Here is a 57671-nt window from a genome sequence, read left to right on the forward strand (position 1 = left end):
CAACAGGCGAACGACGCGGTGTATGAGTTGCTGGGGTTCAGGCCAGATGAGGTGCTGGAACAGTCGCTCTCGCGCTTTATCAGCCCGGAAGAGACTCGTGAGTTTCTGGCAGCCCTGCGTGAAGTGATCGAGAAGGGTGTGACTCGAAATGCGCGTCTGACTCCGCGAACAGCCTCAGGGGAAGTGATACCGACGACGCTCAATGCCTCGGCGTTGCGAGACTCGGACGGCAAAGTGATAGGGGCAATCGGCATCCTGCGCGATATGCGAGCATATGAGAAAGTGTTGCATGATCTTGAGGAGTCGAAATCCGAGTTACAGGAAAAGATCCTTGATCTTGAGAAGTTTGAGGAGGTCGTTGTCGGACGCGAACTGAAGATGATCGCTCTCGAAAAGGAGATCGAGAACCTGAAGCAGGAACTGGAAAAATATCGCTCACAAGGTCTTCATCGTGAAGCGGACAGGGGTCATACTCGATGGACGTAGTACCGCAACAACCGCCTTCTTTAGATAGCGAGCATGTCAGCCTGGAGGAATTGCGCCGGGCGTACATGGCTTTGCTGGAAGAGAAGGAACAGCTGGAAATGCGTGTACAGAAAAGCGAGGAGCGCCGCCGTGCCTTCATCCATATCCTGAGCGACCTGACAGCAATGAATAGCAAGCTGGCAGATCAGCGGAAAGCGATGATTCATATCCTTGCCGACTACGAACAGGATAGGCGGCGGCTGGCACGACAGACGGAGCGGCTGGACAATTCCCGTCGCGCACTGCTTCACATTTTGCAGGATTCACATAAGTCGAATTTGCGGTTAGAAAACAGCCGTAAAGCAATGATTCACATTATGAGTGATCTGAAGGATACGACTGAGGCAGTACGTAAGCGTGAACAGGAGCTTCGCGAGAAACAGGAGCAACTGGTGCAGGCGGGAAAGCTGGCGACATTGGGTGAACTGACAACGGGCGTGGCTCACGAGTTGAATAATCCCCTGAACAATATCGGGCTGTTTGTCGGGAATGCAATTGATCTGATTGAGCTTGGCATGGCTGATACGGAGCCTGAGCGGATCTTACAGGAACTGCATAGCGCAATGCAACAGGTGCGGAAGGCTACCGAGATCATCTCGCACCTGCGCACGTTTGGCCGGGCTGCTCCAGTGAGTTGGGAGCCGGTCAATGTTCCGCAAGTCGTCCAGCGCTCCATTTCGCTGATGCGGGAGCAGTTACGGCTGCGCCAGATCGAAGTGCGCATACACCTTCACTCTGAAGATCTGGTTGTGACCGGTAATGCTATTCAGTTAGAGCAGGTTTTTATTAATTTGCTGACAAACGCGCGCGATGCTCTCTCAGGTGCGAAAACGAAACTTATCACTATTGAATGCAAACAAGTCAATGACATGGTAGAGGTCAGCGTGGCTGACACCGGATCGGGAATTCCTCCCGGGCTGGAGCAACGGATATTTGATCCGTTTTTCACGACCAAAGAAGTTGGGACCGGTACAGGACTTGGACTATCAATTACGTATGGCATTATTAAGGAGCATCGAGGGATGATTACTGTACAGAACCGTCCCGGATCGGGTGCACTCTTTTTGGTCCAGCTTCCGCTTCGGGCGGATGACTCTGTAGGAGAATAGTTGGTGGCACAGGCACATATTCTGATCGTTGATGATGATACTGCCTTATTGCAGGCGCTTCCACAGGCCGTCCATCTGCGCATGAAAGATGTGCTGGTTGAAACGGCTGATGCTGCTCTCACGGCGCTTGAGTTGATACGCAACAAAGACTATGACGCGATTGTCAGCGATATCAAGATGCCAGGCATGGATGGACTCGGGCTGTTGCGTAAGATTCAGGAGTTGCGCCCGGATACACCAACCCTGCTGATCACCGGTCATGGAGATCACAACCTCGCTATTCAGGCCCTGCGTGGCGGTGCGTATGACTTTATTCAGAAGCCAATCGACCGTGATTACTTTGTTGCCGCACTCTACAGGGCGATCCAGACGCGACAGCTTCGGCGTCAGGTGGCGGAGCAGCAGCGAGCGCTGGAAGAGCATGCACGCTCGCTTGAAAAGGCGGTACAGGAGCGAACGCGTGAGCTGATTGCCGCGAATGCCGCCAAGGATGAGTTTCTGAGTATGGCTTCGCATGAGTTGAAGACTCCTCTATCCAGCCTCAAGGGGATGACGCAGCTCCTTCGGCGTAAGCTGGAACGTGCTGGCTCAAGCGACGTTATCCGTCTGGTGAGTATGGAGAACTCTATTCGCCGCATGGAATTGCTGGTGAATGATCTGCTGAACATCTCGTTTATCGAAATGGGTATGTTTGTCCTCCATAAGCAGCCGACCGATATAAACGAGCTCTGCCGTCGCCTGGTGGATGAGTACATTGTAGGCACGAATCCGCCTCCGGTTGTTGAGGTGGATTTACCAGCAGAGAAGATTGAAATGGCTATCGATGTTGATCGTTTCGGGCAGGTCATTATCAATCTGTTGTCGAATGCACGGAAATATTCTTCCGCTCCGATTCGTTTGTCGGTGCGTGTCGAGGATGAGCAATGCATCATTTCGGTTTCTGATGATGGCGTGGGGATTCCTCCGGAGGTGTTGCCGCACATCTTTGAGCGCTTTTATCGCGTCCCGGGCATTGAAGTCCAGCGTGGTTCTAGCATCGGGCTTGGACTCGGACTCTATATCTCCAATCAGATTGTTGAGCGACATGGTGGACGTATTGATGTTCAGAGTACGCCGGGAAAGGGAAGCGTCTTTTCAGTCGTGTTGCCGCTAAAAGTTGCTTCGCCTGTGGAAGATAGCACGCAGGTATCACAGCCCTCATAAATCCAGGGGACAGGAACGCCCTGTCCCTTGTGCATGTAAAAAACGTGCTACATGTTGTTTTGGGGATAAAAATACGGAATGGGTTTGGTTGTAAGGGGGAAAGGTTTCACTCGAAGATACGTAATAAAGTATACCTGAAAATCTCCAAAAAATCAACCCCTGATTTGTTTTTTTATCGGTTCAATCGGCGCTCACTGGAATATCACCAGGGTCGCGCCCCATGCGTGAGAAAAAGCCGAGTTGAGCAAAAATATCGCGGGCGGAAAGTGGCACTATCGTCTGCGGTTGCTCAATCCAGCTTGACTCGACAGCAACCTGACAATCAATGGTGACAATCTGTTTATTCAGGATCACAAGCTCTTCATGTTCGCGTAGTTTGGCTGCAAGCCGTGGCTTCACCTGCGCAAGGTTGGCATAGAGCGTTTCCAGCGTCCCGAAGGTTTGTAGCAGAGAAGCGGCTGTCTTCGGACCGATGCCCGGCACACCCCGAATATTATCTGAGGTATCACCAACCAGTGCCTTGAAGTCGATAAACTGCGCTGGTGTCACGCCGAAAGTCTCCGCGACAAGTTCCGGTGTATAAAAGAGTTCCTTTTTTCCTCGACGTACGTAGATGTGGGTGGTGGGGTCAACCAGTTGCATCAGATCCCGATCGGTTGAGATGATCATGACGCGCTGATTGCGAGTGCGAGCAAGCTGTGCATAGCTCCCAATCAAGTCATCAGCCTCAACTCCCGGCATTTCAATGGTATATATGTTGAGCAGTTGCAGGGCTTTCTGAAGAAAAGGAAGCTGTGTAAACGGGTTCTCTGGATCGTCGGGCGCGAATTGCGGGCGATTGGCCTTGTAGGTTTCCAGTAAGAGGCTTCTCTGTGTTCTATAAGGGGTGTCAAAGCAGACGATCACATTCCGTGGCTGAAACTGCTTGATATGGCTGAGAATGCCTGCGATCGCGCCGTAGGCCCCATGAAAGAGGGTACCATCAGGAGAGATCAAGGTGCGAGGCATACCCTGAAAATAGCGGAACAACAAATTGTGCCCGTCAATTAATAATGTATCGGCTTGAACGGTCAAGAGAAACCTCCGGGAATATATCTGAACTGTATTGTAGGCTGGTAGTCAAAGCGCGTCAAGCGAGAATCCCGAAGGCGCTCTACAGAGAGCAGCGTATCTGCCCTCTGTAGAAAGCCGTACGATGGTCTGACTACCGATCGTTCGCGTCGCCACGTGCCGTCACAATATCGTTTTGTGAAGCCCAGAGGTTTAGATCTTGCTTCATAATGGCGGCGGCCATCAGGTCCGGGAACAGATCAGGAGTACACGCGAAGGTGGGAATCCCCATGCCGGCCAGGCGTGCAGCATTCCGATGATCGTAGATCGGCGCACCTGTGTCGTTCAACGCAAGCAGACAGATTACCTGCACACCGCTGGCAACCAGTTCGGCGGCCCGTTGCAGCATTGAGCGCTCGTTTCCTCCCTCGTAGAGGTCGGTGATAAGCACCAGGATGGTTTGGTTGGGTTTGGTAATAATCTGCTGACAGTAGCCAAGCGCACGATTAATATCGGTACCACCCCCAAGCTGTGTCCCGAAGAGCAGGTCAACCGGGTCTTGAAGATCCTCGGTGAGATCGACGACGGAGGTATCAAATACCACCATCTTTGTTGAGACTGCTCGCAGCGTTGCCAGAACCGCGCCAAAGACGCCAGAATACACGACCGATGTGCCCATAGAACCGCTCTGGTCCACACATAACACAATGTCGCGCAGAGAAGAGCGCTTATGTCCATAGCCGATAAGCTGTTCGGCAATGATTGTTTTCTTTTCTGGCAGGTAGTTTTTCAGGTTGGCTCTGATTGTGCGATCCCAGTCAATCTCGTTGGCACGAGGTCGCCGGGTGTGGGTGGCACGATTCAAGCTCCCGCGAACTGCCTGCATCAGTGGGTTCGCGAGCTTGCGTTCGAGGTCTTCAACCACTTTGCGCACCACCATGCGGGCAGTCTCTTTTGTCTCTTCCGGGATTGCTTTATTCAGGGTAAGCAGCGTGGTAACCATATGGATGTCTGGTTCGACCTGCTCCAGCATCTCTGGTTGAAGCAGCATCTCTGTGAGATTTAGCCGGTCAAGAGCGTCTTGCTGCATCAGGCGTACAGTCGAGGTCGGGAAGTAGGTGCGAATGTCTCCAAGCCAGCGAGCAATGCGCGGTGACGAAGCGCCCAGGCCGCCACGACGTCCGGACTGTTTATCTGCATCATAGAGCGCTGCAAGGACGTCATCCATACCCTGATCTACGTCACTGAGCGTAAAGCTCCCCTCGTCTTCACCTTCGTCGGTTCCGGCGCCATTTCCGCTGACTCTGATCCCTAACCCCTGTTCAGCGGCCTTACCCAGAATCAGACGCCAGCGGCGTAATCTTTCTTGCTCCTGTGGCTCTACTCTATTACCTGTCATCGAATGTGACTCCTAATATCTGTGCCAGGGTAGGCAGAACGAGGCGTGCGTTGGCAGCGTCAAATGATGCCTCGCTGGATTGCCCTGTCACGCTCTTCGTTGGCTGGGTGGTTTGCGTATGGAGATGCTTGATTTTCTCGCCCATTGCACGCCGTTCGGGGGACGCAAAACCTGAGAAGGCGCGGCGTAGAATGGGTAGCAACTGGGTGAATGTATCTGTAGTGAGCATAGAGACCCAGCCGTCTAGCACACGCCAGAGATTATCCTGATGTAGCATCACCAGTCCGCTCCCCTGTAGAATACCTTCAATCCAGAAGGCTGCCTGGGTAGCTGGAACAGCCGGAGACAATGTCAGACCGGTAAGGCGCTGTAGCTCTTCCTCTGGCAATATCTGCTGATCGAGCAGAATACGGCAGCAACGTCCCCGGACCAGACCGTGAATCTGCTCGTCCTCCATAATGCGCTTGAGCGTTGCATACCACTCTTCTTGCAGAGCCTCGATCTCTAACAGAGCAACGCTACTCTGAGCCTGATTGATGCTCTCGATCATCTGCTTGGCGGCGTCATTGTCGAGCGAGGAACATGCGCCCGGGAGCCCGATAACAATGCGCTCGAACAGCCCCTGAATGATCGGGAGGATGAAATCTGCCCGGGTGTTGCGCACATCGCCATAACGCACAATCGTTGTTAGCGGGGGAAGTGCACGCATCAGATGATGAATGTCGGCTGTCACCGCAGCCCGCTTCTGAAGCTCTTGCAGAAGCTGCTCAACAGCTCTGGGAAGTGTTGCCAGAATACATTCATTCAGCAGAGATGTCAACGTGGGTAATGACTCTGTATTCCGTGCTTGATCAATGGCATAGGCCGCCGCTGCTTCGGCGATAGTGTTTCCCCAGACGTTCGCTTCGATCAAGGCGATGACAAAATCAACTTTCCATTGAAGTCGCCAGTATTCATGGAAGGTTCCACTTTTGCCCGAGACGTGCACTGGAGTTCCCCAGGGAACATGCAAGAGTTGCAGCCGGTGGAGAAGCTGGCTTCTGCCCAGGTCCGTTTCTTTGCGCAGGTCCAGATCAAGTGTGACAATCTCGGTTGAAGGCTTGAGGCGCAAGCGTCGCTGGTGCATTTCAAGATCGCGCTGTAAGGGGACAACTGGCGCATCGGATGGCACTGTTCCCATGCGCTCTCCGATCTCCATCTTTTCGCGAATCAGGTTCATTGGCGCTTGTTCACCATGACAGAGAACTGTCAGGATGGCCTCGTGTGCATCTGCCAATCCGGGCTGAGGCATGTCGCGCAAGGCGGCCAGAGACTCGGCCAGACGTACGGCCTCGATCACGCTTGCAGATGAGGCGTCCATTCCCTGTTCACGCAGCAAATGGGCGGCACGTGCCATCCAGTGTGGCGTTGCGTTGCCGGGAAAGGCCCAGAGGTGCTCATACCAGCCAGGCGAGTAGATGCCTGCGCCGTAGCCGCTGCGATATGAGAGACGCGAATTGGTCCAGGGGATCCAGGTTGCCTCGACTTTTACCTTTTTCAGACCTTTAAGCAGGGAGGTATCTCCCTTGTGTGCCTCAGGATCAACCAATACCGGTGCATGCCATGCGCCGCAGACAACTGCAATGCGCTGGAAGCCCTCTTTACTGGCTGCTTTGATCGTCTGACGCATATAGGCCTCGCGCAGCGCTTCCTCTTCGTTCTTGGGGGGCCGTCCCGAACGGAGTTCTGTCATAGCCTCTAGAATGCCCTCGAAGAGACCGGTTGTATCAAGGCGCTGTTCAATCTGTTGCTCCCACCAGCCCTCATGATCCTCATAGCCTGCGGCATAGGAGAGCATGGCAAGTGGATCATCTTGAAGAAGCTGCTCAGCCTCTTGCGGCACCGCTACAGATTGGGTGGACTTATGCTCGTCCTCGGCCTCAATAGGGGTCTCGCTATGGTTCTCTTCATCTGTTTCTCGCTGACGCGCAAAATGGATAGCATGGGGCAGATCCATAAAGCGTGCTGGAACATTATGTTGCATGCCGTAGGTGAGCGCCTGCCACTCAGGCGAGAAATGAGTGAACGGGAAGAAAACGGCCTGATTGGGCTTGTCCGCAGCATAGACGAGCAACGCAACCGGTGGTTTCATCTCCTCCTTTGTCAGTAATGGCAGCACATGTTCGGCGTCGGGTGGCCCTTCGATCAGCAGAATATCCGGTTTCAGTTCATCCAGGGCGGCGCGCAGAGCACGCGCACACCCCGGACCGTGGTGACGGATACCGAAGACATGAATACTCACTACAACACCTCGCGGCAAGCTCGATAGAGATCTTTCCAGCCTTCACGCTCTTTCACAACGGTTTGCAGGTATTCCAGCCAGACAACGCGATCCTGAACGGGATCTTTCACGATCGCGCCCGTCAGACCGGCGGCAAGGTCGTCGGCGCGTAGAACGCCATCGCCATAGTACCCGGCCATTGCCAGGCCGTTGTTGATGACAGAGATGGCTTCCGCAGTGGAAAGGGTGCCGCTCGGGACTTTAACTTTTGTCTTGCTATCCAGGGTGCGGCCCTCGCGCAGCTCGCGGAAGATGGTAACGACACGGCGGATCTCTTCGAGCGCGGGCTTCTCAGCAGGTAGTTCAAGCGCTTTCCCCAGGCTGGCAACGCGTCGCTCGACGATCTCGACCTCGGCTTCCATGCTATCAGGTGTTGGCAGCACAACGGTATTGAAACGGCGCATCAGGGCGCTGGACAGCTCATTGACGCCTTTGTCGCGATTATTGGCAGTCGCGATCACGTTGAAGCCTTTATTGGCCTGAACTTCCATATTCAGTTCGGGTACGGGCAGGGTTTTTTCTGAGAGAATCGTGATCAGGGTATCCTGTACCTCGCTGGGAATACGGGTCAATTCCTCAATACGTGCGATTTTGCCTTCACGCATGGCTTGCATCATCGGGCTGACAACCAGCGCATCCGGGGAGGGACCTTCGACAAGCAGGCGGGCATAGTTCCAGCCATAGCGGATCGCAGTTTCATCGGTGCCGGCGGTACCCTGAATGAGCAGGGTGGAGTTACCGGTGATGGCTGCTGCCAGATGTTCGCTGACCCAGGATTTGGCCGTACCTGGCACTCCATAGAGGAGCAGCGCACGGTCGGTTGCCAGAGTTGCAATGGCGATCTCCATCAGGCGGGGATTGCCGATATATTTCGGGGTGATCTCAAAGCCGTTCGGCAGCGTTGCGCCCATCAGGTATGTACGAACAGCCCAGGGCGACAGCTTCCAGTTAGGTGGACGCTTGCGGGTATCGATCTTTGCCAGTTCTTCCAGTTCTTCAGCGAATTGCTGTTCGGCATGCTGACGTAAGACGGTTTCAGCGGCTTTTTTGGCAACTTCGGCTTTCTGATTATGACCATTGACTGTGCTCATGTTTACGGTAACTCCTCTATCAAATTTTTTCGTATCTGAATAGCTTCTATAGTTTTTTCCAGCGCGCTTTCAATATAATAGCCTTCTTTGACCTGCTCTTTTGCCTGTTGCAGTGTCTCTATTGCTTGTGCGAGGTACGAAGGGGCTATGCCTGCTGCAAACAGGTCAAGCTGTTCATGCCAGAATCTGTTTTGAGTGCTCTGAGAGCGCACTGTGTCCAGAATGCGTGCGCTCAGGTTCTCGCTCCAGGGCTGTGGCAACGTGGGCAGAACATATAGCCAGAAGCCTCGTGCTGTCAGAACACGTTCCATATACGCTTCAGCTTCTTCCGCTGGAATGAGCTCGCATAGTTCCACAACGACCTCTGAACTCATGCGAAGCATATCCATGTCATCTTCTCGGTAGAAGCGGTCCAGTAGCGCCCGGGCCCAGCGCACATCTCGATGCAGGATGGTCGCCGCAGCCAGGATCTCGATCAACATGGTCCGTGTGCCTTCAGCGCTGTTGATGATGTCCTCTGGCGTGAGGCCGGTTCGTTCTTCCCAGATGCGCGGCGGGACCAGTGCCAGCAGTTGGACAGTTGCATTGGTTGGTTGATTCTTTGTCGGCGTAAGCCAGGGCTCACCAATATCGCTGAGCGTATGGAGCTTACAGGTACCGTTGGCTATGGTGAGAAACTCGGGAGCCTGCTCATAAACTTTCCGAGCAAAGGCCGTTTTCGGCATGCGTACCAGCAGCTTCGCGATCTCGCCGCATACACGTGCGCTACGATCCGAGAAGGCCTTTTCTAGAAATGGCAGATCTTTTTCGGAAAGCTGATCGCTCAGTACGCTGACGAAGAGCGCCCGAGCCTCGGCTTTTTCCTCGTTCCAGGAGGTCTGGAGCCATTCACGTGCTGTATCGGGCTCGATTGCGCGGACACGGCGCAGTACTTCGTGGCGGAATGACTGTCCCTCTTCTTGCCAGAGCGTGTGCAATGTTGTCAGATCCTGTTCGTGCAGGGCCTGATAGGTGGCCACCCATGACCATTCCGGGTAAAACTGGCTCAGCCAGCGGCCCCTTTCGCCGAGCACTGCCGCCAGATGGTAGCGTAACTGTATCCTGTTTTGATGGGTGAGGCCGGGATTGAGTACCTGTGGCATCAGGTGAAATGGCAGGATCAGTTTATGCGCCTGAAGCTGCCGACAGGCATCGAGGAGCAGTCCCTTAAAATGCTCCTTCTGCGAGTTCGTGATAATGGTTTCCAGTGTCGATGACGCAGGAGCAAAGACGGGAAGCCGCTCGGGTGGAGCTGGTGAAAAGGAAACAGTGTTCTCGGGTGCTTTCTGTCCCGCCTGTTGGTAGTTGCTCAGTACCCCTGCTGTCAGAAGCAGCTTGCGTTCTATATCGCCGCTCAACTGTTGGGAGAGAGTATCGACAGGCGTTCCCGTCGTGATATCGGGCTGTGGTATCTGACCGGTGCCCACAATGGCTGTGGTGATCAGCTTGTTCATACGCCCTCCCTTACAATGCTGTGGTAGCGTTTCTCGATCAGGGCGCCAAGCGGCGTCAGCGTAGCGCCGTTCCACTCGCACGCGATATCGATAGGATATCCGCCTGAGAGCGCCAGTAAGCTCCAGTAATTCCCTTTGGCCAGTGGCAACACCTTGTTCTGGGCGTCGCGTATCCACCAATGGCCTGTTTCATGCTCATAGAACGGAATTACCGTGTTCAGGACACACAGGAAGTAATCTTGCCAGGGTTGCAGGGCAAGTATTTGCGCAACCTGACCCAGAAAATGGTCAATACTTTCCGTCCCGGGCAGGTGCTCCGTGAGTGGCTGTAAGGCGCCGTTTCGTGACGCGAGCACAACCCGCATAGGGGCCGCTCCGGGCCAGTAGACAACCTCGGCTTGTTGAACAGATGCAGTAGGATAGACCTGCGAGAATGCCGTACCATTCAAGGAGAATTGCGAGATCATTGCAGGCCGTTTTGTCTGTCGTCCAATCATCCAGGTACGCTGGGTGACACCTCTATCTGCCGTAATTTGAATCTGTCCCAGAAAGAACCAGTCGTCGGCTACTTTCTCACCACGGGCAAGCACCTCATCTTCCTTAAGCGTCCAGCCAATAAGTTGACGGACATCTTCCTGTAATGCAGGATGGAGTCTGTCAATATTTCGATATGCTTCGCTCAGCAGAGCAAGCTTGCCACATTGCGCAAGCAGTTGTTTCGGCCAGTCCGGGGAGGATCCGGGAATCTCTGTCAGGCGGCGCAGGCGGTTTGCCAGACCGGAGGCCTGATGATCTACCATCTGTTTCGCGATATCATCGACGCTTTTCCAGAAGGCCTGAGGTTGCGTATCAGCGCCTCCCAGCCCATTGCGTACCAGATCGCTTAACCAGAGGTCAAGCCTTTCAATCCCTTTATCTACCAGCGCTTTGCGCTTCTCAACGGCCTTTTGAGAGGGAGCGCTTGCGCTCTTTTTGGGCGCCGCCTCTTTGCGCTTTGCCGCTTCTGCGCGACGCGTCAGCCATGCCTCAACCCATTCAGGAGGGTCAGTTGTCGGGAGCGCATCAGGGGTGCTGGCAACCAAAAAGAGGAGGCCGAGCCCATGCTTACATGGAATTTTCCGGCTCGGGCAGCTACAGGTAACAGTGAGCGTTGCCGCATCAACTTTTACCTGATAGATGGCGCTGCCTCTGCACTCTCCCCAGAGTGCCTGTTCATTCTGACCCAGATTTTGCCAGTTTTTCATGGTACTCAGCTTCTGCCCGTTTTTAGCAGAGCTGGAATCTGGAGCCATTGCTGTAACTTGTTCTTTTGTGATCTGTAAACCCACTCAGTTGCTCCACTCAGATCTTTTTTTTGTGGTCTGATAAAGTCTTCTTTGTCAGAGTAACAAAAGTGGAAGCGGTTGTCTATGGAGTTTCCCCTTGACAACCCCATTGAAACTTCTTTTTATCGGCATTCGTGGAATTGATATGTTTCCAGTGCTGTACACTGATACCGGTTCAGCCACTATCAGGGTGTTTTTACTGCTGACAGGGAGGTTCTTATGTGTTTGAGTTGCGGGTGTGGAGATCCCAACAATGATCATGGCAATGCACGCAATATCACTCTACGCGATATCGATGAGGCCGCCAGGGCCGCAGGAACCACGCGGGAAAGAGTGGTAATGAATATTGTGCACTCAATGCAGAAAATCCAGCAGGTGGAGGAGTACAGACGCAGAACCGGGAGCTATCCCGTCTCAATGCACCATCCGGGCGAGGCCAATCTACACGATGAGGAAAGCGAGCGGATGGATGGGTATGTAGAGACGCAGCGGCGAGGCTATGGCGAGGTTCATAATACAGTGGGTCAGCCTGCGTCTCAAAACCCGGCTCAGCAAGGATATGATCCCGCTCATAGTGGTGTACAATCTTCACGCAAACTCCCCGGTACGCGTGTCCCCTCACCCGGACGAGAGGAAGGGACTGCCTGGGCGAACAGCAAAGAGTATACGACCGATTCTCCCGAAGAGGGAAACCCCACAGCATAGCTTCAAGCAGCCGCTCCAGCCATGAAAATGAGGAGGTAAAAAGCGAATGGCAGAAAAGCTCAAGGTGCAACATGTGCCTTTAAAAATCTATAGATCGACTGATAGATTGATGGTTGCGGTGCCGATGCCTGGTCTGGAACCCGAGGATATTCAGGCAGAGGTAACGGACGATAATCGCCTGATCCTTCAGGGGGAGCTGCGTGGCTCATTGAAGGAGATCAAGGAACTGTTGCTCGATGAATGGAGCGTTGGCGGCTACTATCGGGAAGTTACACTACCCGATAATGTCGATGCTGAACGCGCCAATCTTTCCTATGGGAACGGTGTGTTCGTGCTGACTTTTCCGCTCAGCGGGCAGACTGTCCCGGCACGGCTTACTATGGAGAAGGTCGGCGTTGCTCATGGGCAACGCTCCGGCAATGCCGGACAACTTTCCTGACGTGAGAAGGTATCACAAGAAAGCGGTCTTCTGAACACCGCTTTCTTCTTTTTCCCCTGAACTGCTGAGGTTAAGCAGTTATTTTGAGTCGAACAATGACATGCACTACGAAGAGCCCCAAGAGAGAGCACAAGGAAAGTGTGAAAGAGATCACTGCCAGAAAGTGGCATAAGACATGTCTCTTCTTGAAGAAGCATGGTAAGCTAGAGGGAACAAACGAATATGATCACACTATGAACCAGGACTCTGATATTACAGGGGCATGGAAGGAGATAAAGCGTGCAATGTAAAAAGTGCGGGGCAACAGTGCCAAGTGGTGCCTATACTTGCCCTGTGTGTGGAACACCTCAAGGTTATACAAATTATCCTCCGGGGGCAAATCCAAATAATAGCCCATCTATGGAAGGCCTTGAACCGACCGTCCTGGCAAATCAATCCGGGGATGCTTATAACGCGCAAGATCCGTATAATGGCGGACAACAATACGGAAGTGGCTCCTCATATGCACCACCACCACCCTCTTATCAGCAGGGACCGCCTCCCTATGGCAGTACGCCGCAGGGACCAGGAGGTTTTTATGCTCCTCCTCCGCGTCCTCCAAAGAAGAATACAGGACTGATTATCGGCGTGATTGTGGCGGTGCTGGTTGTGATCGCGGCCTGTGGCGGCCTGGGTGCCTGGGCGCTTTCTCAGGGGCGGGATACAAAAACGGCGGATAGTGATCCGACACCGACGACCGAGCCAACCCAGGCGCCAACGTCAACAGTTGAGATACCAACGGTAACGCTTCCGCCTTCACCGACATCTGATAGTGGTGATAACGGTGACACTCCCTCTGGAAAGCCCATTTCACCAACTGCGGCGGCGATCATTTTGAATGCACAGACTGCCAGCGCTATTGATGAGGAATCGGCCAAGCCAACGAAAACAACATCGACCTTTAAGCTGAACAGCGATGTGTATATCACCTTTGACCTGAATGCTTCAAAGTCTGGCCTGAACTTCAAGCAAGGGGATACTGCCTATATCGGCGTTGTCTATTACCTTGAAGGCGTGAAACAGAACGCTAAAGCGGATCCCTTAAAGATCGATTCATCAACCTACACAGCACCGGGTGGCTACTTTGGCATCACGTATAAGCTCCCGGGTGAGGGCGCGGCAGAATTGTACTGGTGCCGTTCGTCCAGTTGTAGTGATGGTGAGCTGGCTCAGGTTGTGCATTTCACCATAACAGCATAACAGTCGCATGGCCACTTCGAAACGCGCCTGGCTAACTTGAACATTGTTGGATCATCTCCCTTATCCAGGAGGGAGATGATTTTTTTTCGGTCAAGTGGCGAAAAAGTTGTTAGAATAGAGAGCAGATAGTTGTTATTTTTGGTTTGTATGAAGGAGCACATGATGCAGACACTTTTGGGTATTGACCTCGGTACAACAGGGGTGAAGGCTGCTCTTTTTGCCGTAGAGGATGGTCGTGTGCTGGCGGACGCGTTTGTTGATTATCCTCTCTATCACCCGGCTCCCGGATGGGCGGAGCAACAACCGGAAGAGTGGTGGCAGGCAACGATAGCCGCGATCAAGGCCTGTCTGGTGAAGGGCGCTCGGCAACAATTACAGGTGTGTGGAGTAGGGCTTTCCGGTCAAATGCATGGGGTGGTTCTGCTGGACGAACAGCAGCAGGTACTGCGACCCTGTATTATCTGGGCCGATCAGCGCAGCGATGCACAGTGTCGCTGGATGACGGAGCGGGTCGGCGCGAAACAACTGATAGAGTACACATCAAATCCTGCGCTGACCGGTTTTTCGGCTCCCAAACTACTCTGGGTACGTGAGCATGAACCGGAGCTCTTCGCACGGGCACGTACTATGCTCTTGCCGAAAGATTACATCCGCTATCGCCTGACCGGGCGCATCGCGATGGAGATCTCCGATGCAGCCGGGACCTGCCTGCTGGATGTCAGGCGTGGTGTCTGGTCCCAGGAGGTGCTACAGGCGCTTGAACTGGACCCCGCCTTGCTTCCTCAGGTGGTGCCTGCCGATACAGCTTGTGGGACCATCAGTGAAGAAGTGGCGGCGCTCACAGGCTTACCCTCAGGAATCCCGGTAGCTGGCGGCGGTGCTGACAATGCCTGTGGAGCTGTGGGCAATGGGGTTGTTTCTCCAGGGCTGGCTCTGGTCTCGGTCGGAACAAGCGGTATTGTGCTTGCGCATGCCGAGACCCCGCAGGTTGATACTTCCGGGCCCGTGCCGAGGGTGCATACGTTTAATCATGCGGTTCCCGGGGCCTGGTATCTGATGGGAGTCACTCAAGGTGCAGGGCTCTCGCTTCGTTGGGTGCGTGACAATATTGGCTTGCCGGAGCGAGCGCTTGAACGCTGGACCGGCGTCGATGCATATGAAACCCTCTCCCAGGAGGCAGAGAGCGTGCCGCCCGGTTGTGATGGCTTGCTGTTTCTTCCTTATTTGCAGGGTGAGCGCACCCCCCATCTTGACGCCTACGCGCGCGGTGGCTGGATTGGCCTGACTGCAAGCCATGACAGGCGCTATCTGATCCGGTCGGTACTCGAAGGGGTCGCATTCAGCCTGAAAGATTGCTTCTCGATTATCCAGGAACAGGGATTGACGCTGGAACAGGTTCGGGCAACGGGTGGCGGTGCGAAAAGCCCGCTCTGGCGTCAGATCATCGCCGATGTGCTTGGTGTTGAACTGGTCACGACCAATGCGACCGAGGGGCCTGCTTTTGGGGCTGCACTGTTGGCTGGTGTCGCGGCCGGGGTCTATGCCTCTGTGGTAGAGGCCTGCGAGCGGACTGTGCGTGTGGTTGAGCATACAGAGCCGCAACGTGCCGCGGTATACGAGCAGGCGTATGGAATCTATCGTGCTCTCTATCCGGCGTTAAAGCCAATTATCAGTAAGCCTGTCTCTTTCTAAGTGAGAAAACGAAGGAGGCTCCTTTAGCTTGCAAAGGAGCCTCCTTCGTGCGTGTATTTAGATATTCTGATTTAGGATGTCGTTATTATTGTGGCCCAGAGCGCACCCAGGAACAGGATATTGAGAATAGCTAAACCAATACCAATCAGGGAGCAGACAAGACCTGTGACTGCATTGCCTTTCTGACGTGAAGACATCGCAATACCTGATAGAATCGCGCCAAGCACACAGAATGGTAGACCTGCCCACCCGGCGCAGAGGGAGAACACCAGCCCGATAATACCAAATACCAGACCGGCTGTGGCAAGGCCATTTGATTGTCTGGGAGGAGCCACGTAAATAGGAGCAGCCTGGGCCTGTGATTGCGCCTGCGAATGTACGTTCTGCACCACGATATTGATTGGCTGTGGTCCCGGCGGTGGCGGAGTCGGCTGCTGATAAGGATTTTGATATGCTGGCGGATTTTGTGGCTGATATGGATCAGTATAGTTTGTTGGTGGATATGCTGGCGGTTGTCCCTCCTGAGGCCAGGAATGAGGAACAGACGGTTGTCCCTCATAAGGGCGTTCAGGATATTGCCCATAAGGATTATAGTTGCTACCCATATTTTTTCCCCTCTGTATAGCAAAAAAAGCTTGAAAGAGAATGATTGCAGCTTTCTCCCCGCTGAGAGGGTGCTTCTTCTGGCTCTTGACTCTGACCTTCTGCTATTGAATATGCGTAATCCTCAACAGCAACCCGGCAGTTACATGGTGAGTATACTTGATTTTGGGATCTGAGGCAATGAATTGTCTCACACTTCAAGCGCTGCTTTCGTGAAAATGTGTTGGTATAAGCTGGTAGAAGATGGGGAAAGAAGCAAAAATATGGTGGAAGAGCAAGAGAAAAAAGCAGGCCTGCCACAGCATGCCAGGCCTGCTCATACCGTTTTGTGATTTAAAACTGCTGATAATATTCCTGTAAATGAACAACCCTATGTTCCAGGCGGGATTGCTCGGCGGCAAAGGCCATCAGATGGCTCTGCACCGAGGTTGCGGCTGAGGTCAATCCCTCGACCTGCCCATCATTGCGCACCAGTTTAAGGAAGTCTCGCATGATTCCGCCATCACCACCACCGTGACCATAGTGACCTTTAGGCCTGCTCAGGTTGATCACTTGCTTGTGCCCGGTTGAGAAATCGGTAATCTCGATCTCGTTCTTGCCCATTGCGGCGCGAAGCTCACCTTTCGTTCCCATCAATTTGAGCGTGCGATCAACGTCGTTTGTAAAGGCGCTCATGGTAAAGACGGCTGTCACCTCGTTCGCAAATTCCAGATTGACGACCTGATGGTCAACCACATTGTTGTCACAGTGGTAGACGCAGCGACCATAGGGGCCCTCTTGCAGTGCCTTGATAACTCCTTCCCGGCTAGTATCGTTGGTAATCACGGAAACAGGCCAGCCTGTTTGGCCGGTCAGATAGAGTTTGGGCGCGTACCAGGGGCAGGTTTCCGCCACTGGACAGTTATCAAGACAGCGTTGCGGCGCTCCTTCGGGGGCGTTCTCCGGGCGGAAGTGCGTGAGGGTGCCAAAAGAGGAAATATGAACACAATCAGCGCCCGCCAGCCAGAGCAGGATATCCATATCATGGCAGGATTTTTGCAGGATCATCGGGCTGGAGAGATCCGAGTTGCGCCAGTTGCCGCGCACAAAGCTGTGCCCATAGTGCCAGTAGCCAACGTTCTCGTTATGCTGAATAGACATCAAGCGGCCAATAGCACCATCTTCAAGCAACTTTTTGATCGTTGCAAAAAAGTCGGTGTAACGCAAGACATGGCAGATAGAGAGGATACGATTGTGCTCGCGGGCACATCGCTCCATCTCGATGCACTCTGCTGGCTCAGGAGACATCGGCTTCTCTAGCAGGACGTGATAGCCGGCCTTGAGCGCTGCTATCGTTGGCTCAAAGTGCATGCGATCCTGTGTACAGATCAAAATTGCGTCGGCCAGTTGGGGTTGTGCAAGAAGGTCATGCCAATCAGTGAAACAGCGATCATCGGGAATGGAATATTGCTGCTTAAACTGCTCAAGTCGTACGGGATCCGGCTCAGCAACGGCCACAAATTCTGCTTCATGCGGATTTTCCAGGACGTAGGGGGCATAAGATAACATACCACGATGCCCGGCACCGAGGAGGGCAAGAGTGATCTTCTTCAAAACATTTCTCCTTCTTCGCCAGATTTGCGGGCTTTTCTGGAATAGCGGGGCTTGGCGCCAATGGTGGTCAGCAAGCTATAAGGCCAAATATAAAAATGGGTGTACGTCTTTGCATTGCTCCTGCCCTGCAAGAGTCGATGCAAACGTACACATGTATGAATAAAAGCGCCTTTATTATAACAAACTCTGCTTGCTTTGAATAGTACGCCCGCTTGCTTATGCCCTGATCAGGAAGGGGATACATTGGTTGGGAGGACAACTTGTTGATAATAGTTGCAAAGATCTGTGAGCACACACTTCTTGCAACGAGGACGCTCATAGACGCAGATACGCTGTCCATGACGTAGCAATCCTTTGTGAAAGTTGTAGATAACCTGGGCATCCTGAGGCAGCAGGGCCTGTAAGAGGGTGTGAGCTGCCTCTGCTGAGACCTTTTTTCCAATAAGCCCGAGTCGTATCGAGACACGATGCACGTGTACATCGACGGGGAGTGTTGGCTTGCGGCAACTGAAAAGCAAGACACAGGCATTGGTTTTAGGGCCTACCCCTTCAAGTTGACCAAGCCAGTTGGATGCAGCTTCCAGTGGCATATCACGCAGGAAATCCAGATTCAGCGAGCCTTTTTCTTCGGTGATGCGCCGCATAATCGCTTGCAGGCGGGGCGCTTTTTGTTCGGGCCAGTTGACATTAGAGATTACTGCCTCCACTTGCTCGGTGGGTGCATCGCGGACCGCTTCCCAGGAGCCAAACTGTTTGAGCAGGTTATCATAGGCGGCTGCCGTCTGTTCGTCACGAGTGCGGTGGGACAGAATGATATCAACCAGCATGCTCATGGGATCTTTGGTCGGCCAGGGCGCGACACCATAGAACTCGGTCAGGCGGTGCGTGACTTCTAAAGCTTTTTGGGATAGGGCGGCAATATCGTCTGTGGGATAGCCGTAGTCGGCGGGATTGCGTTGTATTTTTCGCTTCACTCTCTCGATCCTCCTTAGTTGGTATACGTTGTGGCGGTGCGGAGGAGTGACATCGGATAGCGATATGAAAACGGAAAAAGATGTACTGCATTACTATGGTGAGAAAAATCATTATTTCTGAGTACGTGAGAAAGTGAAAGGATAATATGATACTGGCGCAATGGTTTGTGTCACCGCTCACGCAAGCAATGGATACTTTCCTCTGGTTCGCCGAACAGATCCCGGATGAACGGCAACGCTGATACAAAAATGCCTGGAGAATAGAGTGTACAGCGGCAGGATTTTCCCCTCTTGTGCCAAAAACGCTTGTCTTATTGCAGAACTATCCGGGTTATCCGATACCTCGGGAAACGACCTGTAGCAGTCGCAGTATGGCAGCAGATGCAGGATCCAGAGAGTCGTTTTACTGATAGAGGCATAGCGTGGCTGCAAGCAAGGAGCGCTTGCCCATGAAGTGCTAAGGCGTGGGATCAGTTGAGGGAGCAGCTCAATTGGGGATCCATATCGCTTCACTGGTTGATGAGAAAGCCGCAATAGACACTGGACATATGCAACGGTCCTGCTTCTGGGATATTGCTATCATACGTCAGCCATTGCATTGAAAAGCATGCAGGCAGCCATAGAGAGGCTGCCTGCACCACGCTTACCTGGTTGGCAGCCAGCGAGGAACGCTCTCTTTGTACTGACGATACTCGTCCCCGAACTGCTGCTCAAGCACTTTTTCCTCCTGATCGATGACGCCAATATTGATGAATTTGAGGACCACTGGCAGGAGGGCAAGCGGCCAGATGCGGTTGAGAAGGACAGAGAGCCCGATATAGAGCGCTGTCATGCCAACGTAGATAGGATTACGGCTCAGTCGATAGGGGCCCTCAACAACCAGGGTGGTTGTTGGCTCACTGTGTGCGGGTGATGTGTTCGCCTGACGCATGGCTTTTAACGAGAGTAGCCCGACCGCGCCTCCAACCCCGAGCAGGATGCCGCCAACGAAGGTGCGGAAACTTCGCGGAAAAAGCCGGAGCGGCAACCAGGAATCCAGATACATACCCAGGGCAAAAGCTCCACCATAGACGAGGGGTGGCGGCGCTAGAATTTCTCGTGTTTCCTTTTTCATAGGGCTCCTTTCACGATGTCCTGTGAAGATATCACTTCACAGGTGTGTTTTCCTTGTTGATGCCTTTCTCTTTAAGGTACGTTCTTCAGGAAAAAACGGTTTTCTCGTTCAGGGTTTAGCCCTTTTCTGGATCTTGCCAGTGCAACCAGAGCAGCGCGTTATAGAGCTGGGTTCTCCAGACGGACCAGGAGTGATAGCCTTTCTGCACGTCAAGGGTATAGGTGATGTGGTATTTCTTAAGTAATTGCACAAATTGCTGTGCATAGGTGTAATAAGGCTGATCTTTGGTCGCTGCACCAACATAGAAGCGGATATTCCAGGCCTCTTTTTTGTTGGGCAGGATCAGTTGCGGGCTGTTTGCCTGCATTAACTTTTGATCCTTGTTCCAGATGTCTCCCTCTGCCTTATAGTAGCCTCCAAGCGTGATAACGGTGCCGAAGAGTTCAGGGTGATGTACCCCGATGTTGGTTGCTCCATAGCCGCCCATTGAAAGGCCTCCGATTGCTCTATGCTCACTATCAGCCTCTGTACGGTATTTGCTATCAACATAGGGGACCAGATCTTTGACAATAAAATCCTCCATGTTCTGATTGTGGGCTGTGTTGGCCCATTCGCTAGGAGGGCCCGGACGGCCATTCCCATCAGGGAAGACCATAATCAGGTTATGGATCTGGCCCAGATTGATAAGCGTATTAGCCGATTCGACGGCGCTTCCTGCCTGAATCCAGTCTATCTGTCGTCCGGGCGCTCCGTGAAGCAGGTAGAGGACCGGATAGGAGAGTTGAGCCCCTTCCTTTGTGTAGTAGGAAGGCGGCAGGTAGATCATAAATGTGCGGCGCTGCCCTTGAAGCGACTTACTGATGACCGAATCTTGAAGTACAGTTCCGGCAACGGCAGATCCCTCGCCTCCTTTCCCTGTCTGTGGGGGTTTATGCAGTCCGACGTCTGGCGCGAAAAGGAAAAGCGAAACCGATTGGCTGGAAAGGTAGATCAGGAGCACCAGGAAGAGCGCTGCCGTCCATTTCCCGAGCAGAGAGAGTGCCGGATGCGTCTGTTGTGCGGCTCGAAGCTCGATCTGTTTGTGTCTGCGCTCCTCCCAGTTTCGCGCCCATTGTATGTCCCGCTTTTGGGCCTGCTCAATCCCGAAGTTGTAGACCCGTTTGGCAAGCGTGTAGCAGGGATCAAGGAGTACCTCGCCGACCACCTGACCGACGGCGGAGCCAATAAAGGCGCTGAGGAGAGCAAGGGCGCTCATAATAAGTGCGGTCTGGATAAATGCCTGCTGATCGAGCGGTAAGAGGTGCCCGCCCGGGTCTCGTTGGGGTTGAAGCTGTTCCTGAAGAAAGGGAATCAGGTAGCTCTGGGCAAACACAAGGCCTGAACCGAGGATTGCGCCACCTTTGCGCCTGAAGAGAATAGTCGCAAGCAGTCCACTCAATGCGGTGAGCGCTAGCATCGCTGTCAGCAGAGACCGTTGCGGATCAAGGCCGACAGTCAATAGCGCCGTGATAATACGATCCTGAAAGTGATACGTCACCAGAAGAGAGCCTAGCAGGAGCGCCAGCAAGAATGTGAGTGTCTGTGGCACTATGAGCAAAAGTTTTCGCATACATATTTTGTCCTGTAATGAAGCTTGTGGTAGAGAGTTCATCCTGTGGTTCAGAGCATACGCTTTTTTGCGCTGAAATGAATGCCCCCGCAGGAGGTAATCACACCCCTCTTGAGAGGGGGTCTGTTCTGTGCCTGTGAACCGCTGAGAGGGCTCCGCATCCACTTGAGAAGGGCATTGAAACGATAAGGCTCTGCAATACTCCTGTGGGGGCGGAAACCCCCCTTCAGAGGCATTACAGAAGAAAGAACACATGCTACTCTTCTGGTACGGAACGAAAACGACGTTCCCTATGAACGTGAATTGAAGAGATATCACGGCTTGCAGCTTGGTGCAGTTGCCTTATAGATATTCTGATACTCTGATGTTAGTTGGTGATACGAGGTATGCAAAAATGTATGAGATGCAACATAGTCAACCGCTCATTCCTTCTTTTATGGCTCCTTCCTCGGTGCTGACTTTACCGGAGCGAACACGCTCAACCAGCCTCGACGAAAAAGGACGTGCTTATGTATTAACATGCGCTTATGGATATAACTCTATTGTGTATTTTGGTCTGCGTCGCGAGAAGCAGTGTTTCTTTTCTCCTTCGGGGCTGGCATATATCAGTTATGCAGTTGAAAAGGTAGCTTTCGCGAAAGTCGCGATTGTAGTTGGTGATCCTGTCGGGCCGCTAGATGAGATTCCTGCTGTGTTGAATGCCTTTCACTCATACTGCCATGAACGTGGATGGTTGCTTGCTTTCTGGCAGGCGCGGGCTGAACTGGTGCCGCTCTATCGGCGGGCCGGGATGCGTTGTCTGAAGATTGGTGAAGATGCTGTTTTGCAGCTTGACAAATTTACCTTGAAGGGGGGCGCAATCGCGAATGTGCGCACCTCGCGACGACGGGCGGAGAAAGAGGGCGTGTATGTACGCTTTTATCAGGGGAGCATTATTGAGGAGCACTGCCTTGACCAGGTGAAAAGTATCTCTCAGTGCTGGCTTGAGCACAAGGGTGGTCATGAAATGGGGTTCAGCATGGGGCATCTGGAGGCTGCTTTACATGATCCCGAGCAGGTACTTGCGCTGGCAATTGACCAGAAGGACAAAGTGCATGGCTTCGTCTCGTTTGTGCCCATTTACGGACGCAATGGGTGGGGGCTGGATCTGATGCGGCGCGCTGATGATATGATCCCCGGTACGATGGAGCTCCTGATTACGGCTGCGATCGAGCATTTCAGAGAGCGGGGGGCAAAGATGATGAGCCTGGGTTTAGCACCTCTGTGCAATATGAGTGGTGAGGAGAAGACCCGGCTTGAGCGCTGGATTGATGCTTTGGTGACGCGCTATGGAAATCTGGGGCATGCTCGTTCCCTTGTCTCTTTTAAGAAGAAGTTCCACCCTATCTGGGAGAGCCGCTATCTGGTGTTCCCGCATCGGCGACAACTTCCCTATATTGGCTATGCCTTGCAGAAAATTCATGAGCGGGATGAATAGATTTCATATAGCATTCTTTATGCTATACTGAAAGGAAAACTGGTACAGGCGATTTGAGTGCCCTTTGCTTTTCCTTAATTAAAGAAGTGCTGTATGATACATACCAGGATGCAACAGTTGACCCGCCATTTTGCAGCCCTTCTTGGGCGTCTGCAATGGAAATTGACGCTCTCATATGCGTTGACTACAACGATAACCCTGCTGATCTTTGAGGTGCTCGGTATCCTCATTATTGGCGGACTACTGATTAATCGGTATCCGCAATTATTGGAGAATGATCTTAAAAAGAGTGCAGAGGTGATGAAGGGGTATCCTCCGGGCGCATTTGTCTACCCGCAACGCCATATTAATTTGAACGAAACACTGGCAAATATCAACAAGAGTTATCAACGTCCTTATATTAATCCCGGCACCGATGTCAGCGTGTCACTGGTCGTCGAGCCAGGTGTTACCGCGCTGATTGATCCCGGAGGCCGTGTGCTGGCGACCAGTGATGTTGAAGGCAAGTTAGGTGTACAGCAAGGAAGCTCTATTCAACATTATCTTCCTTCGGGTGGAATGGCAATCTTCTTAACGGCATTAAATGGGCATACTCTGGCCAATTATGTAACCGTGGAGGGATCTGATGAGGTTATTCTTGCGGCAACGCCGGTTCTGAACAAATATCACAAGGTAGTTGCTGTGCTCTTAACACAACAGGCAATCCCATCCCTGGGGAAGGTGCTTTATACCATGATACCGCTGATTGGGCCCAGTCTGATTCTCGCCACGATTATGGCGGTTCTGGGTGGTTGTGTGGTTGGTTTCTTTGTGTCGCGCTGGTTTACCTCCCGGTTTCAGAAGATGCAGGGGATCTCGGCCCGATGGAGTCGGGGAGATTTTTCGCATTTCATCAAGGATAAGGCCAATGACGAGATAGGTCAGCTCTCTTTGCAGTTGAATTCAATGGCCCGGCAGCTCGATGAGCTGCTTCACACCCGACAGCGGATCGCCACGCTTGAGGAGCGTAACCGTCTGGCGCGCGATCTGCATGATAGCATCAAACAGCAACTGTTCGCCATTTCAATGCAGATTGCCAGTGCTCAAACCTTGATTGAGAGTGACGTTGCGCAGACAAAAGAGCGGCTCAACGATGTGGATAGGCTGGTGAATCAGTCACAACAGGAACTCGAGACACTGATCTATCAGCTTCGTCCGGTTCCTCTGGCAGAAAAGAAACTGGTTGATGCCTTGCGCGAGTACAGTGAGCGTTGGGCCGGTCAGCATAAGATCCGCGTGGAGCTCTCGTTTGAGGATGAGATTGCGCTGCCCCTGCTCGCTGAGGAAACATTCTTCCGTATTGCACAGGAAGCGCTTGCCAATGTATGGAGACATAGCAAGGCAACGCGTGTGCTGATTCGACTGTTCTGTGAGCAGGATGAAGCGATTATGGAGATCAGTGATAATGGCAAGGGCTTCCATGTGAAAGATTTACCTAAGCGCGGAATTGGTTTGTACTCAATGCAGGAGCGTGTCGAGGCGATTGGCGGGCATTTTGTGCTAAAAAGTAGCCCGGGAAAGGGAACGACGATCAGGGTGGCAGTTAAGCTGGTGAAAAGTTCGCTTATCCCGGGAAGCCTGTAGTGCTGGAGAAAGGAGGGCCACATCCTGCTTGTCGTGCGGGATGCGGGTTTGATATGGCAGAACAGAATGTTGAATCCATCAGGGTGATGCTGGTTGATGATCATAGTATTGTGCGTCAGGGGATACGAGTTTTTCTCGATGCGCAGGCTGATATTGACGTGGTAGGTGAGGCTGAGTCTGGCGAAGAGGCGCTCAGGCAGGTGGTCGACCTTGTGCCCGACGTCGTGTTGATGGATCTGGCAATGCCGGGGATGAATGGTGTTGAGGTGACACGACAGGTAAAGCGGCTGAGCCCTCATTCTCAGATTGTCGTGTTAACCTCGTATCATGATGATGAATACATTTTCCCTGCATTACGAGCGGGAGCGCTCTCGTATATTCTCAAAAATGTGAATGCACGCGAGCTGGCTGATGCTGTCCGTAAGGCGGCGAAGGGTGAATCCGTTCTTCATCCTCGGGTGGCGGCGCGTGTGGTGCAGGAAGTGCGCGGTGAACGCAATGGTGCTCCCAATCTCTTTACCGAACTGAGCGAGCGTGAGCTTGAGGTGTTGCGCCTGATAGCAAATGGCTATTCAAATGCTCAGATTGCCGCTGAGCTTGTCATTAGTGAGCAAACGGTGAAGGGCCATGTCAGCAATATTCTGAGTAAATTGCATATAGCCGATAGAACACAGGCGGCTGTCTGTGCATGGCAGCAGGGCCTTGTGCGTCGCGCTGATGAATAGCGGATGCAAGGCCAGCGAGTCGTAACGTTTTTTCCCTCCGAGCCGTGAAGGAAGTAGCCGCTTACTGTTTCCAGAAATGCAGATGGAGGGTTCCTATGGCCACAAAGGTAGTGCCTGCTCTGGTGCAAGAGAAGTTAGAAGCGTTTGAGCATCTCTTGCCTGAATTTGAGACATGTTTCCGGTTCGTACAAGATGTGCACGGTCAGAAACGCTTTTCCACGTGTTCGGTCTCGGATGTGGTCTTTTATCTTCACGCCCGCTGGATCTGCGACTGTAAAGGATACTTGTTGAGTGTGCCACGTACGACAAAGATGTATGAAGGGAAGCTTTGTCTTGAGCTGCTGCGCGATTGGCAGCTCAAGGAGGATACGGCATCGGTCGTTGATTTCTTACAGCGCCGGCTTGATCTGATGCCGTTCGCTGAATTGACCAGGCAGATTCATGAAGTGCAATGTCGGCAGGGAGAACATGGACTTGGAGAGCGGCTATTTCACGGTCGCCTGGTTTTGCTAAATCGCTGTATGAATTTGATGCAGGCGCTTGAGACGCTTTTTACCCTTCCAGAGCCCGAGCTATTGCAACAGGTACGACAGGCCTGTGAGCGCTATGGCCATACACCGGAACAGATCGAACAGCAACTGGCACAGATGGAGTCTCCTCTGTTTGCCTTTGTGCCTCATCAGGTGCTTGCGCAGCAAAATATGATGGTGATGAATCGTCTGGGAACGGAGATCATGTCGCGGGGCTCTGATCTCCCGGGGCAGCGTTCATGGCGTGTGTTGCCCGCTCAGGAGCCGCTCACACCCTTTGCCGAGCATCTGTTTCCTGCCTATCAAGAACTGGTGGCTCCCTATCATAATAACATCATGGAACACCATTTCGCTGATCCTCTTGAGCGTCAGGCCTCACAATAAGTCTCCCGGGCTCTCATTGCATCTCTGCTTGAGGGCGAGTATCATCTTAATAGAAAGGGAAAGGCCTATCTGTGAGCCTTTCCCTTACCCTTGATTCAAGGAGACTGGGAGATGAAATCGTATACCAGATATCTTACCTTTCATACTCGCAAGCGCAAAGAGATTGTGCCCATTACTGAGAAGGTAGAACAGATTATTCGGGAAAGCGGTGTGCGGGAGGGGCTGGCGCTGGTATCGGCAATGCATATTACTGCGGCGGTGATTGTACAGGACTATGAGTCAGGGCTATGGCAGGATATGCTCGATTGGGCGGAAGAGGTTGCGCCAGAAAAGCCTGATTATCGACATCACCGCACAGGAGAAGACAACGGCGATGCCCATTTAAAAAACCTGCTCTTTCACCATCAGGTCGTTATACCGATTACTGACGGGCAGTTCGATTCTGGCCCCTGGCAGCAGATTTTTTACGTCGAGTTTGATGGGCAACGTGATAAGCGTGTCATTGTGAAAGTGATTGGCGAATAAGTCAGAGAATGGGGGAAAGCATGTTACGAACCTTTACCGTTTCGACGCACAAGAAAGATCAGGTCGTTGATATTACTGATACTGTAGAGCAATATTTGCGTGAGGCCGAAAAGACAGAGGGCCTCTGCTCGCTCTTTGTGGCACACACAACCTGCTCGATTACCACGGCAGACCTTGACCCCGGAACCGATCTGGATTTGCTGGATGCGCTCCGCCATATGCAACCAAATCTGCGCTATCGTCATCCGCATAATCCGGCCCACGCACCCGATCATATCCTTTCTTCGATCATCGGTTCGTCGCTGGTAATACCCTATCAACAGTCGCGGCTGATGCTTGGCGTGTGGCAGCGCGTGATTCTGGTTGAGCTGGATGGACCGCGCGAGCGTACCCTGCATCTCTCGACATTCTAATTCTTGCCACTTCTGACGGTCGCTTCGTTTCACTGTCTGGAAGCGGCCTTTTTTCTGTTGCTCATGCCTTATCTATGAGACAATGTTAAAACCTGTAAGTCGTGTTCGGGACTTTGGTCAGGTACAAAAGCTACTTATTCTACCCTTGTTTTTCAAAAAAATGTCTGGTATACTTGCCCAAAAGGATAGTGTATTTCTCACACATTCCCTTTTCTTTTTTGTCCGGCAAGTAAGTGTACAAATTACACTTATTCAAAGGAGAATAAGAATGCGAACCCAGAAGAACCAACCATTTGATGTTGTCATCATTGGTGGTGGCATTGCCGGGCTGTCGCTGGCTTTACGGCTCCCGGAGACGGTGCGTGTGGCACTGTTAACGAAGGGCAAGGCTGGCGAGAGTAATACGCGCTATGCCCAGGGGGGAATTGCTGTTGCACTTGGTGAAGATGATACCCCGGAACTTCACCTTCAGGACACGCTTGCAGCCGGGGCCGGGCTCTGCGACGAGGCAGCAGTACGAACGCTGGTAGAACAGGGACCAGCAGCGGTCCGATGGCTGATTCAGATGGGAGTTCAGTTTGATAAGGCGCAGCCGGGCGATCTCCATGTTACGGCTGATGGTCTCTTGCTTGGCCGTGAGGGGGCTCATTGCCGCTGGCGTGTATTGCATGCCGGAGGGGATGCGACCGGGGCCGAGATCGAGCGAGCCTTGCTTGTTGCATTGCATGAGCGCACCTCAATCGTTGTGTATGAAGAAACCTATGTTTCAGAGCTTTTGATGCAAGCTGGAATTTGTACAGGGATTCGCGCGCTCGATCGTGCCGGGAACTCCTTTACCCTTTCCTCACGTTTTACCGTGCTTGCCAGTGGGGGAGCTGGTGGGCTCTGGCTTCATACATCGAATCCCGGGGGCGCTACATCTGATGGGATTGCGCTGGCCTGGCGAGCCGGAGCAGCCCTTACGGATCTGGAATTTATGCAGTTCCATCCAACCGTTATGGCTATCCAGGGTGCTTCTCATCTGATTTCCGAGGCAGTACGTGGCGAGGGCGCCTATTTGCGCAACCACGCCGGAGAGCGCTTTATGTTGCGCTACAGTCAACAAGCTGAGCTGGCGCCGCGTGATGTGGTCGCACGAGCAATTCTCAAAGAAATGGTAATCGAAGAAGTTGCGCATCAATATCTTGATCTGCGCCATCTCCCTGCACAAAAAATGCACGCACGTTTCCCGACAATCTCCACAATCTGTTCACACTATGGGCTTGATCTGGCTCAGGATCTTATCCCGGTGGCTCCTGCCGCGCATTATTGTATGGGTGGCGTGATGGTAGATACAGTGGGAAGAACGACGGTGCCGGGCCTATATGCGGTAGGGGAAGTGGCCTGTACCGGCGTGCACGGAGCCAATCGGCTGGCAAGTAATTCCTTGCTTGAAGGCCTCGTCTTCGGGATACAGGCAGCCTGTCATCTGGTTGAGCAGCTCAAAGCGGGAACGTGCCTACCGGCTCCCGAGGCGTATTCTTTGCGTGACTCGGCGCAGATGATCGAATATGAAGAGGATATACCAGCTTCAGGAGAAGAGGCGCTATCGATATCACAGATCAGGCAAGCGCTGCGCCAGACGATGTGGCGTTCGGTGTCGCTTTCCCGAGATGCGGAAGGCCTGACGGCAGCCTTGCAGCAGGTAAGAAGTTTGAAGGCCAGTCTCCCGGAACAGCGCTCGCGCGAAGAGCAGGAGACCGCGAATATGTTACAGGTCGCGGAACTGGTGATTGTCGCGGCTCTGACCAGATGGGAGAGTCGAGGAAGTCACTGGCGAAGTGACTTCCCGACCACGGACGAACGACTGAAGCAACGCCATTTCGCGTTTCAGCGTCGCCTGAGTGGCTCATCTGATCAAGAAAATAGGGAGAGCGCTTCTCTTCTCATCAGGTAGTGTGTATCCATGAAAAGAAAGTATAAGGGGTGTATGAATAGCGCTTTTACCGATATCATCAAACGAACACTTGAAGAGGATGGCGCATATTGCGACGTCACGACATTAAGTACCGTTCCCGGGACACAGCAGGCACAGGCGGCGATAATCGCGCGGCGGGCGGGCGTGATTGCCGGATTGGAAGTCGCGGCTCAGGCGTTTACGCTGTTTGATGCTCGCATTACGGTGACCTTGCTGGTTCAGGATGGCGCGACCGTCAAGCCTGATGAGCGCCTTGCAACGATCAGTGGTCCCGCACGTTCCATCTTGAGTGCTGAACGAACGGCTCTCAACTTTCTGGGGCATCTTTCAGGTATCGCTACTCTGACAGCGCACTGCGTCAGTGCAATCGAGGGTACAGGAGCGCATATTCTGGATACCCGTAAGACGATGCCCGGGCTGCGGATGCTTGAGAAGCAGGCGGTGCGACTTGGCGGGGGGCAGAATCATCGTTTTGGGCTGGACGATGGCATTCTGATCAAAGACAATCATATTAAGGCAGCGGGCGGGATCACCCAGGCGGTCGAGGCCGCGCGACGTATGGCCCCGCATCTATTCAAGGTCGAGGTAGAGTGTGAGACGCTTGAGCAGGTGCAGGAGGCCCTGGAGGCAAGGGCTGACGTCATCATGCTGGATAATATGAGTGTTGAGGTGATGCAAGCGGCCGTTACCTCTATTCGTGAGCAGAACCCACAGGTCTTGATTGAGGCCTCCGGGAGCATCGGAACTGATGAGAAGCGCCTGAAAGCGGTAGCCTCAACCGGGGTTGACTTTATCTCTCTAGGAGCAATCACGCACTCGGCTCCACAATTTGATATCTCACTGGAATTTGCTTGATCGGCTGCAAGCATCGTGAAAGGAGACAGAGAATCAATGGCTATCAATACACAATGTGCAGAGAGCCAGGAAGCACGCATTCTTCCCTTGCTTACACCAAAAACACGGGCAAAGCATGACCTTTCAAAGCGCGTTGATATCATTCCAACATTCTATGCGGAGATGGAGCCGGAGGAGATTCATCGTCGGATTGCGGCTGCAAAGGAGGCACTTGGTTCGCGGCTGGTGATTCTGGGACACCACTATCAGCGCGATGAGATCATTCAATATGCAGATTATCGCGGCGACTCGTTCAAGCTGGCTCAGCTTGCAGCAGGGCGTCCAGAAGCGGATTACATTGTGTTCTGTGGCGTTCACTTCATGGCCGAAAGCGCTGATATTCTCAGCGCGGCTCATCAGAAAGTGGTGCTACCAAACCCGGCGGCCGGCTGTTCTATGGCTGATATGGCAAATATTGCCGAAGTAGAAGAATGTTGGGAGACGCTGCATGAGCTGCTTGGTGAGGATGCAAGTATTATCCCCGTCACCTACATGAACTCGGCGGCGAACTTGAAGGCGTTCTGTGGCCGAAATGGTGGTATTGTCTGCACATCATCGAATGCTCCAGCGGTAATGAGGTGGGCCTTCTCCCAGGGGAAGCGCGTCCTGTTCTTCCCTGATGAGCACCTGGGACGCAACACGGCCCTCAAGTATGGCATTCCTGAAGAACATATGGCCGTCTGGAATCCGAAAGATCCCTTTGCTGCTGCTGATGCGGAAGAGGCTTTTGAACGAGCGCAGATCATTCTGTGGAAGGGTTTTTGCTCGACCCATATGCGGTTCAGCCTGCAACAGATTGAGAAAGCGCGTGCCGAGTATCCCGATGTGAAAATTCTGGTCCATCCAGAGTGCAGGCGCGAAGTCGTTGAGGCTGCTGATCTCTACGGCTCAACAGAATATATTATCCAGCAGGTGGAGAACGCCCCGGCGGGGACACGATGGGGGATCGGTACCGAGATCAATCTGGTGCACCGCCTGGCAAAAGAGCACCCTGAGCAGTTTATCTTTTGTCTGGACCCGGTGGTCTGTCCTTGCTCGACCATGTATCGGATTCACCCTGCCTACCTGGCCTGGGTGCTGGAGGCGCTGGTCAACGACGAGGTGATCAATCAGGTCAGCGTCGATGAGACAACCGCTCATTGGGCGCGTGTGGCGCTTGAACGCATGCTGGCAATGAAGGGATAAGAGTTGCCAGAACTGTCAGAATGCGTTACTGTAGTACTGGCCGTGCGAACGCTGTTTGTTCCACGGGCAGTACTGTCTACTGTGTTTTGTAGTAGAAGGAGAAGCGCATGACAACAAACGAGGTTCAGGAACTGCGAGAGGGGCAGCCTGCCCCTGATTTTACCGTTCCTGCTATCGGACCTGATACGATCGTCAAGAATGGACAGGTACATCTGGCGGATCTTAAGGGGCGCGTGGTAGTGCTCTATTTTTATCCGAAGGATGATACCCCTGGCTGTACGGCTGAGGCGTGTGCTTTCCGCGATGCCAATCAGGAAATGCAGCAGCGGGGCGTCGCTGTGCTCGGTGTCAGCACCGACTCACTGGCCTCTCATCAAAAGTTCGCCGAGAAATATGGCCTGCCTTTTACCTTGCTTGCCGATACCGATAAAGTCGTCGCTCAGGCATACAATGTCTACAAGGAAAAAAGCATGTTCGGCAAGAAATACATGGGTGTCGAGCGTGCGACCTTCCTGATCGACAAGGAAGGCGTTATCCGCAAGATCTGGCCGAAGGTCAAGCCGGATGGGCATGCCGCTCAGGTTTTACAGACGATCGAAGCCTTGAACCTCTAATGATACAAAGAAAGAAGAGCATGGCTGGACATTATCCAGCCGTGTTCTTGCTTTCAGTGCGTGTGATCTTCAGGTCATTCCATGTAACTTCAAAATGATACCGTTTTCCCTCCTGAAAGAAATCAGCAATCGAACGAGCCGCTAACTGGCTGATAAGCAGCGCGAATGGGCGGGTCAATGGGTAGTCGCATGGATCGCCGGGCGTGTCCCGTGGCACGATATAATCCGGCTCCCAGATCCCGGAACCATAAAGTCCGTCACCACTGAAGCCGATATGCAGGCAGGGAATGTGCAGCGAACGAGCCATATCGCTGATGGCCTGCCGCCCCTGACGATTATCAAATGCGTCGATGATAACGGTGCTGTCTTTGAGCTGCTGTGTTGCGTTCTTCCCGGTGAGCTCGATTACAACAGGTTCCAGTTTGGTCTGAATAGCCCGATAGAGTGTGTTTGCCAGGGCGCGGGCTTTGGGCGCCCCGACTTCCGCCCGACCGTATGGCTGCGTTGAAAGGTTGCGCATCTCGACGCGATCTTTATCGATCAGTTTGATGTTGGTAAAGCCCATTTTTGCGAGGGTTTCACAGAGATTGCCGCCCAGAGCGCCAGCGCCACAGATAGTAATGCGTTGCTCGACGAAGGGGGCAAGCGATGCATGCCGTTCCTCATGAAAAAACGGACTATTTGAATGAAGCTGTTGTGCCATAATGTGCCTGCTAATCCTCGTATTGTGCCCAATCCGGGCTTGTGCTAACAACATTGACCAGACTGGTTAGATCGAAGTCACGATCTCGGCCACTTAAACAGATACCACTTGAGATGACCTCAAGCCGACGGTTGACCACTGAGCGATAGCGGTAATGATTGTCCCGTTCGCTCCATTCAACAACCAGTTGTCCCCCGGGGATCTCACTGTAGCTGTGAAGCGTTGCATTGGCTTTCGCCAGGGCATGTTGTAGCTGCCCTTCCAGCGTGCTACGATGACGCTCCTGCTGAAGCCGCGCCAGACGTTGTGAGGCGGGCAGATGACGTAGCTGTTGGTGCAGCCGCAGCTCGAACTGTTCACGCTCCTGGCGCTCGTTTACCTCCAGTCGATGAATCTGCCAGAAGAGCAGGGCCAGCCTTTGACTTTGCGCCAGACCGGGCAGGAAATTTTTGACCTCGTCTTGTTGACTGGAGGCATCGCGGAGCCACTCAGCCTGTATTGGATCTGCCAGCAAATCCGGGCCCTCATACCAGAGCGTACGCCCATCAACGCGTACAAGTACGCGCTCAAAGCGGTCCGCGCCGTTGGTGGGATCACAGAGAAGGACGGGGTGTGGCTCAGGCGGCATTCCGAAGCGCTGGCGGGCATCGCTCTCATTGAACGGGATGGCCCACCACATCGATGGGTGTTGAATATCGGGCCAGAGGAGTATCATACGCAAGACAGGGAAGAGTTCCAGATAGGCGCCACGTTCCCAGGGTTGCGCTTCGCGTTGAAGTTCTGCCTCGCGCTCATTGCGTGGGCGGAAGCAGCCCCATCCGCTAAAAGAGCTCTTCTGGCGGAACTCATAGACCAGACCATTCAAGCGCGTACGAATGCGGCTTCCATGAATGACAGGAGCGATAATATCTCGTTGTAGTAGCCTCTGGCTCTCCTGTTGTAACCTTGCAATCAGGGCCCGGGGATCAATGCGTCGCTCATGAGCCATCGTGATGCTCCCTTTCTGTTCTCAAATTGGCTGTTTCGCCAGGCGGGATGGGCTGGTATTGGCTGTTGTCCTTGCATCGAAAATACAGTATATTCTTTGTTCTCGTTCTCATTATATTCAGCTTGAGTGGAGATGACAGGTATGCAACAGGACTGGCGGCGAGATCGCTATTGTATCAGCACAGATAAAACAAAACTTGATATTGCTTTTATCCATGCTTTTCTTTCCCATTCATATTGGGCGGAGGGCATTCCGCAAGAGATTGTTGAGCGTGCCATAGAGCATTCTCTGTGCTTTGGTATTTATGAAAATGAACAACAGATTGGCTTTGGACGCATAGTGACTGACTATGCTACATTTGCGTATATTAGCGACGTATTTATCAGCGAGCCGTATCGTGGAAGAGGCCTGAGCAAATGGTTAATCGAAGTGATGACCGCGCATCCACAGCTACAGGGCTTGCGTCGCTGGATGCTGATGACTCGGGATGCACATGGCCTTTATCAACAATTTGGCTTTACTGGCCCGAAAACGCCCGAGCGTATAATGGAGATTACCAATCCCGATATCTATCGACGCAAACAGGGAGAGCGGTAACGGACAGAAAAACAGTGTGGGGAAAAACTCGGTTCCCCACACCCGCTTCAGGCGACCTGAGCGCGGCTCGGTATCTCGTACTGCATAATCATCTCAACCTGCTCGGCTTTGCTTGGCATTGCCAGCAAGTTTAAGACGTTGGGCAGTGAGTAGTAGTCGCCGTTGAAGGTATAGCGAATGACCTCAATGCCATCTTCTATCAGGCCTTTATTGAAAAAATCATGTCCCCCGCCGTCCACCTGAAGAATGACTACCGATGGAGCCGCCTGCATTTGCTGCTTGTACTCTGCATAGGCCTTGCGGAAGTAAGGGGCAGTGTTCTCGCCCTCATCGGTAACAATCACGATGGTCTCCGCATAGAAGCGCTCTTTCGTCATCTTTGCCAGCGCTGAGCCGATAGACGTTGAACCGTTAGCTTTGATGAACTTGAACGCTTTCTCCCACTCGCTCATAGTTGGACGTGGCTGCTTTGATTGTACCTTGATCTCGATGGCAGTACTATCAAAGGCGTATACCTTAAATTCCGCGTTGATAACGGCGCTGATCAGAGCTGCAAGCTGCTTTGACACCTCAATGGCAGTCGTCATCGAGCTACTTTTATCGACAAACAGCGCGGTTGGTCGCTTAATCTCGACCGTCGCGGCAACGCGCTGGTCCGTCACTTTGGTCAGCTCTTTTTCGGTCTCCTCATCCAACTTTGCCGCCTCAATGGCCTTTTTCGCCTTAAGCGTGGAGACTCGTTTATCCGTTCGGGAATCCGCGATCTTCTGGTTGATGAGCTCCTTGACTTCCTGATGGTCCAGCGCCCCCTTACGCTTCAGCATCGCCATATTATTGATGACTTCCTGAGGCGTCATAGCATTAATGAGCGCGACCAGCAATGCGGGCGTGATATGGCGGAGAGCGCCAATCGCCGTCGTATACGGAATCTTGTTCTCGATGATAATGCTTGCCTGCTCTTCCGTTGTTTGTGCCTTCGCCAGTTGCTTCAATCCAGCAAGCGGGCTGTCCGCGGGCGGTTTCTCATCAAAGAGAATGGCCTGAGCGCGGGGACTCGGCTTGATGCGCAGGCTGGCATACAGATGCTTCAAGGCTGTGCGTGCCCGCAGCGCCGCGCCATCGAACTGTTTGGAGTTGGCCTCGCGGGTCCGCAGATAGTATGTGATCGCGTTTTTCAGTGAGCGCGGCACTTTCCCGATAACCTTTTTGGCGTGATCGAGGACGCGTGCGACTTCATATGGAGCCAGTTGTTGCAGCAGGACCCAGGCCGCCTCGCGGAATTCAGGGTACTCACTGGTTGCCAGGTGGGCAACAAACAAAATTTTGTGGTCACGTACCTCACCTTTGGCAAAGTACCAGGGAGCAAGATGGCCGTAAAAGAGGGGGTCTCGCTCCAACGCACTGGTATGGATGGAAGCAAGCTCATCCAGCTTTCGGTGTGGTGTGGTGAGGAAGCTGTTGAGAACCTGAATGCGAACGTCCTGTTCAGCGGTGCGAATATCGCTCATGCGTTTTCCTTTCGTGAGAGTGCAGGGCACGGCTGATGCTCTATACAAGTTCCCGGGATAATCCGATATCTCGTCGGCTTATGGACTGCCTCTCCGGGCCGAAGCGTGTGAGTCGAAAGAGCTATTGTGTGCTGAGCTATAAGCCCTGAAAGGTGGGCTTAGCAGGAGTCGAACCTGCGACCGTCGGATGAGTGTCCGATGCTCTACCAGTGTGTAAGCTCGATCGGTAAGGGCACGCCTCGGCTCGAACAAACAGTCCGGGGAAAGTGAAACGCGCGAGTTAGAAGAGCGATAGCAAAGTCTGATGCTCTCCCATTTGAGCTATGGCCGCACGATATGCGGCCAGCGGGACTCGAACCCGCAACCCTCAGATTAAAGTGTGTAAGCTCATTCCTGTAGGAGCGCGTTTCACTTTCGCATAGCTGACAGCTATCCGGGCTGAAGCGTGTGAGTCGAAAGAGCTTCAACGATGTTGTGATCGTGCAGATCAGCCGGGACTCGAACCCGAGTATTGAATTGTTCATTCAATACCTGCCAAAAGTGTGTAAGCTCAATCGGTAAGAACACGCCTCAGCTCGAATAGCGCCGCGCGTAGATATGTGCTGGATCCGGGCTGAAGTCGAGACGCACAAGTTGAAAGAGCTTTGAAAAACAAAAGCCAGTAAAGGGCTTTGCCTTTGACCACTCGGCCATATCCATAAAGGATAGTGGGATTCGAACCCACGGATGTGTATGTACGCTCAATCTGTGAGAGTGCGTCCCGGATTATTGTCTGTCTTTTTAACTATTATCCATAGAGTGCTTCTGGGCGCACAATGACTGCCTGATCGGTGCGGACAATCACATAGTCGTCCAGTATGTGGGTGGGTAAATCGAGGTAGTGAGTGACTGCCCGCTTGATCTCTTGATCTGTTGCCTGGTTACCCAGATGCAGCGCTGCCAGACTCAGTTCTTCGCTGCGACCATTAAAGCGAACATGCAAAAGGCGTTGTGTCATGCTGTCCTCCAATCACGCAGTCACTGTACCTGACATTTCACGAGATATTTGTTGTTTGTCAAGTAGTCTATATAGGTAACTATACAGAAAAGCCACCAGCTTTGTCAAGTGTTTTTGCGACATATTTTGCGCTCCTCGAAAAAAATGAGAGAAAGAGCGCCTCTCTTCTGCCGGTACTCTGTCTTGAGCAAAAGCGTGAAAGCTATCAACGAGATGCTATAATACATCTAAATTTACCCTGAAGCTATGAGGTATATCACAAATGCAACCTTTTGACGATATAAAGGCAAGAGCGATGCGTTTCCCGGAGGTTGACCTGACGAAGGGACGCAGTATCGCGTATTCGCGCAGTGTGACGCGTCGTATTATGGAACTGATCGACGGTAATTCACAGGGGAACGTGCATGGTGGGGTCATTATGCGTATGGTTGATGAGGCCGCCGCTATTGTGGCGATCAAACATAGTCAGCGACCCTGTGTGACGGCTCGTGTGGAGCGCTTTGACTTTGTGGCTCCCGCCTACATTGGCAATGTAGTAACGGTCGATTGCGCGTTAAACTACGTTGGACGAACCAGTATGGAGGTGGGCGTTGAGGTCACTGCTGAGGATCTGATGACCGGTGAGGTGCGAAAGATCGCAAGCAGCTATGTTATTTATGTCGCGCTCAATGAGCAAGGCAAGCCGACGCCTGTTCCACCGCTTGAACCTGCCGATGAGGAAGAGGCCGCTCGAATCGAGCGTGCTCGGATTCGGCGTCAGCATATGAAGCGCCTGGACGAAGAATTAGAGAAATTACATCCATAATTCTCTATTTTGTTGTGGCAGGGCACAGACCAAAAAGGGCCTGTGCCCTTTTCTTTTTTCCGCTTTTGTAAGGAGACCGGGTATTTCTTCTCTACAAAACCACAAAAAGGAGTTGTAGATTTTGTATGTATAAGAAACTGGTCTCTCTTTTGCTCAAGGAGCAACTATGTGCGTTTCTGGGAGTGTCTGCCCGGAAAGGAATCTATAAAGCGGAACTGGTGGAACGGGTATGTCAACTGGTTGAAAGCGACCCGCAGGAGATGCAGCGGCTGCTCGCGATGTTTCCAATAGAGTTAGCCGTTGTGCCGGGCGAACTGGAGGAGCTCTTGCACTGTACGGCGACCGAACGCAAGCGCTGGACGCGGGAAGGCAAGCTGCCGGTGCTGGAATATCGTGAGGTGCGGATCTCCGGGCGCATGCGTCGCTTCGCTGTTCACGATAGGCGTGAGATTCTGGCGATCACTGCCGAGACTGTTGCGCGTTGGCGTGAGGAGCATGCGGTGCTGATTCAGCAGAGGCGGTCAGCGGGGGCGAGAAGCGCTGCTAATCGCAAGACCGAGCGACAACAGGTGCGTGAGCAGTTCTGGATCTCCTGGGAACAGATGAGGGCAGAATGGGAGGATGCGGCTGGTGCTCAGGGTGCGGCTGTGCTTCGGCTGGCATACTGGACAGTATGGGCGTCGCGCTGGGCCAAGTTCTATCATGTGAAGCATCTGCGGGGACGGAAGCATGCCCAACGATACGCAGAGCTGCGTGATCGCTGGTATGCATTGAAGCAGCAGGCAATGCTGGCGCTGTGGCGGACTCCCTATGCTTTGTTGTCATTCTATCGGCCCCCTTCTCCTGACCGTGAACACTTCTGGCTCTGCCAGAAGCATTACGAAGAGAAGTGTGAGGAGGAGTACGAGAGCGTTTACGATTTTTTCCGCTTCAATCAAGCACGAATTGAAACCTGTCCGGCGTGTCAGATTGAGCGCGTCAAGGATTATTATTCGCTCTATCTACTTGAGATCATGATTGAAGCGGTGCCGGAGGCACGGTTTGCTTTTCATCTGCCCTATCCGCTAGGGCGAAGCAGCCTTCCCGCTCCGAAGGTTCTCCCGGCTGTAATCCATGTTGAACAAGAAGGGCTTTTTCGCTTTGGGAGACCACTGACTATTGATGAGCAGAGCGTTTATCGTGAACAGGATGTTCTGGCTTCTCTGGAACAGGCGTTGCATGAGGTGCAGGCCTTGTTTGCGTGAGGGGAATGCTGTTAGAGAGTGCGGGACGGTTCGGGGTTGGATCGTCTCGCCTCTCAAAAGGGGTTGGGTCTTGGCGGAGAGGGATGTATAATAAAGGTTGTATGAAGAAGTGCCTGTTGTGATATGATGGGAAAGTATATCTAAATGTATTTGATTTTGCTGGCTGAGGTCACTTTTGCATGCTTATGAGCTTATCCTAACCACGACCTGCTATGGTGAAGAGAGCTCTATGCCACAATGAAATTCGGGTAGTTGGGGCTGAGCCTACTCTGGATATCTTTTTTCCCTGATTTTCCACAGTGATATGATGCTGGCAAAAACATATTGCGAAAAGTGAAGGAAAAGGAATACACTTTGACTATCAAATACTGCTAGCAGAAGGCTGACTGGCGAAAGCCGGGAATAGTGTAAGGGCAATCGTATCAAGCAGCCGGTTCGTTCTGCTAATTGAGGAGGACTTATGGATATTTTGTTGCGGTTGGATACCCTGGGGTTGGTAGAGGTACGCTATTTGCGCGGACGAGAACGGTACCGGGAATGGCCTCAGTTTGAGTTACTGGCAGCTTCCAGACAGGCGAGAATCTTTGCCTATTTTAATCGTGAAGTGGCAGAGCAGTTGCACCAGCAAATTCTGATGGTTGAAGCTGCGGTGGGATTGAGTGAAGAGGGCAACGATGTTTCTGAGAAAGCAGAAGGTGCCAGCCAGGAGGAAGCGCGTAGCGAAGAGGATGTGAAGAATAGCGAGAAGGAAGCGACATCTTTTTCCCCTGCCTTTGCTCAGGCGCTCAAGCAGTTGAATGAGCTTGCTCGTCAACGGTTACCTGAAGCCGGGACGAGTGGCACGACGACCAGTGGCGAACTGACCCAGGATATAGATGAAGAAGATGACGCGCTGGAACAGTTGCAAGATGCCTTTACACAGATGATGGAGGTGATTCGGGAACTGGCTGAAGAGCTTTCGACTGATGCTCTCAAGCTGACCAGTCGCTTTAAATGTGCCCGCACAAATATCGAGTTTATCCCCCGGCCAGATACCGAGGCAGAGGATGAGGAAGATCTGGAACTGGGTTCTGAGGGCGGTATTGTCGATATTGAAGTTGAACTGGTGATGGTGTTACAGTTATTTGAGGAAGGGCGCGCTCGTCCTGACGATCTACCTGCAGTCGAGTTGCAGCTTGATGTGGACGACTTTGAACGTTTGCATGAGACACTGGATTTTGCGCTTGACCGGGAGAAGCATAGTCGCAAACGGCACTAAACCCACATCCATAGGTCCGGAATGCGCTCTGTTGCTCTTTTCTGCTCTTTGTAGGATATTTTATCTGTAGAAAGGCCAATATAACGGCATGAAGCGATCAATTACCATTGAGGATTTGTACCATTTTCACTGAAGCGGGCCACGATACTCCCGTCTTCAGGTGGGAGAGGATGGGTTTGTTGCAACGGCTGCTCAAGCGTGCCTCAGCCGGACTGATCTCCCGGTATACTATCGCGGCGGAAAGCGAGCATGCTGCGGGTACGAATATTTCTGCCCACTTTGACGGCACAATGCAAGATTGATCTAATAAAACAGTTGCCGTCAGATTATGGACAAGGGAGGAGATGCGGGGGAGGTTTATCCCGTATCTCCTCATGATCTTTGGTAAGGAATATTAAACGTATGAGCGGCCTGTAGAGGTTGGTGATGATGTGCTGGTCATATACAACGATGGAAATGGCATACAGGAAGGTGTGGGCCTGGTAATAGAAGTCCTTAGCCCTGACCTGTTAAACCTTGCAATATTTGCCAGCTCCGTCGTTGTAGGCGTACGGATGCCGCGAGGCGAGTCTGATAATACCTGGCGGCCCCGATCCGATTCAGACATGTAATTTTGTGATGGCTTTTTGTAGTTCATCATCTCGAAGCCAATCTTTAGGCGCTCTGTTTGCAATTTGTTTTGCCAGGGCTTTGCGATGATCACTGTGAATAGTTTCTACGAGTTCAATTCCTTGAATAAAACGAGTTTTGAATAGATCATAATCGTTTATCTTACAAGCTGCATCTGCTATATAGAGCAGTGATCCGCATTGCCCTCGTGGAGTCGCGTTCTGGAGAAGGCTTTTATCAAGCTGCTGGATTGCGGTCTTTGGATCTCCCAAATGCAAATAAGCCATTGCAGCATTGTGATGAAGTGTATAAGGTGTACAGTCCGCGTAATCGAGAACGTCTGTTGTGTTTGCATATGACTCCTGGGCGAGCCCCATGTGACGTAAAGCTGTTTGCTTGTAATCTGCTCCCAGATAAGAGTATGCCTCAGCCATTATCGCGTGACAATTGCTTGCTATGTTTGTCTTCTCGCTTCTATTGGCGGTTAAGGCTTCCTTAGCCACCTCGATAGCTTTTTCTGGACGAACCGGCGGACATACTAAATATGTCCAGCCCATATACGTTAAAGCTGCCGCTTGCAGAAGGTGGTCGTTGGATAGACGGCTGCACTGTATTGCCTCGTGATTAAATAGTTCGCGTGCAATATAGTTGGCTTTATGGGTCGCTGCAATAACGCGCAATAATAACGTTTTAGTAGCAATCGAGGCAAGCTGCTGCTGGTATGGGGAAGGTTCCAGCGCCATATTGATAAGCATTGGAGCGATAACTGATAGTATTTCTGATGCCTGCGAAGTATTGTTGTTGATTTGGTGCCAGCATTCACGTAACGCAGTATCCGATAACGTGATATACAGATCAGTCGGTATGGAGATATGATTTGGAGTAGCTAATCCTCCGCTACAAAGAAGTGTCAGAGCTTGTTGTAATAGCTGCCTGCGGCCTTTGTTCATGGGATCGTCCTTATCTAGTGAAGCTTCATTACCCAACTCCTTTATCAGTGAAGTGATAGGTTGTATGAAGCCCAACTCTTCGGCATTGCGGTTGAATAAATCGCAGAGAGCTTGTCGATGCTGCATTCCAACTCCCCGCAATCCTCGCTCCCATTTTGAGATGAGATCGGCAGATGTGCCAATCTTTCTTGCAACGTAGGCCTGACTCCAGCCTCGTTTTTCTCTCTCGTACTTTAATTTGTGGTTTGGTTCCATAACAACACTCCACGCCTACTTCTCTACTTCATAAGCTGATTATAACACAAAACATATGGTTTACAAGCAAGTGTCTTGATTTGTCTTGAAAATGCCATTTTATACCTAGCAAAGGTACATGTATGATTGTACGAGTAGAAAGAAAAAGGCATGCCCATGTTGGCAGCTAACCCGTGAAGTGGTTAAAGAGCTGCAAGGCGAGGATCTGGGATCAAGCTATATCGCGTGATCTTGCCGCACAATATGGGGCGATTGCTGGAATGAATGGCGGGGTGACTCCGATGTTTACAGTGGTGACACCTACAATTCAAAGAGAGCAAGACCGGGAAAAGCTCTTTGCAGGTTGGAGAGAGCACGGAATTCTTGTTTCGGAGCATCAAGGCTCATGGATGCTTGTGTTCCCACCTGGTACTAACCGGGCCGAGATTCTACCTCGGATGTCTTACTATGCCGAGTATCTGGTGCAACTCCCTGATAAATGGTTTGTGATCATGCGAGATTATGGCTTGCCAGATGGGAGACAATATGTTGCTGTCTCATATCCTGTGGAAAAGTATAACCCACTACCGTGTTATATTGGGGAGTGGCAAAATGCATAGTAGATTTCCATTTGCTGAAGAGAAGATGTATACACTCTGCTTGAGCGGGGCCGAGATAAACATGCTATACGATATGGCCCGGCAGAGGACAGCCGAGATTATGGCCAAACATCCTTCGCGTGTGACTAATGCAGAGAGAAATGTTCTCATGGGGCTTATAAAATACAGCTCTATTGTAGAGCAAATCATAAGCGCAATTCATGTCAGAGGGATACCAGTAGATAATGTGCAATACAGTGTGGAGATGAGTGCTATCACTCTTGCCTCATTGCTTGTTGAAGCACAGAGGCAATATCATCTACTGAACTCTAAACCTGCATGGGAACATACATCTACTGAGGAGAGACGGCTAGGTAGCCTCTGGGTGTTCTGCCGTATTGCGGAGCGTATCGTTGACCAGGATAGGGCAAAAATGGCTTCGAGTGGTCCTGGGTTGTAGATGCTTGTTTAGGTGCTCTGTTTTGGGATTGCGTAGTAACTTATCGTTGTGGTTTGTCTGTCGTTGCCGGAAAGGACGTTGTTATGAGTAGCAAACCCTCTGTAGGCGCTCTGAGAGTTACTTACAGGGCTCGTAACTGGGAAAGTCCTGATCCAAGGGTCAATGAACTACTCACTATAGCTTGTGCAGGAGTACCATTGACAGAAGAGCAGGCCGAATTGCTGCTAGAGCATATCAGGGCTGTGACCGGTGTGGATTATACGTTCAATGATATTGATTTACCTATGCTCCCAACAGTTGAACGAGCACTGGTAGACAAAACCATTGATGCAATCAATCAGTGTTACAGCGTGTGTGAGGATGAATGCGCTTCCTCTGATGCTGTAGAGAATGCGAGGGGACTGTTCAATAGGTTGGTTGCTTTTCTTGAGCGGGCTCATGTGCCGGTTCTCTACTCAGAATACACTGAAAGGTGGTATGCATTGTATCGCGAAGTTCCAGCTTATTTCTACCATCTGGCTTATCCAGCCTCTCAGTCGTCTTGATCCATTTGCTCTTTCACCTACGCGTGGCTGATTAGGGGCCACACACAATCGGAAGTACCCTGTTTGACCCCGGGGTACTTCTTATATTCTCTTTCGGTACTCTCTGTGACTCCTCGCTAAAACTCCTTATCATTTTTCAAGGTTTGAATGAGGCAATTCTGTTGCCACCGGTCTCGGTAAACCAGAATGTTCCGTCAGGACCCTCGACAAGCCCGAGCGGCATACTACTTGCAGTGGGAATGCGATAATAGCGAAATTGCTGCTCGCCATGTTTCAGTTGCGCAATGGCATTTTCAGAGGTAGAGACAACCCAGATATCCCCGTTTTGCTGACTGAGAATACCATAGACTCCATTTGCTCGCTTTGGCTCGTGTGCGGCACGGTAGACGGCGAACTGTTGGGTTGTGGGCTTATACTTCAGAACAAGTCCCTGTTCAAAGCCGGTTGCCCAGATGGCTCCCTCTGCATCGTGGGTGATTTCCATTAATCGATTCTGTTTCTCCGGGATCTCGATCAGAGTAACCTTACCTGTGGGGGGGTCGAGCCGCCCGAGTAAGGGCTTATTTGATAAGGTAAACCAGACTACTCCCTGCTTATCGATGGTCAGGCTATAGGGAGCATATTGCTGTACCGTTTTATGCTCCGTCAGGGCGTATTGCTTGATTGCGCCCGTGCGAGGATTCAATACACCGATCATGTCTGCATTCAATTCGGTAAACCAGATATTTCCTTGCTGATCGACTGCTAGACTATTGGGCGCTGAGGGGAGTTGCTGCTTGTTATGCTCAAGCAGTGTGAGCGGATAGCGCTGAAACTCTCTGGTAGTTGGCGTGTAATGGCCGATAAAGTTTCCATACTGCTCCGCGAACCAGATCGTGTTATCAGGCGCGACGGTCAGACCCATGATCCCGTTTGCTCCCTCGGGGATGGGAATTTGTTGCAGCAGGGCATTGTGCGGAGAAAAGACGGAGAGATGGTTATATTCCATCTCTCCAAACCAGATATCTCCGTTTTGGTCAATAACCGGTCGCATCAACCCATTGCCTGTCTGGGGAAGCGGGTACTCATGGAAGCGACCGCTTGTGATGGTAGTCAGTTGAATGCCCTCTACCGCCGGGTTCGCAGAAAGAGGTGAGCCAGAGCAGCCCACAAGCGTCACCGCGATTAGCAGAAGAGAGATCAGCAAAGAGACCAGTTGCTTCACAGTCGCACGTTATTCTACATACTGCCCGTAGACACCATCGTCGACGAGATGCAACAGGCGCGCCTTGACAAGCTTATGCTGCCAATCGTCTGTAGTCTCTGGCAGGTCGTGGAGCTCGACACGAATATAGTTATCGGTCAGTCCTTCCCAGCAGCCGTGCTTGTACTGTTCAATCAACACATCAACAGTCTCGCCCAGGAAGCGTTCACGGAAGAGGCGGCTATGCTCTTCGTTCAGTTCAAGCAAGCGGGCGCTGCGCTCTTTCTTGATGTTCTCTTTGATGTGACCCTTCATTCGAGCGGCTGCTGTTCCCTGGCGTGGGGAGAAGCGGAAGACATGGGTTTTCGCGAATTCAAGCTCTTTTGCCATCTGGTAGGTTAGCTCGAAGTCCTCGTCTGTTTCTCCCGGGAAGCCAGTAATGATATCGGTGCTGATGGCAACGCCGGGGATCAGTCGCTTGGCGGTAGTAACAATAGTGCGATAGCGCTCTGAGTTGTAGCGGCGGGCCATACGGCGTAGGATCGCATCGGAACCACTTTGCATCGGGAGATGGAAGTGTCGGCACATGCGAGGATTCTCCCAGAGTTCCAGCCATTCAAGACGGAAATCTTCCGGCTCCAAAGAGGAAACTCTGATGCGCGGGATCTCCGTTTCCTTCAGCAGGGCTGAAATCAGGTCGCCGAGATCCTGTTTCTCTTCCGGATCGGGATGATAGTCGCCAAGATGAATCCCGGTCAGCACAATTTCCTGATAGCCTGCACGGACCTTCCGGCGCACATGCTCCACAACCGATTCGATGCTGCGGCTGCGTGACTTGCCACGTACATAGGGCACAATACAGTAGGTACAGCGGTTGTCACAGCCATCCTGCACCTTCATCTGCACGCGGGTACGTGAGAAGATCCGGTTGTGAGCGGGCTCGACCGGGGCCTCAGGGGTGTGATAGAAAGGTGCGAGGCCTGAGGGATTCTCTGGCTGCGGCTCCGGCTCTGCCGGGAGGAACGTCAGCTCAGTATCACTGCCGATATGCTGTGTATCCAGCGGGAGGACCGGCAGACTACGCCCTCGGGGAGCGGGCTTATTATTCGATGTCTCTGCTGTGTCGGGCTCAGTGGTGAATAAACGCTGCTTGATCGTATCAACCAGTGTATCTTTTGCCGTGTTGCCTACAACTAGATCGACACCGGGCAACGCAGCGACCGCTTTGGGGTTCAATTCAGCATAGCAGCCAGTGACCACGAGGAGCGCATCCGGGTGGCGACGATGTGCCTGAGCGATTAATTGCCGTGAGCTTCGGTCGCCTAGATGTGTGACTGTACAGGTATTGACAATGTAGATGTCTGCAACCTCGTTAAAGTCGCGCTGCTCAAAGCCAGCGGCGGACATCTGCTCGCCGATGGCCTCGCTGTCGGCCTGATTGACCTTGCAGCCCAGGGTGGTAACTGCAAATGTGTTTCCTCGTGGTGAGCTGTTTGACATGGTTCCCTTTACTTGTCGCTTTCTGTACTAGTTTGTAGATGCTGTGTGGCAACAATGGAGTGAGTGGCGCGCACTCAATTTTGAACGCACCAATTATAGCGCATTCTGGTTGCATTGTGTAGTAGCTGCTTATGGCCGAGCCGCTGGCTGTGGCACTTGTGGTTGCTGTGGAGCTGTGGGAACAGGTTCGGTCTCCATCAGATTTTTATGCATCAACGGGAGCGCGAACCAGACACAGCCCAGACCAAACAGCGAGCCAGTCAACAGGCGAAGGAACATATTGCTCTCGCGCCAGCCGAACATCTGTGTGAAGCCGTCAAGGGCCATCGGAACACACATAAGCACCCAGAGCCACCAGGGTAGGCCGGGGATACGCTTCTTCGTCAGGACGAAAATCAGGCTCCCCAGAAACATAGATGTGTAGATCGAAAAGTTACGCTGACACAAACCAAGTTGATGCCCGAAGAGATAAAATGAGTGTGATGGTATCTGCCCGCAGACGAGATGCATGGAATAGAACAGCGGTTTTGAGAGGTTATTCAAACCCAGAAACGCCAGAATTGGCACAAGAAAAGCTGCCAGAACCAGGAGCCCGAAGACCAGTGTAATGATAAGGGCCCAGTGGTCCATCAACAGATTGAGAATATGTTCTGGCCAGGCAAGCAGGCCCCGTCTTGGTTGAGATTGTTTGATTGGTGAGGCTGGTGATGCCATAGCATGTTCATCCTTCCTGAGCTGTTGCGCCTCTTTGCTGTGTTACAATCGATTCTCTTGTAGTGCTGCGAATACAGAGGCCAGTTCACTATATTCTATACGTCCTTCAGCTACCACAGTTTCATTGATCGTAATGACGGGGATACGGTATCGGTAGCGCTCAAAGAGCTCAAGATCTTTGCGGATATCGGTTTCGGTTAGATCGAACTCGGTTTCTTCCGCAATCCTGTCCAGTATGTCGCGAGCCTCATCGCAGAGATGACAGCCCGCTTTTGTATAGAGAACAACCTGTAATGGGTGTTGTGGTCGCGTGCTCAAAAAGTTTCCTCCAAAAGATAGTGATAGTAATATCATACGACGCTTTTCCCCAGAAGACAAAGGAAAGCGGGAGGACCTCAGCCCTCCCGCTTGCGATTTCTGGCACTCACTTATGATAGGTGATCCTCAATCGGTTTTTCCTTCGGTAGCGGACGACCCGGTAGCCACCAGTTCCAGCGACCGAGCAGACGCATAGTTGCCGGGACAAGCAACGAACGCACAATCGTCGCATCGACGAGAATGGCAATCGTCATGCCAACGCCCAGTTCTTTCGTGACCGTCAGAGATGTGAAGATGAACGAGACGGTCACAACCAGAAAGAGTAGGGCGGCGTTTGTAATCACGCTGCCGGTCATTTCGAGACCACGGGCAACCGCAAGCGTATTATTCGAGGTGTGAAGCCACTCTTCACGCACCCGGCTCAAAAGGAACACTTCATAGTCCATCGAGAGGCCAAACAGGATACAGAAGAGCAGAATCGGCACAATGTTATCTACAAAGCCATTGCTGGTAAAGCCCAGAATGTTACTGAAGTTCCCCCATTGGAAAATGAAGACCAGAACGCCATAAGTCGCACTGATCGATAGCGCGTTCATGATAACCGCTTTGAGTGGCAGAAGCAGTGAGCGGAACATCAACATCAGCAGAATGAAGGTCGCAGAGACGATAAAGATGATGGCTTTCGGAAAATTTCCATAGAGGAAATTATCAAAATCCATATAGATCGCCTGCATACCACCGACATGCACGGTGATGTTCTCAACCGCTTTGTCCCCTTCATTGCGCAGATGGGTGATCTGGTCGTTCGCTTCAGAGGTATTGGTTTTCGTGTCGGAGCTCACGGTAATCTGGGTAAGATCATCTTTTGTGGTGGACTCGACAAACTGGACCAGTGCCGGATTCTGTTTATATGCGCCGGTCGTGTAGAGCATAATGAGCTGGTCCTTCGTCAGTGCGGGACTGCCCGGAGCCGAAGGAGGATTCATAATGCTGGAAACGTCCTTGACGTGTGGCTGTTTCTTCAGCCAGTCGCTCAAATCGGCGATGTGATTCAACTGATCCTTCGTCAGTACGTCGCTCTTATCTTTTGTCTGTGCGACAATCTGGATCTGCTGATTCTCAAACTGGTCTGGAAACTGCTGTTTGAGAACCTCAAGTCCCTGGCGAGAGGGGGCCGTTTTGGGTAGCATGGTCTCGCTGCTGGTGCCAATGCGCATGGAAAGCACGGGCCAGCCCAGACCAACCAGAATCACACAGACAATCAGAATGGTGAGGAATGGCCGTTTCATCACACCAAGCGCGAGGCGATGCCAGAAGCCGCCAGGCTTATTGTAGCCGTCCCCAGATGTGGGCATGGTGAGCTTCCAGAGGAATGGGATGCGAATTGAGTTCACGCGATGACCCACAATGCTGAGTAGTGCAGGCAGAAAGGTCAGGGCTGCCAGGACCGCTGCAACGATGACCGCTGCTCCGCCAATACCAATGGATGTGATAATGCCCAGGCCGATCAGCAATAGCCCGACAAAGCCGATGATTACCAGCAGGCCACTGAAGAGAATCGCTTCACCGGCAGTCGCAATTGTCCATGCGATCGCTTCCCGAACCGGATAGCCCTGAGCCAGTTCTTCACGGAAGCGCCGAATAATAAACAAGCTATAGTCGATAGATGCGCCTAAACCAATGATAGATATAACGCTCAATACATAGTTGCTGACCTCCATATTGAGCGCGATTGGATAGACAATTGCCAGGGCCATTACCACAGCAAGAATTGCCAGCAGCAGTGGCATCGCGGCGGCTGAAAGAGTGCCGAAGACGACAATCAGGATCACGAGCGCAACAGGTAGGGCGAACAGGTCGGCCCGCTCAACGTCTTCCTGTGTGCGATGCAGCAGTTCCTCTGTCAGCGGAAGCTCGGATGTTAGATAGACGTGCGCCGGACTGGCCTTATCTCCGGTTGGAAGCTTGTCGCGGAGGGCTGGAACCTGATCCTGCATATCATTGGCATCAGCATCGAAATTCAGCACGAGAAAGGTTGTTTTCTCATCTTTGCCAATGCCGCCAGTCGTAATATTTTTCAGATGGGGGAAATCTTTGAGTTTGTCTTTGAGGTCGGAAATCTCTTTTTGATAGTCGGCGTCGGAGACTTTTGTGTTCTCCGATTGGAAGACAACAACAGCCTGTGATGCGGGGGCATCTAGTTTGTCTTTTAGAAGCTGTTTTACATGGACGGATTCACTGCCTTTGAGTTCAATGCCGCCACCACTGAAGAGTGAGGGCGTTTTTATCGCGAAAAAGGCACTGACCGCGATGATGAGAACCCAGAGGGCAAGGACAAACCAGCGAACGCGATAGATAAAGTGACCATAGGCAAGGCCAATGCGATAGATGCCGTGTGCCTCACGGGCTGGAGGTGTTTGCAATTGTTGTTTCTCTTCTACAGTCTCGGTATGTGTCGATTTCATGTGTATGCAAACTTCCCTTGTGCTTACTACAGTATGTAGAGAATTGTTTTCGCATGCCAGTAATCAGGTTTGGCTGGGAGAACAGCGGAAAAATGGGCCAGGCTTCTCGGTCCTCATCCCTTATAATGCTTCTACCATGTCTTCTCTTCCCACGTCCTGTCCGACCCGGGGGGAGAACCAGCCTCAACGCTCGCTTGCTCTCGTTGCCTGATTGCGCCAGAGTGAAGGCATATCGCGCTTTATTATAGCAGGCAGGCGGTGCGTGCGCTGCATAAAAAGCAAGCCGAAGACATGCCCGAGGTAAAGCGCTTTCTTTTTGGGATCTAAAAGCTTAGATCCTTTTTCTGCTCTCAGGGTTTCATGAATTTCGAGGTTAACCTCATATTTTTTGAAAATTGGTTGTGAGCGAAAAAGGAAGGGACAGGAGGAAGTCCCTTCCTCTGGACATACTGTTGTACTTATTAAATTGTGCAATCAATCGGCGGTGGTGGACAGTTGTTCTGCATATGGATGGTTGGTTTCGCGAGCACATGAGCGGGTTGCAGCATCTGTGAAAGCGATCCTATATAACTACCGAGCAGGATGGTGACGGTCAATATCAGAGAGAGAAAAAGACGTTTGAGTGTATTCATAGTGATCATAGCTCCTTTTGCATACTGTTTTATGAGAAAGGTGTTAGGAGCGAGAGAAAATCTTGCAGTTTTTGGAGAGACAAAAGAAAAGAAGTAAAGAGATGATTGAAGAATCGCTAAAGTGGCTGTTCCTCTTCTATGGAAGAAGAGCCGCTTTCGTTCCTTATGCCTGAGGAGGCGACATGGAGGGAAGCGCCTTTTCTTCCTAACCGGTTTTTGTTGCTTGTAAGGCCTTTCGTTCTCTGATATAATTGTGGAGAGAAATTTCCGATTTCACCAACGAGTAATGTAATTCTTCTTTATTTCCCTTGTGGATCAGCCAATAAAGCGGCTTCTTTTGAGGTTTAATATTGCCTTGACGGCAGTTTTGACGGTGATCTATACCTTTATTGGTGTTGAACCAGTTTGTTCATTGCAGAGGCAGCTTGAATGTGAAGCTGCTGGTCAATGTGGGTGTAGATATTTGCTGTTATGGAAGATGCTCGCGTATGACCAAGCATCTGCCCTATAACCTCAATTGGAATTCCCATTGCAAAGAGGATTGAGGCTGTGCCATGTCGCAACCAGTGAAATTTGAATTTCCTCAAACGATACTTCTCAAGAATGCCGTGCTGATTGAGGAACGCTTTAAATTGTCTGCGAATAAGTGAGGTCTGTAGAAAGCCTCCTTTACGATTAGCAAACACTAAATTGAGTTGTTCCCAATTTTTGGTTTGCAATTTTTGTTTTAACTGCTTTACGCGGTATGCTCTGAGTGCCTCCACCGCAAAATCTGCGAGTACAATATTTCTTTTGCTGCTTTTGGTTTTGGGAGGGCCAATTTTTATTTCTTCTATTTCTATTAATGTACCTCGAACAGCAACCAGTGATTTTTCTAAATCCAGGTGTTCCCATCGCAAAGCGGCCAGCTCTCCGATCCGCATTCCTGTTGCTATCGCGAACAACACAATGAGAGATATTCGACTCTGTTCTTGTTCGAATTCCGCTTGAGCAATATCAAGAATATCTTGAATAATCACCACAATGTTTTCTGGCGGGGGCTCATGCATTTCCCCGTCTTGTGGCTGAGGGAGTTTAACCTTGTGGCAAGGATTCTTGACGAGCTTCTCAGCTTCTACAGCATCCTGGAAAGCCTTTTTATAAGTAGTATGCAGCGTGCGCATACTACTGGGTGCAAGATTGAGCGTATTATAGAAGCTCTGGATATGTTCTCTCGTTAGCTTTTGTAGCTGGATCTTCGCGATTGGATGGTTTAAAACATGCTGGATATGAGACTGATAGTTTTTGGTTGTGTGGGGCCTAATTCCCACTTTACAGGAATCAAGCCATTGTAATAAGTAATCACCTACTGTTTGACGAGTAGGGTCCCTCGCGATCTCTCCAGCGAGTACCTGCCTTTGCCGTTCTCGCATTTTCTTTCGAGCTTCAATCTCCGTTTTCCCATAAACGGAGATTTTCCTGCCTTCGTGAAAAATAATGGCTTCCCATCGCCCATCTTTGCGCTGATAAACAGAGCCATCTCCGTAGTGACTTTTTCGAGGCATGGTTCCTCTCCTTCCTCAGTTAGAATTGGAAACTACTTGTTTTTCGGACCGCGAGCCAGTCCCGCAAGTCCGAGGGGGAAACCCTTTTTGAATCTCCTATCCAGATAAAGGGTATTCCTTCAGGATTCCCTTCCTGTAATAAACGATATACAGTTGCTCTGCTTAACTTCAGAATTTTTATGAGATCAGCAGGTGTAAGTAGCGCTTCTATCTCTACTGGCTTAGGCTGTGGCTTTCCCCTTTTCATAAGCATCTTCCTTGATGGTACTAGGAGCATTTAGCTGTCGAATCTTGTTGAGATATTGAGTAAGCCATTGCGGGGTATGCCGCTCGCAGTAAAGCTGCTTGCCGTCAGGGGAAAAGTTGAAGTCCAATCCTGAAGCATCCAGGCTCTCCCAACAGATACAGCAGTTTCTGGGGAGTTCATCTGTTGCATCTTCTTGTGCAGGCTCCGACAGCTTCGTGAGTGAGGGGCTCGAAATCAAGTCATATGCCTGGATCCCTGTTTTGATCCAGGCGCGTATACTCTGGCCGGCTTTGAGCATGTCGTTGATGTCGTGTGACCAGGGCAACCAGCGGATCGCGTGCGGAATAAGTTGCTCAAGCTGTTTTGCCGCCCGATCACCAGGGCGTACCCCATGTTTATCCTCATCATCATCGAAGGCGATGAGGACACATTTGGCTTTCGATAGCCGTGCGAGCCAGCGCTCATTGCGACCGCGAGAGGTGCCGCCCGTCGCAAGAAACACGGCCAGATCTCCCGCTTCCTGCTGCCCGCTGAGTGCATCCAATTCAGATTCAACCAGTACAATCGGTTGATCGAGTGCTACCTGATCGACGTTATAGAGTCCATCCCCGCCGTTGGTGGGGATTTGGATGTATTTCGGAGACCCTTCGCGAAGACCAGTCAGGCGGCGCACATTGAGTCTCCAGATGTGGCCATCCCCTTGCCACGGGATAAGTATCCCTTCTGGGAGCCAGACTTTTTGGCATTGATCGGATTTCAATCCCCATTTCTCAGGCGGATCGCAATACCAGCGTCCGTCTTTCTTTAAAGGAATATAGCCTAACTGAGCATCTTTAATAGTCTGATCTGACAGCCCCCGCTCTCTCAGATACTGAAGCGCATGCTTACCGACCTCTCCCCAGAGGAATTTCTGACACAGTTCGAGACGTGCTCTGGCTTGCTTCTGCCAGTCTTCAGATGGTGGCATCGTGTCACCATACTTCTTTTTCTGCTTGAGCCGTTCAATAACTTTTCTTGACCTTTCAGAAATGCCTGGATTTGCATACTTTTCTCCTGTCGACTCGATGCCAAGACGTGAGCAAGCTTCTTTAAATGAGATCCCTTCATATTCTCTCAGGAAGGCAATGACATCGGGACCGTGCCGTCCACATCCGCTGCTGCGAATGGCACAACTGTACCTTCCAGTTTCGGAAAACATGAAACGATCAGTACTCCCCTGACACCAGGGGCAGGAGCCGTTCCACTGTATCTCTCCATTTACTCTCTTAGGCTTACCTGCGATTTGGACGTAGCGAGAGTAGAACGCTACGGGGTCAATGTGGCTCGTATCAACCATGTGTTCTCTCCTCTAGTCGTTAACAATCTGATAACGCGACTTTTTGCCCTCACGCAGCTCTATGAGCGTCCCAACTGCTACAAGCGCATTGAGTTTCTCTCTCAAAATGGCAGAATCATACCGCTTGAAATACATCCGGATGTCCCGGACGGTGGGAGGGATTTTAAATCTCTCTGTCAGACGTTCAATGATCTGGAGGAGTTTTCGTTCTGCCTGATCACTCAGGCTCTCGTCATCCATGTTGATCTGGGCATAGAGTATATGTAAACACTTTCTCCAGACCTCCGTAATCTCTCTGGCTTTTGCCCAATGACACATCTGGATATGCCCATCATTTTCGAGAGATGCAAACAGGCCTGCAATGCGTAAGGCCTTTGCAGGCAATCGCCCGTAGTTCCCTGCAAGGTCTTCAAATTGAGAATCTCGTACTATTCGCATAAGCGCAAAGAGGTAGTCGTAGAATGCTTTTGCAACGTCTTCGTCGACTTGGCAGACATTCTCTGGTAGCTCACCTCGTTTGACTTTGGTTTCGATGACATCGCCTTGCTTATTTGTTTTTTGGATGAATTCGACTTTTGGTATCCCTAACCGCTGATGCCATTTAACGAGAGGTTGAGTGAGGCTCATCGGGACAGTCATGCGCCCGATAGGGAAACGAGCCTCACTGTCGTCATTTGATGCAGCGGGTGGCGTGACAAACGCGAAACGGGCGAAGAACCCGTCTCGCCAGAACTTCGCTCCGCGACCGGCGTGAGGCCGCGCATCAGCCGGTGTCATCGACGCCAGAAGTGCCATATATGGCTTTTTTATTTCCTCTAGCCCACGGGTAATTGTGTCATAACTGGCTGTGTCAGCGCAGTCATCCATCCTTCGCAGTATCCCTTTGAAATCGCTCATTGCGCCGTTCTGCTGCATCATTGAGTCCAGGTGTTGCCCGAACTCGTCATAAAACCACCCAATCTGCCCACTAAATGCATACTTAAGCTGCGCAATAACTTGCTCCTCTGGCTCCATATCTTCATATCCCCTCGGAAGAGAGCCAGCCATATTCGACATCATTTTCTGGGGTGTCATTATGTCAGGCGCAAGCAACCAGGAAAGACCGGCCGCTTTGAGCACTTTTTGCGCAATTTTGGCCGTTGTCGATTTTGCATATTGTGTTGTGGGTGCAACAAGAGCAATAAAAAGCGGAGTATAGTTGTCCCCCAACGGGATTACAACTCTCCGAGCGGCTATGACTGAGAGGAGCCAAATCCCGACAGCCGTATGAAAATGCTTGTAGCCGCGAGGACTCCATGTCCTCGAGAAAACCTCGTATTCATGAAGCCATCGGCACGCCCCTTCTCCGACTTCGGGGGCAATATAGATCTCAGATGGCAGGGGAGGGATGTCAGGAGTATTGAGATTGAGATCTACGGGCTTCCCTTGCTCCTGTTCGGCAAACAGTGTTGCAAGTGCAGGATGTTGTTTTGCAAACATCCTGGCTGTAAGCTCCAGCGAGCGTGTTTTACCTGACTCCCTCGCTATTTCTTCGAGGATCTGCACTGCCTGTTCTAAATCTTCAAAATCAGGCCTGTCACTCTCAGGCGGTACCTGACCAGTTTGAAGAAGTTGCTGTAGGTACGCTCTTTGTTTTTCTGTACCTTTTGTGAGTGTTTCCATATAAGCCACCCTGAAAACAAGAATTGTCCCGTTTAAGTCCTCATTCTTGTTGCATAACTATGCATAATAATGTTTAACAATGATACCATTCATAGGCATGAAAGTCAACGAGCCTATAAAGTTGAGCTAGTTCTTCTGGCGCTCTCATGATAGGGCGTCAGAAGAACTGGAGTTTTCTGGCGTGGGGAATAATCACTCGTCTTCACCGCATGAACGAAAAGCCAGAGCTGGAAGAGAGTGGCGACGTTGTGCGCCAATCGTTTGCAGGAGCTGACGACGTATTTCCCATCTTCACGCAGTGTGGGATTCTCGGAGAGACTCTTTCAGCCTGAGAGAATGGCGATAAAGGATCGGTGGTCTGGAGCAACGCTTTCAACTGAGAAATCTCGTCCTGAAGACGAGACACCTCTTCTTCAGGCAGTCCGCCTTCAATCAGTGAGCCCAACGCTAAATCATCTTCTATCCGCTGGATGCGCGTTTTGATTTGCGCTCTCTCATCCTGCTCGGAAGGTGCCGGTGCAGGAGTTGCTTGCGCTCTCTCATCTTGCTCAGTGGCGATAGGCTGCATCGGGGGTTTGCAACCAGGGCGACCAAGCTTCACACGAAGCTCGCACATCTCTTTGACGGCGCGAATGTGCACGCATTCGCACGTCGCCGGGCAGGTGCAATGCCAGCGGCCATGTTCGCTGCACGTCACCTGGTAGTAGTTTTTTCCGTCCCGGCTCGGGGCAAGGTAGCCCAGGACTGCCCCTGTCGCCTTGTCATACACACGAATCAGTACGACAGGATGATAGGGCTTACGGACGGCCTGCTTGCGGGATGTGCGGGTTGCGAGTGCTGTAGTCATCTGATACAATTCCTTTCGTAGTTTTGTACTACCGCGTCGGCTCTGTCCTAGCTGGTAACTTGAACCAGAGATCGACGCGTTTTTTCTTTTCTGTGAGGTTGTATCCTCGTTGAGAGTAGTATAGCACCCCAAAATAGCAAAATCAAGACAAATTGGACAAATTTTTAAACACAGTACTAATAGGCCAAACTAGACATTCATCGTCATGAGATGATATACTAAACCTGTCAATTGACAGTCAAATGAACATCAACTGATGGTCAGATGACAGAGAGAAAGGGGTTCACACTAATGAATAAAGAAATTAGCAATGCAGAAGAAAAGCTTTCTGCTAATGCGGCTGGGAAACTACTTGGAGTAAGTGGCAAAACAGTTATTCGCATGATGGAAGCAGGAGACTTTCCAGGCTACAAGATTGGTTCCGCTTGGAAGTTTCGACGAGGTGATATTGAGAATTACCTTGAATCCAGGAAATTTGTAGGAAAGAAAGCAGTAGATAAAAGATCCGAAGAAGATGCGTAGCTCCGGCACACGGCGCCTTGAGGGCCTGGGAAACCTGCTTCGCTCCGTGTGCTAAAGCTTGATTACTATCTTTGTTAAAGTATAGCTCATCAGGCAAACCGTATGTATTGACGCATAGTCATAAGGGAATGGAAGAAATTCATGAATAATTTGCCGGTTCTGCTCAAATATCAGGGAATCCACATAGTTGATATCACGAGAAAAGGGGGTGCTCGGTGATCATATTCGCAAGCCTCAGTGACCGCCCGGCACATCGCGGGCGCGTTGTGACGTGTTGCGTCACCCTACAAGGAAGACCCGACAACATTGACTGCTTGACTCCCACGGCGGCCCTCGTCTATGGCTACAAAGCATGGCAGGGGGATGATCGCTTTACGGGCCAATACCAGCCAATCAGCCAGGGCGAGTACATACGCGGATATGCAGGCGTGCTCAAAAAGCGTGGGGCGCAGGTTCGGGCCTTCATCGACAGCTTGGACCCGAACAAGGATATCACCATCTGCTGTTTCTGTCCCCCACAGGCGTTCTGCCACCGGCAGTTATTAGCCCGGTGGTTTAAGAGTTATCGCCCTGACCTGGTGATCAAGCTCAAATAGTTTCAAGCCCCTGCGACGGCCAGCAGGGGCTTCTTTTTTGTTGCCAGAGCAGAGGGAAAAGTGTTGACGCTTCGGTTTTGTGTTGAATGGTGTTGAGGTTCCTCTCCAACGATTAAACTGGCTCTAGCAGGGAATTGAAGCCCTTTTGTTGACATGTTGACGTTGTTGATAATTAACTTAAAAAAACTACTCTATTATATAATATAAAATAAACTAATTTGTACTAACAACATAACATAATAATAATAATAATATGTTATTACTATTATTATTATTATTTGTATAGAAGGAGAATTTTCTTTTTCAACCATCAACAATGTCAACATGTCAACAAATTCGGTTCAGTCTGCTTGTAGCGCTGGTTTACGCGTGGAAGGTGAGCTTCAACATCCCTCTTCAACACCCCTGCTCTGTCAACATTTTCTTTCGCTCCCCTTTTTTAATCGCTTATTGTCAACAACGTCAACATGTCAACAACTGGCCTCTAGCAAGCTCCATAAGCCAGATGACGTGTTGCCTTATCCTTCAACAGCATGAATATGCCCGTCAACAATTCATCGGCAGTGAACTTCCTGCTGACGACCCAACGTCTTATGTTAATGAATGCTCTACGGCCCCAAATTTTGAAATTTTGGGGCATACAGAAGCTGAAAGCTCTATCTGGTAGTCTGGGGGGAAAAACAGGCAATTTTGGGGAAATTCCCTTTGAGGGATTGCACCAAAAAACAAGAAAACCCGCTGGCCTGACCACCAGCGGGTTTCTTGTTCTGTTTGTGGTTGTGTTCACTAACAACGAAA

Annotated in this window: 55 protein-coding genes and 1 tRNA gene (1 of these 56 running past the window's edge); 28 read left to right on the forward strand and 28 right to left on the reverse strand. The window is 51.6% G+C overall.

Annotated elements, in window-relative coordinates:
* The 3 genes from EI42_RS27010 to EI42_RS27020 form a co-directional block, all read left to right on the forward strand.
* Positions 1 to 486: PAS domain-containing protein (locus tag EI42_RS27010; RefSeq protein WP_146505434.1), on the forward strand; the 486-nt coding region annotated here is incomplete at its 5' end.
* Positions 477 to 1634: a sensor histidine kinase gene (locus EI42_RS27015; protein WP_111325756.1), complete on the forward strand. Its 1158-nt coding sequence runs from the start codon at positions 477 to 479 to the stop codon at positions 1632 to 1634. The genes EI42_RS27010 and EI42_RS27015, both read left to right, overlap by 10 nt.
* Before the next feature lie 3 nt (positions 1635 to 1637).
* The gene (locus EI42_RS27020) at positions 1638 to 2837 is read left to right on the forward strand and encodes a hybrid sensor histidine kinase/response regulator (RefSeq protein ID WP_111325807.1); all 1200 of its coding nucleotides are present in this window, start codon (positions 1638 to 1640) and stop codon (positions 2835 to 2837) included.
* 180 nt (positions 2838 to 3017) lie between these two features.
* On the opposite strand, the gene EI42_RS27025 is transcribed toward EI42_RS27020, so the two are convergent.
* The 6 genes from EI42_RS27025 to EI42_RS27050 all read right to left on the reverse strand — a co-directional run bounded on the left by EI42_RS27025 (position 3018) and on the right by EI42_RS27050 (position 11482).
* Complete coding sequence (locus EI42_RS27025) at positions 3018 to 3911, reverse strand: 5'-3' exonuclease (RefSeq protein ID WP_111325757.1); 894 nt, start codon at positions 3909 to 3911, stop codon at positions 3018 to 3020.
* A gap of 130 nt (positions 3912 to 4041) precedes the next feature.
* Entirely contained in the window at positions 4042 to 5286 is a 1245-nt protein-coding gene (locus EI42_RS27030; protein WP_111325758.1) for a VWA domain-containing protein, read from the reverse strand.
* Entirely contained in the window at positions 5276 to 7567 is a 2292-nt protein-coding gene (locus EI42_RS27035) for a DUF5682 family protein (protein ID WP_111325808.1), read from the reverse strand. Before EI42_RS27035 ends, EI42_RS27030 begins: the two co-directional genes overlap by 11 nt.
* Positions 7567 to 8697: an ATP-binding protein gene (locus EI42_RS27040; protein ID WP_111325759.1), complete on the reverse strand. Its 1131-nt coding sequence runs from the start codon at positions 8695 to 8697 to the stop codon at positions 7567 to 7569. The genes EI42_RS27035 and EI42_RS27040 overlap by 1 nt, the downstream gene beginning before the upstream one ends.
* 2 nt (positions 8698 to 8699) lie before the next feature.
* Positions 8700 to 10190, reverse strand: coding sequence for a DUF5691 domain-containing protein (locus EI42_RS27045; RefSeq protein WP_111325760.1), 1491 nt, complete (start codon positions 10188 to 10190; stop codon positions 8700 to 8702).
* Positions 10187 to 11482 carry an SWIM zinc finger family protein gene (locus EI42_RS27050; RefSeq protein ID WP_111325761.1) on the reverse strand — a complete coding sequence of 432 codons (1296 nt, stop codon included), beginning with the start codon at positions 11480 to 11482 and terminating at the stop codon, positions 10187 to 10189. The genes EI42_RS27045 and EI42_RS27050 overlap by 4 nt, the downstream gene beginning before the upstream one ends.
* A gap of 252 nt (positions 11483 to 11734) precedes the next feature.
* Here EI42_RS27050 and EI42_RS27055 point away from each other — a divergent pair, with 252 nt between their 5' ends.
* From EI42_RS27055 to xylB, 4 genes are all read left to right on the forward strand, one after another.
* A complete protein-coding gene (locus EI42_RS27055; protein WP_111325762.1) occupies positions 11735 to 12220 on the forward strand; it encodes a hypothetical protein in 486 nt (161 codons plus the stop codon).
* 46 nt (positions 12221 to 12266) lie between these two features.
* Entirely contained in the window at positions 12267 to 12659 is a 393-nt protein-coding gene (locus EI42_RS27060; RefSeq protein ID WP_111325763.1) for an Hsp20/alpha crystallin family protein, read from the forward strand.
* Positions 12660 to 13058: 399 nt separating this feature from the next.
* Positions 13059 to 13898, forward strand: a complete 840-nt coding sequence (locus EI42_RS27070; protein WP_111325765.1) for a hypothetical protein — start codon at positions 13059 to 13061, stop codon at positions 13896 to 13898.
* Between the two features lie 159 nt (positions 13899 to 14057).
* A complete protein-coding gene (gene xylB / locus EI42_RS27075; protein ID WP_246046362.1) occupies positions 14058 to 15590 on the forward strand; it encodes a xylulokinase in 1533 nt (510 codons plus the stop codon).
* A gap of 71 nt (positions 15591 to 15661) precedes the next feature.
* Here xylB and EI42_RS27080 read toward each other — a convergent pair whose 3' ends face one another.
* From EI42_RS27080 to EI42_RS27090, 3 genes are all read right to left on the reverse strand, one after another.
* Positions 15662 to 16195, reverse strand: coding sequence for a DUF4190 domain-containing protein (locus EI42_RS27080; RefSeq protein WP_111325767.1), 534 nt, complete (start codon positions 16193 to 16195; stop codon positions 15662 to 15664).
* Positions 16196 to 16526: 331 nt separating this feature from the next.
* Positions 16527 to 17786 (reverse strand): Gfo/Idh/MocA family protein, encoded by a 1260-nt coding sequence (locus EI42_RS27085; protein WP_111325768.1) that lies wholly within the window; start codon positions 17784 to 17786, stop codon positions 16527 to 16529.
* 227 nt (positions 17787 to 18013) lie between these two features.
* Positions 18014 to 18760: an endonuclease III domain-containing protein gene (locus EI42_RS27090; RefSeq protein ID WP_111325769.1), complete on the reverse strand. Its 747-nt coding sequence runs from the start codon at positions 18758 to 18760 to the stop codon at positions 18014 to 18016.
* Positions 18761 to 19224: 464 nt separating this feature from the next.
* Between EI42_RS27090 and EI42_RS33515 the strand changes: the two genes are divergently transcribed.
* Positions 19225 to 19362 carry a hypothetical protein gene (locus tag EI42_RS33515; protein ID WP_211326368.1) on the forward strand — a complete coding sequence of 46 codons (138 nt, stop codon included), beginning with the start codon at positions 19225 to 19227 and terminating at the stop codon, positions 19360 to 19362.
* A gap of 41 nt (positions 19363 to 19403) precedes the next feature.
* On the opposite strand, the gene EI42_RS27095 is transcribed toward EI42_RS33515, so the two are convergent.
* Together EI42_RS27095 and EI42_RS27100 are read right to left on the reverse strand one after the other, a co-directional pair.
* On the reverse strand, positions 19404 to 19874 hold the full coding sequence (locus EI42_RS27095; protein WP_111325770.1) for a methyltransferase family protein: 471 nt from the start codon (positions 19872 to 19874) through the stop codon (positions 19404 to 19406).
* A 115-nt stretch (positions 19875 to 19989) separates the two neighbouring features.
* Complete coding sequence (locus tag EI42_RS27100; protein ID WP_170142943.1) at positions 19990 to 21483, reverse strand: alpha/beta hydrolase; 1494 nt, start codon at positions 21481 to 21483, stop codon at positions 19990 to 19992.
* A 403-nt stretch (positions 21484 to 21886) separates the two neighbouring features.
* On the opposite strand from EI42_RS27100, the gene EI42_RS27105 reads away from it, so the two are divergent.
* The 10 genes from EI42_RS27105 to bcp all read left to right on the forward strand — a co-directional run bounded on the left by EI42_RS27105 (position 21887) and on the right by bcp (position 31810).
* Positions 21887 to 22960, forward strand: a complete 1074-nt coding sequence (locus EI42_RS27105; RefSeq protein WP_170142944.1) for a bifunctional lysylphosphatidylglycerol flippase/synthetase MprF — start codon at positions 21887 to 21889, stop codon at positions 22958 to 22960.
* Positions 22961 to 23053: 93 nt separating this feature from the next.
* Positions 23054 to 24583 carry a HAMP domain-containing sensor histidine kinase gene (locus EI42_RS27110; protein WP_111325773.1) on the forward strand — a complete coding sequence of 510 codons (1530 nt, stop codon included), beginning with the start codon at positions 23054 to 23056 and terminating at the stop codon, positions 24581 to 24583.
* 53 nt (positions 24584 to 24636) lie between these two features.
* A complete protein-coding gene (locus EI42_RS27115; RefSeq protein WP_111325809.1) occupies positions 24637 to 25308 on the forward strand; it encodes a response regulator in 672 nt (223 codons plus the stop codon).
* Positions 25309 to 25403: 95 nt separating this feature from the next.
* Positions 25404 to 26222 (forward strand): hypothetical protein, encoded by an 819-nt coding sequence (locus tag EI42_RS27120; RefSeq protein WP_111325774.1) that lies wholly within the window; start codon positions 25404 to 25406, stop codon positions 26220 to 26222.
* Positions 26223 to 26333: 111 nt separating this feature from the next.
* The gene (locus EI42_RS27125; RefSeq protein ID WP_111325775.1) at positions 26334 to 26747 is read left to right on the forward strand and encodes a secondary thiamine-phosphate synthase enzyme YjbQ; all 414 of its coding nucleotides are present in this window, start codon (positions 26334 to 26336) and stop codon (positions 26745 to 26747) included.
* A 20-nt stretch (positions 26748 to 26767) separates the two neighbouring features.
* Positions 26768 to 27160 (forward strand): secondary thiamine-phosphate synthase enzyme YjbQ, encoded by a 393-nt coding sequence (locus EI42_RS27130; protein ID WP_111325776.1) that lies wholly within the window; start codon positions 26768 to 26770, stop codon positions 27158 to 27160.
* A 268-nt stretch (positions 27161 to 27428) separates the two neighbouring features.
* Positions 27429 to 29096: an L-aspartate oxidase gene (nadB, locus tag EI42_RS27135; RefSeq protein WP_111325777.1), complete on the forward strand. Its 1668-nt coding sequence runs from the start codon at positions 27429 to 27431 to the stop codon at positions 29094 to 29096.
* Positions 29097 to 29129: 33 nt separating this feature from the next.
* Positions 29130 to 29972: a carboxylating nicotinate-nucleotide diphosphorylase gene (nadC, locus tag EI42_RS27140; RefSeq protein WP_111325778.1), complete on the forward strand. Its 843-nt coding sequence runs from the start codon at positions 29130 to 29132 to the stop codon at positions 29970 to 29972.
* A gap of 36 nt (positions 29973 to 30008) precedes the next feature.
* On the forward strand, positions 30009 to 31196 hold the full coding sequence (gene nadA / locus EI42_RS27145; protein ID WP_111325779.1) for a quinolinate synthase NadA: 1188 nt from the start codon (positions 30009 to 30011) through the stop codon (positions 31194 to 31196).
* A gap of 107 nt (positions 31197 to 31303) precedes the next feature.
* Positions 31304 to 31810 (forward strand): thioredoxin-dependent thiol peroxidase, encoded by a 507-nt coding sequence (gene bcp / locus EI42_RS27150; protein ID WP_111325780.1) that lies wholly within the window; start codon positions 31304 to 31306, stop codon positions 31808 to 31810.
* Positions 31811 to 31841: 31 nt separating this feature from the next.
* Here the strand turns inward: bcp and EI42_RS27155 are convergent, their stop codons facing one another.
* Both EI42_RS27155 and EI42_RS27160 read right to left on the reverse strand, forming a co-directional pair.
* Positions 31842 to 32513 (reverse strand): HesA/MoeB/ThiF family protein, encoded by a 672-nt coding sequence (locus tag EI42_RS27155; protein ID WP_111325781.1) that lies wholly within the window; start codon positions 32511 to 32513, stop codon positions 31842 to 31844.
* Between the two features lie 10 nt (positions 32514 to 32523).
* Entirely contained in the window at positions 32524 to 33501 is a 978-nt protein-coding gene (locus EI42_RS27160; RefSeq protein ID WP_111325782.1) for a hypothetical protein, read from the reverse strand.
* Between the two features lie 141 nt (positions 33502 to 33642).
* On the opposite strand from EI42_RS27160, the gene EI42_RS27165 reads away from it, so the two are divergent.
* Positions 33643 to 34098: a GNAT family N-acetyltransferase gene (locus EI42_RS27165; RefSeq protein WP_111325783.1), complete on the forward strand. Its 456-nt coding sequence runs from the start codon at positions 33643 to 33645 to the stop codon at positions 34096 to 34098.
* 47 nt (positions 34099 to 34145) lie between these two features.
* On the opposite strand, the gene EI42_RS27170 is transcribed toward EI42_RS27165, so the two are convergent.
* From EI42_RS27170 to EI42_RS27180, 3 genes are all read right to left on the reverse strand, one after another.
* A complete protein-coding gene (locus EI42_RS27170; protein WP_211326369.1) occupies positions 34146 to 35606 on the reverse strand; it encodes a hypothetical protein in 1461 nt (486 codons plus the stop codon).
* 153 nt (positions 35607 to 35759) lie between these two features.
* Positions 35760 to 35827 (reverse strand) — tRNA-OTHER (locus EI42_RS27175).
* A 566-nt stretch (positions 35828 to 36393) separates the two neighbouring features.
* Positions 36394 to 36603 (reverse strand): hypothetical protein, encoded by a 210-nt coding sequence (locus EI42_RS27180; RefSeq protein ID WP_111325784.1) that lies wholly within the window; start codon positions 36601 to 36603, stop codon positions 36394 to 36396.
* Positions 36604 to 36865: 262 nt separating this feature from the next.
* Here EI42_RS27180 and EI42_RS27185 point away from each other — a divergent pair, with 262 nt between their 5' ends.
* The 4 genes from EI42_RS27185 to EI42_RS34525 all read left to right on the forward strand — a co-directional run bounded on the left by EI42_RS27185 (position 36866) and on the right by EI42_RS34525 (position 40212).
* Entirely contained in the window at positions 36866 to 37408 is a 543-nt protein-coding gene (locus tag EI42_RS27185; RefSeq protein ID WP_111325785.1) for an acyl-CoA thioesterase, read from the forward strand.
* Between the two features lie 125 nt (positions 37409 to 37533).
* On the forward strand, positions 37534 to 38652 hold the full coding sequence (locus EI42_RS27190; RefSeq protein WP_111325786.1) for a hypothetical protein: 1119 nt from the start codon (positions 37534 to 37536) through the stop codon (positions 38650 to 38652).
* A gap of 460 nt (positions 38653 to 39112) precedes the next feature.
* Complete coding sequence (locus EI42_RS27195) at positions 39113 to 39910, forward strand: hypothetical protein (protein ID WP_111325787.1); 798 nt, start codon at positions 39113 to 39115, stop codon at positions 39908 to 39910.
* A gap of 170 nt (positions 39911 to 40080) precedes the next feature.
* Entirely contained in the window at positions 40081 to 40212 is a 132-nt protein-coding gene (locus EI42_RS34525) for a hypothetical protein (protein WP_281278976.1), read from the forward strand.
* Between the two features lie 297 nt (positions 40213 to 40509).
* Here EI42_RS34525 and EI42_RS27200 read toward each other — a convergent pair whose 3' ends face one another.
* Positions 40510 to 41724 carry a helix-turn-helix domain-containing protein gene (locus tag EI42_RS27200; RefSeq protein WP_111325788.1) on the reverse strand — a complete coding sequence of 405 codons (1215 nt, stop codon included), beginning with the start codon at positions 41722 to 41724 and terminating at the stop codon, positions 40510 to 40512.
* 173 nt (positions 41725 to 41897) lie between these two features.
* Here EI42_RS27200 and EI42_RS33520 point away from each other — a divergent pair, with 173 nt between their 5' ends.
* A complete protein-coding gene (locus EI42_RS33520; protein WP_111325789.1) occupies positions 41898 to 42323 on the forward strand; it encodes a hypothetical protein in 426 nt (141 codons plus the stop codon).
* Between the two features lie 636 nt (positions 42324 to 42959).
* Positions 42960 to 43307, forward strand: a complete 348-nt coding sequence (locus tag EI42_RS27215; protein WP_111325791.1) for a hypothetical protein — start codon at positions 42960 to 42962, stop codon at positions 43305 to 43307.
* Positions 43308 to 43443: 136 nt separating this feature from the next.
* Here EI42_RS27215 and EI42_RS27220 read toward each other — a convergent pair whose 3' ends face one another.
* From EI42_RS27220 to EI42_RS27265, 11 genes are all read right to left on the reverse strand, one after another.
* The gene (locus tag EI42_RS27220; protein WP_111325792.1) at positions 43444 to 44511 is read right to left on the reverse strand and encodes a Vgb family protein; all 1068 of its coding nucleotides are present in this window, start codon (positions 44509 to 44511) and stop codon (positions 43444 to 43446) included.
* A gap of 9 nt (positions 44512 to 44520) precedes the next feature.
* A complete protein-coding gene (gene mtaB / locus EI42_RS27225) occupies positions 44521 to 45990 on the reverse strand; it encodes a tRNA (N(6)-L-threonylcarbamoyladenosine(37)-C(2))-methylthiotransferase MtaB (RefSeq protein ID WP_111325793.1) in 1470 nt (489 codons plus the stop codon).
* Positions 45991 to 46119: 129 nt separating this feature from the next.
* Positions 46120 to 46704, reverse strand: a complete 585-nt coding sequence (locus tag EI42_RS27230) for a DUF2085 domain-containing protein (protein ID WP_111325794.1) — start codon at positions 46702 to 46704, stop codon at positions 46120 to 46122.
* A 42-nt stretch (positions 46705 to 46746) separates the two neighbouring features.
* On the reverse strand, positions 46747 to 47022 hold the full coding sequence (locus EI42_RS27235; RefSeq protein WP_211326370.1) for a glutaredoxin family protein: 276 nt from the start codon (positions 47020 to 47022) through the stop codon (positions 46747 to 46749).
* 110 nt (positions 47023 to 47132) lie between these two features.
* On the reverse strand, positions 47133 to 49487 hold the full coding sequence (locus EI42_RS27240) for an MMPL family transporter (protein WP_111325796.1): 2355 nt from the start codon (positions 49485 to 49487) through the stop codon (positions 47133 to 47135).
* A 461-nt stretch (positions 49488 to 49948) separates the two neighbouring features.
* Positions 49949 to 50119 carry a hypothetical protein gene (locus tag EI42_RS32855; RefSeq protein WP_170142945.1) on the reverse strand — a complete coding sequence of 57 codons (171 nt, stop codon included), beginning with the start codon at positions 50117 to 50119 and terminating at the stop codon, positions 49949 to 49951.
* A 386-nt stretch (positions 50120 to 50505) separates the two neighbouring features.
* Positions 50506 to 51663 (reverse strand): tyrosine-type recombinase/integrase, encoded by a 1158-nt coding sequence (locus EI42_RS27245; protein ID WP_111325797.1) that lies wholly within the window; start codon positions 51661 to 51663, stop codon positions 50506 to 50508.
* A 19-nt stretch (positions 51664 to 51682) separates the two neighbouring features.
* Complete coding sequence (locus tag EI42_RS35010) at positions 51683 to 51940, reverse strand: helix-turn-helix domain-containing protein (protein ID WP_111325798.1); 258 nt, start codon at positions 51938 to 51940, stop codon at positions 51683 to 51685.
* Positions 51885 to 52877, reverse strand: a complete 993-nt coding sequence (locus EI42_RS27255; RefSeq protein ID WP_170142947.1) for a toprim domain-containing protein — start codon at positions 52875 to 52877, stop codon at positions 51885 to 51887. Before EI42_RS27255 ends, EI42_RS35010 begins: the two co-directional genes overlap by 56 nt.
* A 381-nt stretch (positions 52878 to 53258) precedes the next feature.
* The gene (locus EI42_RS27260; RefSeq protein WP_111325800.1) at positions 53259 to 54908 is read right to left on the reverse strand and encodes a DUF3987 domain-containing protein; all 1650 of its coding nucleotides are present in this window, start codon (positions 54906 to 54908) and stop codon (positions 53259 to 53261) included.
* Between the two features lie 202 nt (positions 54909 to 55110).
* The gene (locus EI42_RS27265; protein WP_111325801.1) at positions 55111 to 55755 is read right to left on the reverse strand and encodes a hypothetical protein; all 645 of its coding nucleotides are present in this window, start codon (positions 55753 to 55755) and stop codon (positions 55111 to 55113) included.
* Between the two features lie 291 nt (positions 55756 to 56046).
* On the opposite strand from EI42_RS27265, the gene EI42_RS27270 reads away from it, so the two are divergent.
* The 3 genes from EI42_RS27270 to EI42_RS33525 all read left to right on the forward strand — a co-directional run.
* Entirely contained in the window at positions 56047 to 56277 is a 231-nt protein-coding gene (locus EI42_RS27270; protein WP_170142948.1) for a helix-turn-helix domain-containing protein, read from the forward strand.
* 215 nt (positions 56278 to 56492) lie between these two features.
* Positions 56493 to 56873, forward strand: a complete 381-nt coding sequence (locus tag EI42_RS27275) for a DUF488 family protein, N3 subclade (protein WP_137686210.1) — start codon at positions 56493 to 56495, stop codon at positions 56871 to 56873.
* A 539-nt stretch (positions 56874 to 57412) separates the two neighbouring features.
* Positions 57413 to 57671 carry the 5' portion of a hypothetical protein gene (locus EI42_RS33525; protein WP_111325804.1) on the forward strand. It continues 29 nt past the right edge of the window, so 259 of the gene's 288 nt are visible here — the first part of the coding sequence; the start codon lies at positions 57413 to 57415; the stop codon falls past the right edge of the window.

It is taken from the genome of Thermosporothrix hazakensis (assembly GCF_003253565.1).
GTDB classification, from domain to species: Bacteria; Chloroflexota; Ktedonobacteria; order Ktedonobacterales; family Ktedonobacteraceae; genus Thermosporothrix; species Thermosporothrix hazakensis.

What these genes read in the sequence shown, in the direction of transcription:
- EI42_RS27015 (WP_111325756.1), top strand. Translation starts at nt 477, where the DNA reads ATGGACGTAGTACCGCAACAACCGCCTTCTTTAGATAGCGAGCATGTC.
- EI42_RS27060 (WP_111325763.1), top strand. Translation starts at nt 12,267, where the DNA reads ATGGCAGAAAAGCTCAAGGTGCAACATGTGCCTTTAAAAATCTATAGA.
- EI42_RS27265 (WP_111325801.1), bottom strand. Translation starts at nt 55,755, where the DNA reads ATGACTACAGCACTCGCAACCCGCACATCCCGCAAGCAGGCCGTCCGT.
- EI42_RS32855 (WP_170142945.1), bottom strand. Translation starts at nt 50,119, where the DNA reads ATGAATACACTCAAACGTCTTTTTCTCTCTCTGATATTGACCGTCACC.
- EI42_RS27055 (WP_111325762.1), top strand. Translation starts at nt 11,735, where the DNA reads ATGTGTTTGAGTTGCGGGTGTGGAGATCCCAACAATGATCATGGCAAT.
- nadB (WP_111325777.1), top strand. Translation starts at nt 27,429, where the DNA reads ATGCGAACCCAGAAGAACCAACCATTTGATGTTGTCATCATTGGTGGT.
- nadC (WP_111325778.1), top strand. Translation starts at nt 29,130, where the DNA reads ATGAATAGCGCTTTTACCGATATCATCAAACGAACACTTGAAGAGGAT.
- EI42_RS27170 (WP_211326369.1), bottom strand. Translation starts at nt 35,606, where the DNA reads ATGAGCGATATTCGCACCGCTGAACAGGACGTTCGCATTCAGGTTCTC.
- EI42_RS27040 (WP_111325759.1), bottom strand. Translation starts at nt 8,697, where the DNA reads ATGAGCACAGTCAATGGTCATAATCAGAAAGCCGAAGTTGCCAAAAAA.
- EI42_RS27230 (WP_111325794.1), bottom strand. Translation starts at nt 46,704, where the DNA reads ATGGCATCACCAGCCTCACCAATCAAACAATCTCAACCAAGACGGGGC.
- EI42_RS27070 (WP_111325765.1), top strand. Translation starts at nt 13,059, where the DNA reads ATGGAAGGCCTTGAACCGACCGTCCTGGCAAATCAATCCGGGGATGCT.
- EI42_RS27200 (WP_111325788.1), bottom strand. Translation starts at nt 41,724, where the DNA reads ATGGAACCAAACCACAAATTAAAGTACGAGAGAGAAAAACGAGGCTGG.
- EI42_RS27190 (WP_111325786.1), top strand. Translation starts at nt 37,534, where the DNA reads ATGTATAAGAAACTGGTCTCTCTTTTGCTCAAGGAGCAACTATGTGCG.
- EI42_RS27115 (WP_111325809.1), top strand. Translation starts at nt 24,637, where the DNA reads ATGGCAGAACAGAATGTTGAATCCATCAGGGTGATGCTGGTTGATGAT.
- EI42_RS27050 (WP_111325761.1), bottom strand. Translation starts at nt 11,482, where the DNA reads ATGGCTCCAGATTCCAGCTCTGCTAAAAACGGGCAGAAGCTGAGTACC.
- EI42_RS27125 (WP_111325775.1), top strand. Translation starts at nt 26,334, where the DNA reads ATGAAATCGTATACCAGATATCTTACCTTTCATACTCGCAAGCGCAAA.
- EI42_RS27080 (WP_111325767.1), bottom strand. Translation starts at nt 16,195, where the DNA reads ATGGGTAGCAACTATAATCCTTATGGGCAATATCCTGAACGCCCTTAT.
- EI42_RS27270 (WP_170142948.1), top strand. Translation starts at nt 56,047, where the DNA reads ATGAATAAAGAAATTAGCAATGCAGAAGAAAAGCTTTCTGCTAATGCG.
- nadA (WP_111325779.1), top strand. Translation starts at nt 30,009, where the DNA reads ATGGCTATCAATACACAATGTGCAGAGAGCCAGGAAGCACGCATTCTT.
- EI42_RS27155 (WP_111325781.1), bottom strand. Translation starts at nt 32,513, where the DNA reads ATGGCACAACAGCTTCATTCAAATAGTCCGTTTTTTCATGAGGAACGG.
- EI42_RS34525 (WP_281278976.1), top strand. Translation starts at nt 40,081, where the DNA reads ATGGGTTTGTTGCAACGGCTGCTCAAGCGTGCCTCAGCCGGACTGATC.
- EI42_RS27240 (WP_111325796.1), bottom strand. Translation starts at nt 49,487, where the DNA reads ATGAAATCGACACATACCGAGACTGTAGAAGAGAAACAACAATTGCAA.
- EI42_RS27165 (WP_111325783.1), top strand. Translation starts at nt 33,643, where the DNA reads ATGCAACAGGACTGGCGGCGAGATCGCTATTGTATCAGCACAGATAAA.
- bcp (WP_111325780.1), top strand. Translation starts at nt 31,304, where the DNA reads ATGACAACAAACGAGGTTCAGGAACTGCGAGAGGGGCAGCCTGCCCCT.
- EI42_RS27100 (WP_170142943.1), bottom strand. Translation starts at nt 21,483, where the DNA reads ATGCGAAAACTTTTGCTCATAGTGCCACAGACACTCACATTCTTGCTG.
- EI42_RS27160 (WP_111325782.1), bottom strand. Translation starts at nt 33,501, where the DNA reads ATGGCTCATGAGCGACGCATTGATCCCCGGGCCCTGATTGCAAGGTTA.
- EI42_RS27245 (WP_111325797.1), bottom strand. Translation starts at nt 51,663, where the DNA reads ATGCCTCGAAAAAGTCACTACGGAGATGGCTCTGTTTATCAGCGCAAA.
- EI42_RS27130 (WP_111325776.1), top strand. Translation starts at nt 26,768, where the DNA reads ATGTTACGAACCTTTACCGTTTCGACGCACAAGAAAGATCAGGTCGTT.
- EI42_RS27195 (WP_111325787.1), top strand. Translation starts at nt 39,113, where the DNA reads ATGGATATTTTGTTGCGGTTGGATACCCTGGGGTTGGTAGAGGTACGC.
- xylB (WP_246046362.1), top strand. Translation starts at nt 14,058, where the DNA reads ATGATGCAGACACTTTTGGGTATTGACCTCGGTACAACAGGGGTGAAG.
- EI42_RS27185 (WP_111325785.1), top strand. Translation starts at nt 36,866, where the DNA reads ATGCAACCTTTTGACGATATAAAGGCAAGAGCGATGCGTTTCCCGGAG.
- EI42_RS27030 (WP_111325758.1), bottom strand. Translation starts at nt 5,286, where the DNA reads ATGACAGGTAATAGAGTAGAGCCACAGGAGCAAGAAAGATTACGCCGC.
- EI42_RS27105 (WP_170142944.1), top strand. Translation starts at nt 21,887, where the DNA reads ATGCAACATAGTCAACCGCTCATTCCTTCTTTTATGGCTCCTTCCTCG.
- EI42_RS27255 (WP_170142947.1), bottom strand. Translation starts at nt 52,877, where the DNA reads ATGCCACCATCTGAAGACTGGCAGAAGCAAGCCAGAGCACGTCTCGAA.
- EI42_RS27180 (WP_111325784.1), bottom strand. Translation starts at nt 36,603, where the DNA reads ATGACACAACGCCTTTTGCATGTTCGCTTTAATGGTCGCAGCGAAGAA.
- EI42_RS27045 (WP_111325760.1), bottom strand. Translation starts at nt 10,190, where the DNA reads ATGAACAAGCTGATCACCACAGCCATTGTGGGCACCGGTCAGATACCA.
- EI42_RS35010 (WP_111325798.1), bottom strand. Translation starts at nt 51,940, where the DNA reads ATGCTCCTAGTACCATCAAGGAAGATGCTTATGAAAAGGGGAAAGCCA.
- mtaB (WP_111325793.1), bottom strand. Translation starts at nt 45,990, where the DNA reads ATGTCAAACAGCTCACCACGAGGAAACACATTTGCAGTTACCACCCTG.
- EI42_RS27120 (WP_111325774.1), top strand. Translation starts at nt 25,404, where the DNA reads ATGGCCACAAAGGTAGTGCCTGCTCTGGTGCAAGAGAAGTTAGAAGCG.
- EI42_RS27095 (WP_111325770.1), bottom strand. Translation starts at nt 19,874, where the DNA reads ATGAAAAAGGAAACACGAGAAATTCTAGCGCCGCCACCCCTCGTCTAT.
- EI42_RS27110 (WP_111325773.1), top strand. Translation starts at nt 23,054, where the DNA reads ATGATACATACCAGGATGCAACAGTTGACCCGCCATTTTGCAGCCCTT.
- EI42_RS27260 (WP_111325800.1), bottom strand. Translation starts at nt 54,908, where the DNA reads ATGGAAACACTCACAAAAGGTACAGAAAAACAAAGAGCGTACCTACAG.